This window comes from Streptomyces sp. NPDC008121 (assembly GCF_042957155.1).
Lineage (GTDB): Bacteria > Actinomycetota > Actinomycetes > Streptomycetales > Streptomycetaceae > Streptomyces.
Genome location: NZ_JBIBHT010000004.1, coordinates 335,124 through 392,794, shown reverse-complemented (window position 1 = coordinate 392,794; position 57,671 = coordinate 335,124). Strand labels below are relative to the sequence as shown.

The window sequence follows — 57,671 nt, the reverse complement described above, 5'->3', positions numbered from 1 at the left end:
TGGCCCAGAGCGCGATGGCGGCCATGGGACGGGCGCGGTTCACGGGACCGGCCCTGGTCGACGGTCTCCTCGGGCTGGCGATGGCCCGCGACGGCCGGCTGGCCCTGGTCCTCCGCTTCACGACGGCCGACGGTCTCATCACGGAGATCGACATCGTCGCCGACCCGGCGGCCCTGCCGGGACTCGACCTCGCCGTGCCCGGTCCCGACGCGCTGCCCGGTCCCGACGCGCTCGACGACTGATCCGCCGCCCCGCGCGGGGGCGCGAGAGCGGACCACCGGGGCCCCGTGCCCGATCGGATAAGAACATGGACATACCGGTCGGGCAGCCCTTCTGAAAGCGGTAGGATCCGCGCGAATCGATGCGGAGATCGGTCTCCTCCTCAGCAGGGACCGCCCGCCCTTCCGAGCGCTCGCTCCCGCCGTACCGAAACCGGACCGCCGGATCTCGCATCCTCCTCATCGACGTATTCACCGTTTCCACACAGGGGGAACCATTCGATGAACGTCCCGCGCCCGCCCCGCGTCTCTCTCGTCGTCCCCGTCTACAACGCCATGCCGTACCTGGAGCAGACGCTGGCCTCCGTCGCCCAGCAGACCATCGGCATGGACGCCCTGGAGGTCGTCGCGGTCGACGACGGGAGCACGGACGGCAGCGGCAAGGTCCTGGACGAGTGGGCGAAGCGGTACCCCGGACAGGTGAAGGTCATCCACCAGGAGGCCTCCGGAGGGCCGAGCCGGCCGCGGAACGTCGGGCTCGACCACGCCGAGGGGACGTACGTCTTCTTCCTCGACGGCGACGACTGCCTGGGGCCGGAGGCCCTGGAGCGGCTCGTGGCGATGGCCGAGAAGAACGACTCGGACATCGTCCTCGGCAAGCTCGTCGGGGTGAACCGGCGCGTGCCCAAGCAAGTCTTCGCCAAGAACGTCGACAAGGCGGACCTGTCGAAGGGCGACATCTACTACACCCTCATGCCGTTCAAGCTGTTCCGGCGCGAGGTCATCGAGAAGAACGGCCTCCGGTTCCCCGAGCACATGCGGATCAGCGAGGACCAGCACTTCGTCGCGCGCGCCTATCTGCACAGCACGGTGATCTCCGTCGTCGGCGACTACGCCTGCTACTACGTCGTCAAGCGCGGCGACGACGGCAACATCACCGCGCACGGCATCGACCTCGACGTCTCCCTGCGCCAGGCGGCCGAGATGGTCGAGCTGGTCACCGGCCTGACCGAACCCGGGCCGCTGCGGGACCACCTGGTCTGCCGTCATGTGCGGGTGGAGATGCTGCGCCGCTTCGACGCGGAGTTCGTCGCCGCCGACGCGAGCGAGCGGGCGGCGCTGGTCGAACTGGCCCGGCCGTACGCGCGGGAGTGGGTCACCCCGGCCGTCCTCGCGAAGCTGAGCGTCGCCGAGCGGCTGGTCGCCCACTGCCTGCGCGAGGGGCTCGTCGAGGAGCTGGCCGAGGTGGTCGCCTGGGACCTCGCGGGCCGGCCGGGCAAGACGCTGGTCCGGGGCGGCCGGGTGTACGCGGCTCCGCCGTTCCCGTCCGCCGACTCCCCGGAGTACGAACGGCTCTGCGACATCACCGCCGCGACGGTGGGCGCCAGCCCGCGCCGCTGGGTGGACCGCCTCGCCTGGAAGGGCACCGTCCTCGATCTCTCGGGCTACGCCTACCTCGACCAGGTGGACACCGACGACCTGGTCACCGAGGTGGTGTTCCGCGAAAAGGGCGGCGACGGCCGGGAGTTCTCCGCACGGGCCGAACAGGTGCCCTCGCCCCACCTGACGGTCAGCCGCGGCAAGGAGACGTACGACTACGGCCGCGCCCGCTTCCGGGCCTCCGTCGATCTGGCGACCCTCGCCGACGGCGCCGCGCTCCCGAACGGCGACTGGCACGTCTCGCTGCGCTGCACCGCCCACGGGGTGACCGCGCACGGCGGGCTCGGGGCGGCGCTCAGCGGCCGGATCTCGCGCCGGGCGGACGAGCACGCGCTGTCGCTGCCGGGCAAGGGGAAGCGTCTGCGCACCGCCCGTGTCGGGCCGCGCGAGGGGCAGTTGGTGCTGCGGCTGCGGGCGGCCCCGGCGGCGGTGTCCGCCTATGCGGTGAGCTTCGGCTGGAAGGCCGCGCGGGCGGTACGGGCCCGCGTCCACTGGAAGTAGCCCGTCGGTGTCAGGGGGATGCCAGGGTGGTGTGGACCAGGGTGAGGATGTCGTCGTCCGTCAGGCCGAGGCCCTTCGCCTCCGACACCACGTCGCGGACGCGTTCGACCAGCCGGGCCCGGTCGGGGACCGAGGCGCCGGGGACGATCACGGCGCCGCGGCCGCGGCGGAGTTCGATCAGGCCCTCTTCGCGCAGCCGCTGGTAGCCCCGCAGGACGGTGTGGACGTTGACGCCGAGGGAGTCGGCGAGTTCCCGTGCGGCCGGGAGGCGTTCGCCGGCGGTGGCGGTGCCGTCGGCGAGGGCGCCGCGGACGCAGGCGGCGACCTGGTCGCCCAGGGGGACGGCGGAGGCGGGGTCGACCCGGAACAGCATGGTCAGAGCCTCCCACGGCGGTCGACCAGGGTGTTCAACAGGGCGGCGGCCGTCGCCGCGTCGGGGACCGTGACCGCGAACTCGCGGCCGCCCGGCCGGCGGATGACCAGCGCCTCGCCGGAGCGCAGGACGAGGCCGGTGCGGTGGGCGCGGACGCGGTAGCCCCAGCCGCCGAACTCGGCGGGCGCGTCGACCTCCCGGGCGACCGCGCTCTCGACACCGTCGAGCGGCACGGAGAGGCGCGGCCAGGGCGCCAGCGCCGGGCGGACGGTCACGCCGCGCCGGTCGACGGTGACGCGGACCCGCGCCAGGAGCAGGGTGGCGAGGCCGGTGAGGACCAGGACCGGGGGGAGCGGCCACGGCGCCGGATAGGCCCCCAGGGTGCCGGCCAGGCCCACCGCCGCGGCCACCGCGCCCGCCGTCGTCATCGCACGGGAGTCCGTCGCCCGCGACCAGCCCGCGACCTCGCTCGCGCCGAGCGGCAGCCGGGGGCCTTTCCCGTCCTGCCCAGCCCGGGAGGCGGGGTCCTCCTGCGGTACGGACCGGGTCAGCGCCAGGCCGGCGAGGGCGGTGACCGCCGCCGCGCCCGCCGCGACGGTGAGGTTCACCAGCGGGGAGACGACTCCGCCCGCGTCGGTCACGTCGAGGTTGTCCCGGAGGAGGAGGGCGAAGAGGGCGGTCGTGAAGCCGGCCGTCGCCCACGCCCCCCAGAGCGCGTTCCGGCGTACGAGAACGGTCCAGCCCGCGCCGAGGCCGAGGAGCAGGCCGGCGCTGACCAGGCCGAAGGCGGTCAGCCCGGTCCAGCCGTCGGCGCGGCCGCCGCCCTGGGTGGAGAAGTGGGTGGCCAGCGGGTCGGGCAGCCGGTCGTGCCACAGGGCGAGGAGGGTGAGGTGCAGGGCGAGCGCGAGCAGGAACGGGAGTGCGGTGAGCACCCGGAGACGGGTCGGGCCACGGTTCATCGAAGAGCCTCCCTATTGAACGACTTGTTTGCACTCTACTAGAACAAGTAAGACAGACGCCATTATGGACGGCGCCCCCGGCCCGTCCCCGACCCGTCGGTGTGCGCGGGTGAGTGACCGCGCGGCGGTGGTGTGGGACGGTGGAGGTATGGCCGTACCCGTGATCCTCGACTGCGATCCCGGTCACGACGACGCGTTCAACATCATGCTGGCCGCGGCCCATCCGGCGATCGACCTGTTGGCCATCACCACCGTCGCGGGCAACCAGACGGTCGAGAGCACCACCCTCAACGCGCGCCGGGTCTGCGCCGTCGCCGGGATCGAGGGGGTGCCGATCGCGGCCGGCCGGGACCGGCCGATGCACGGCGCGCCGCTGGTCTCCGAGAACATCCACGGCGACTCGGGGCTCGACGGACCCGGCTTCGGCGAAGACGAGCCCGACGTGCCGCAGGACCCGCGCGACGCGCTCACGCTCGTCCGGGACACCCTGCTCGCCCATCCGGCGCCGGTGACGCTCGTGGCGACCGGACCGCTGTCGAACGTCGGAACGTTCCTGCTCGCCCACCCGGAGCTGAGCCACCGGATCGAGCGGATCGTGCTGATGGGCGGCTCGACCGGGCGCGGCAACACGACCCCGGCGGCGGAGTTCAACATCCGCTGCGACCCGGAGGCGGCGGACATCGTCTTCACCAGCGGCCGCCCGGTGACGATGTTCGGCCTCAACGCCACCCACCAGGTCCGCGCGACCCCGGAGGTCATCTCGCGGATCGCGGCGCTCGGCACCCCGCTCTCCCGGCTCTGCGTGGCGCTGCTGACCTACTTCGCCGGGACCTACCGCGAGGTGTACGGCTTCGACACCCCGCCCGTGCACGACCCGCTGACCGTGGCGCATCTGATCGACCCGTCGCTGATCAGCCTGGTGCGGGCGCCGGTCGCGGTCGAGCTGGCGGGGACGCACACCCGCGGGGCGACGGTCGTGGACCTCGACGGCGTGACGGGCCGGACGGCCAACGCGGAGGTGGGCATGGAGGTCGACGTGCCGGGCTTCTGGGACCTGATGATCGACGCCGTACGGGTCCTCGGCGACCGCCGATAGCCGACCGCCGATAGCCGAGAGGCGAGAGGCGAACGGGTCGGACGACCCCGGAACCGTAAACGAGACGCAGCGTCTTGCCATGCCGGGTTCCCCGGTCTACAGTCGAGGACACAACGAGACGATACGTCTCGTGCCGCATTGTCGTCGAGCGGAAGGCCGCGCCCTTGTTCCGTGCCCATCTCACCGAGGTCGTCAAGCGGTATGACGACCGGCTCGTCCTCGACCGCGTCCACCTCTCCGTCCGCGCCGGCGAACGCGTCGGCGTCGTCGGCGACAACGGCTCCGGGAAGTCCACCCTCCTCCGGCTCCTCGCCGGCCGGGAGGCCCCCGACGCCGGCACCGTCACCGTCGAGTCCCCCGGCGGCCTCGGCCATCTCGCCCAGACCCTGGACCTGCCCGGCTCCGCGCGCGTCGGCGACGCGGTCGACCTCGCGCTCGCCGAGGTGCGGGACCTGGAGCGCCGGATCCGCGCCGCCGAGGCCGCGCTGGCGCGCACGGGCGACCTGGAGGGGTACGCGGAGCTGCTCGCCGCCTACGACGCGCGCGGCGGACCGGACGCCGACCGGCGGGTCGAGACGACGCTCCGGCGGCTCGGCGAGCCCGCCCCGCTCGACCGCGACCGCCGGCTCGGCACGCTCTCCGGCGGGCAGCGCTCCCGCCTCGCGCTCGCGGCCACGCTCGCCGCCGACCCCGAACTGCTGCTCCTCGACGAGCCGACCAACGACCTCGACGACGAGGCGGTCGCCTGGCTGGAGGAGCGCCTGCGCGCCCACCGGGGGACGGTCGTCGCCGTCACCCACGACCGGGTCTTCCTCGACCGGGTCACCACGGCCGTCCTGGAGGTGGACCACACCCGCCACGGGCTGCGGCGCTACGGCGACGGCTACGGCGGCTATCTCGCCGGCCGCGCGGCCGAACGGGCCCGCCGGGAAAGGGAGTACGAGGAGTGGCGGACCGAACTGGCCCGCTGCTCGGCACTTGCCGACACGAACATCGACCGCTTCTCCGCCATCCCGCGCAAGGCACCGGCCTCCTTCAGCGGGGCCGGGGCGTTCCGGGCGCGGTCACGGGCGCACGGCGCGATGGGCCGCATCCGCGCCGCGCGGGAACGGCTGCGGCGGCTCACCGCCCACCCGGTGGCCGCGCCCCCGGAGCCGCTGCGGTTCACCGGGCGCGTGGCGGGGTCGGGCGGGGCGGTGGACCTGACCGGCGTACGGGTGGAAGGGCGGCTGCGCCTGGACGCGCTGCGCCTGGAGGCCGGGGAGCGGCTGCTGGTCACCGGGCCGAACGGGGCGGGCAAGACCACGCTCCTGCGGCTCCTCGCCGGTGAACTCGCCCCCGACCAAGGGACGGTGACCGCCCCGCGCCGGGTCGGTTTCCTGCGCCAGGACACGGCCGCCCGCGCGGACGACCCCCGTACGGTCGCGGAGTCCTTCGGCGCGGAGCGGGCCGAGGAGCTCCTGGCCCTGGGCCTCTTCGCGGCGCAGGACCTGGCCACCCCGGTCCGGTTCCTGTCGGCCGGTCAGCGCCGCCGTCTGGAACTCGCCGATCTGGTCGGCCGCCCCGCGGACCTGCTCCTCCTCGACGAGCCGACCAACCACCTCTCCCCCGGCCTGGTGGAGGACCTGGACGCGGCGCTGGCCGACTACCGGGGCACTCTGGTGATCGTCACCCACGACCGCCGGGTCCGGGAGCGCTTCCGGGGCCGGCGCCTGGAACTGACCCCCTGGCCGGCCGCCCGCTGCGCGGCGTGACCGCCGGCCCCCGGCACCCCCCGTGGCCGGGCCGGGGCCGTCGCCCCCGGCCCCGCCCGCCGCCGGGCGTCAGCCCTCCGTGCCGTCGTCCTCCAGGTCACCCTCGGTCTCCAGGAAGACCTCGCGCAGCGCCGCCAGGACCTGCGGGTCCGGCTTCTCCCACATGCCGCGGGACTCGGCCTCCAGGAGGCGCTCCGCGATGCCGTGCAGCGCCCACGGGTTGGCCTCCTTGAGGAAGGCCTGGTTCTCCGGGTCCAGGACGTACGTCTCCGTGAGCTTGTCGTACATCCAGTCGGCGACCACGCCGGTCGTGGCGTCGTAGCCGAAGAGGTAGTCGACGGTCGCCGCCAGCTCGAACGCGCCCTTGTAGCCGTGGCGGCGCATCGCCTCGATCCACTTCGGGTTGACCACGCGGGCCCGGAAGACCCGCGAGGTCTCCTCGACCAGGGTGCGGGTGCGGACCGTCTCCGGTCGGGTGGAGTCGCCGATGTACGCCTCGGGGGCCGTGCCCTTCAGCGCGCGGACGGTCGCCACCATGCCGCCGTGGTACTGGAAGTAGTCGTCGGAGTCGGCGATGTCGTGCTCACGGGTGTCGGTGTTCTTCGCCGCCACCGCGATCCGCTTGTACGCCGTCTCCATCTCCGCCCGGGCCGGGCGCCCTTCGAGACCGCGGCCGTAGGCGTACCCGCCCCACACGGTGTAGACCTCGGCGAGGTCCGCGTCCGTGCGCCAGTCGCGCGAGTCGATCAGCTGGAGGATGCCGGCACCGTACGTGCCCGGCCGGGAGCCGAAGATCCGGGTCGTGGCGCGCCGCTCGTCGCCGTGCTCGGCCAGGTCGGCCTGCGCGTGCGCCCGTACGAAGTTGGCGTCGGCCGGCTCGTCGAGCGAGGCGACGAGCCGTACGGCGTCGTCCAGGAGGCCGATGACGTGCGGGAACGCGTCCCGGAAGAAGCCCGAGATGCGCAGGGTGACGTCGACGCGGGGGCGGCCAAGCTCGGCGAGCGGGATCGCCTCCAGGCCGTTGACCCGCCGGGACGCCTCGTCCCACAGCGGGCGGACGCCGAGCAGGGCCAGCGCCTCGGCCACGTCGTCGCCGGCCGTGCGCATCGCGCTGGTGCCCCACAGGGAGAGGCCCACGGAGGTCGGCCAGTCGCCGTTGTCGGTGCGGTAGCGCTCCAGGAGGGAGTCGGCGAGCGCCTGACCCGTCTCCCACGCGAGGCGGGAGGGGACGGCCTTCGGGTCGACGGAGTAGAAGTTGCGGCCGGTCGGCAGGACGTTGACCAGGCCGCGCAGCGGCGAGCCCGAAGGACCGGCCGGCACGAAGCCGCCGTTCAACGCGTGGACGGCGTGACCGAGTTCGTCGGTGGTGGACGCCAGGCGGGGCACCACCTGCTCGCAGGCGAAGCGCAGGACGTCCGCCACCTCCGGGCCGTGGGCGCCCGCGATCTCCGCGACGGCGTCCACGGACCAGTCCGCGGCCTCCAGCGCCTCGACCAGCTGCCGGGCCTTCTCCTCCGCCTCGTCCGCCGTGCGCAGGGTCGCCGCCGACTCGTCGAGGCCCAGGGCCTCCCGGAGGCCGGGCAGGGCCTGCGTACCGCCCCAGATCTGCCGGGCGCGCAGGATCGACAGCACGAGGTTGACCCGCGCCTCGCCCGTCGGCGCCCCGCCGAGCACGTGCAGACCGTCCCTGATCTGCGCGTCCTTGACCTCGCAGAGCCAGCCGTCGACGTGCAGCAGGAAGTCGTCGAAGCCGTCGTCCTCGGGCCGGTCCTCCATCCCCAGGTCGTGGTCGAGCTTGGCGGCCTGGATCAGCGTCCAGATCTGCGCGCGGATCGCCGGCAGCTTCGAGGGGTCCATGGAGGAGATCTGCGCGTACTCGTCCAGGAGCTGCTCCAGGCGCGCGATGTCGCCGTAGGAGTCGGCGCGGGCCATCGGCGGCACCAGGTGGTCGACGAGCGTGGCGTGCACGCGCCGCTTGGCCTGGGTGCCCTCGCCCGGGTCGTTGACCAGGAAGGGATAGATCAGCGGCAGGTCGCCGAGCGCCGCGTCCGGGCCGCACGCGGCGGACAGGCCGGCGTTCTTGCCGGGCAGCCACTCCAGGTTGCCGTGCTTGCCGAGGTGGACCATGGCGTCCGCGCCGAAGCCGCCGTCCTCGGCGCGCGCCGCGATCCAGCGGTAGGCGGCCAGGTAGTGGTGGGACGGCGGGAGATCGGGGTCGTGGTAGATCGCGATCGGGTTCTCGCCGAAGCCGCGCGGCGGCTGGATGAGGATCAGCAGGTTCCCGCGCCGCAGGGCGGCGAGGACGATGTCGCCCTCCGGGTTCCGCGAACGGTCGAGGAACATCTCGCCGGGCGCCGGGCCCCAGTGCTCCTCGACGTGGCGGCGCAGCTCCTCGGGGAGGGTGGCGTACCAGCGCTTGTAGTCGGCCGCCGGGATGCGGACCGGGTTGCGGGCCAGCTGCTCCTCGGTCAGCCAGTCCTGGTCGTGGCCGCCGGCCTCGATCAGGGCGTAGATCAGCTCGTCGCCGTCGCCGGAGACCAGGCCCGGGATCTCCTCGACGGGGCCGAAGTCGTACCCCTCCTCGCGCAGGCGGCGCAGGAGCGCGACGGCGGAGGCGGGGGTGTCGAGGCCGACCGCGTTGCCGATCCGGGAGTGCTTCGTCGGGTACGCGGAGAGGACCAGGGCGAGCTTCTTCCCGGCGTTCGGGATGTGCCGCAGGCGGGAGTGGCGCACGGCGATCCCGGCGACGCGGGCGGCGCGCTCGGTGTCCGCGACATAGGCCGGGAGGCCGTCCTCGTCGATCTCCTTGAAGGAGAACGGGACGGTGATCAGCCGGCCGTCGAACTCGGGCACCGCGACCTGGCTGGCGGCGTCCAGCGGCGAGAGCCCCTCGTCGTTCTCCTCCCAGGCGGCACGCGAACCGGTGAGGCAGAGCGCCTGGAGGATCGGTACGTCGAGGGCGGCGAGCGCCCCCGCGTCCCACGCCTCTTCGCCCGCCCGTCGCCCACCACCACCCTTGTCCGAGTCGCTTCGCGACACCCCCATTTCTGCGGCCTGCGCCTCGGCGGGCTTGGTGCCGCCCGCCGCGAGGACGGTGGTGACGATCGCGTCGGCGCCCCTGAGCGTCTCGATCAGCTCGGGCTCGGGGGCCCGCAGCGAGGCGACGTACAGCGGCAGCGCGCGGGCGCCGGCGTCCTCGATCGCCTCGCAGAGGGAGTCGACGAAGGCGGTGTTCCCGCTCATGTGGTGGGCGCGGTAGTAGAGCACGGCGACCGTCGGGCCGTCGGTCCGCCTCGGCTCGCGCTCCAGGGGGCCCCAGGTGGGGGCGGCGGCCGGGGCCTCGAAACCGTGGCCGGTGAGCAGCACGGTGTCGGAGAGGAACCGGGCGAGCTGCTCCAGGTTGGCCGGGCCGCCGTGCGCGAGGTAGGCGTGGGCCTCGGTGGCGACGCCGACGGGGACCGTGGAGCTCTCCATCAGCTGGGCGTCCGGGGCCTGTTCGCCGGAGAGCACGACCAGCGGCTTCTCCGTCGCCCGCAGCGTCTGCAGGCCGTCCTCCCAGGCGCGCAGGCCGCCGAGGAGGCGGACGACGACGAGGTCGGCGCCGTCGAGCAGCCCGGGAAGGTCCCCGGGGGCGAGGCGGGAGGGGTTGGCGAACCGGTACCCGACCGGACCGCCGGCCGCGCGGGCGCTGAGCAGGTCGGTGTCGGAGTGCGACAGCAACAGAATTCGCATGCGAGCGCAGGCCTTCCTCGGGGTTGTCCGCGCCCCGGGTGGTCGTGTGGACGGCGGGAGTTCCTGACTCACCCGGCCCCCGTTCCCGGGGCGGGCTCACAGTGGCGGGACCGCGCCGGATTCTCACCGGGCTTCCTCCCCGGGGTCCTGGGACCCCATGCCGTCTGCATAGTAGATCCTGCCCGCGGCGGCCCGAAGGGTCGCCCGCGACCACGTGGGTATGCTCGCCGCCATGCCGCCCACCCCACCCACCACGCCCAACCAGGGCGAACCCGTCATACGGGACCGTGGCGACGCCTGCCCGGGGGCGCTGCGCCTGCACCCCGCCGACGACGGGCGCCTGGCCCGACTGCGGCTGCCCGCAGGCGCGTTGACAGTACGTCAGGTCGAGTCCCTGGCCGTGGCGGCGGAGGAGCTGGGCGACGGGCGGATCAGCGTCACCTCGCGGGGCAACGTGGAGCTGCGCGGCCTCGGCGAGGGCTGCGGGGCCGACCTCGCGGGGCTGCTCGCCCCGGCCGGACTGCTGCCCTCCGCCACCCACGAACGCGTCCGGAACATCGTGGTCTCGCCGCTGGCGGGGATCGACGGAAACGGTTGCGGGGACGCGCGGTTGTGGGCGCGCGAGCTGGACGCGCTGCTCTGCGCGCGGGCGTGGACGGCAGCGCTTTCCGGCCGTTTCCTCTTCGCCTTCGACGACGGGCGGGGAGACGTCGGCGGGCTGGGCGCGGATGTGACGTTGTTCTCAACGGGGGCGGGGGCGCCGGGGGTCGCTGCGACGGCCGGGGCCGTCCGCCCGCCCGCTCCGCCGGAGCACGGACACGGCCCGGAGCACACGGACGACCCTGAGCACGGACACGACCCGAAGCACGCGGACGACCCGGAGCACGGGTACGACCCGGAGCGCGCGGGCGGCGCGCTCCTGCGGGTCGGTCGCCAGGTGTTCCGGGTCGCCGCCGCCGACGCGCCGCGCGCCGCCCTCGCGGCCGCCGACGCCTTCCTCGCCGCCGCCCGCACGGCCGGGACCGGGGCCTGGCGCGTCCACGAGCTGCCCGGGGCCGTCCGGCCGGACCTCGCGGGCGCGCTGGCCCGCGCGGGCGTCCCGGCCGCACCGGACACCCCGGGCGCGTGCCCGGATCCGAGCGGGCAGGGCCCGCTCCCCGGCGTGCTCGCCCACCCGGCGACCGGCCGGCACGCCGTCTCCGTCGCCCTGCCGCTCGGCCGCCTCACCTCCGCCCAGTTGCGCGCCCTCGCCCCCGGCGACGGCGGCGGCGAACTGCGGCTCACCCCGTGGCGCGGCGCCGTCGTGACCGGCCTCGCCGACCGTACGGCCGCCGAGGCGCGGCGGGACGCCCTCGCCGAAGCCGGACTGATCACCCGCGACGACTCCCCCTGGCTCGGCGTCGGCGCCTGCACCGGGCGGCCCGGCTGCGCCCGGTCCCTCGCCGACGTCCGGGCGGACGCCACCCCCGGCCGCGCCGGCGGCCCCGGACCCACCGACGACGGCGGCCCCCCGCCCCGCCGGCTGCCCGTCCACTTCTCCGGCTGCGCACGGCGCTGCGGCCATCCGAAGGGGAGCTGGGTGGACGTGGTCGCCACCGGCGACGGTACGTACGAGGTCGACGGCGTCCCCACCCCCCGAACGCAACTGGCGGCCGCTGTGGCGACAGCCCGTACACCCACCACGAGATGAGCGAGAGCAACACGATGTTCGACTACGAGAAGGACGGCGCGGAGATCTACCGCCAGTCCTTTGCCACGATCCGCGCCGAAGCGGATCTCGCGGGTCTGCCCGCCGACGTCGGCCAGGTCGCGGTCCGGATGATCCACGCCTGCGGCATGGTCGACCTCGTCCGGGACCTCGCCCACTCGCCCGAGGTCGTCTCCCGCGCCCGCGCCGCCCTGCGCGCCGGCGCGCCGATCCTCTGCGACGCGCAGATGGTCGCCAGCGGGGTGACCCGCAAGCGGCTGCCCGCCGGCAACGACGTCGTCTGCACCCTCTCCGACCCCTCGGTGCCCGCCCTCGCCGCCGAACTCGGCACGACCCGCAGCGCCGCCGCCCTGGAGCTGTGGCGCGACCGCCTCGAAGGCTCGGTCGTCGCCATCGGCAACGCCCCCACCGCGCTCTTCCGCCTCCTGGAGATGATCGAGCGGGGCGCCGGCCGCCCGGCGGCCGTCCTCGGCATACCGGTCGGCTTCATCGGCGCCGCCGAGTCCAAGGACGCCCTGGCGGAGCGGGGCCGGGAGCTCGGCCTCGACTACCTCGTCGTCCGGGGGCGGCGCGGCGGCAGCGCCATGGCGGCCGCCGCCGTCAACGCGATCGCGACCGAGGCGGAGATCCAGGCATGAGCGGCACCCTGTACGGAGTCGGCCTCGGCCCCGGCGACCCTGACCTGATGACCGTCGCCGCCGTGAAGGCCATCGAGGCCGCCGACGTGATCGCCTACCACTCGGCCCGCCACGGCCGGTCCATCGCCCGCTCCATCGCCGCCGCGCACATCCGCGAGGACCACGTCGAGGAGCGGCTGATGTACCCGCTCACGGTGGAGACCACCGACCACCCCGGCGGCTACCGGGGCGCGCTGGACGACTTCTACGAGGAGGCGGCGGCCCGGCTCGCCGCCCATCTGGACGCGGGCCGCACGGTCGCCGTCCTCGCCGAGGGCGACCCGCTCTTCTACGGCTCGTACCAGCACATGCACAAGCGTCTCGCGCACCGCTACGACACGACCGTCATCCCCGGTGTGACCTCGGTGAGCGCGGCCGCCGCGCGGCTGGGGGAGCCGCTGTGCGAGGCCGAGGAGGTCCTGACGATCATCCCCGGCACGCTGCCGGAGGACGAGCTGACGGCCCGGCTCGCGGGCACCGACTCGGCGGTCGTGATGAAGCTGGGCCGGACGTTCCCGACCGTGCGGCGCGCCCTGGAGCGGGCCGGGCGGCTGGACGACGCGCGCTATGTGGAGCGGGCGTTCATGGCCGGCGAGCGGACCGAGGCACTGGCCGGGGTGGACGCGGCGACGGTGCCGTACTTCTCGGTGGCCGTGCTGCCCTCCCGTATCGACGCGGTGGCGCCCGAGGCCCGGGAGCGCGGCGAGGTCGTCGTCGTCGGCACCGGCCCGGCGGGCGCGCCGTGGCTGACGCCGGAGTCCCGCGGTGCCCTGGTCAACGCCGACGACCTGGTCGGCTACACCACCTACCTCGACCGGGTGCCGGCCCTGCGGCCCGGTCAGCGGCGCCACGGCTCCGACAACAAGGTCGAGTCCGAGCGGGCCGAGTTCGCCCTGGACCTGGCCCGGCGCGGCCGGCGGGTCGCGGTCGTCTCGGGCGGCGACCCGGGCGTCTTCGCCATGGCGACGGCGGTCCTGGAGGTGGCGTCCGAGGAGCGGTACGCCGACGTGCCCGTGCGCGTCCTGCCGGGGGTGACCGCCGCCAACGCGGCCGCCGCGGCGGCCGGCGCCCCGCTCGGCCACGACTACGCCACGATCTCCCTCTCCGACCGCCTCAAGCCGTGGGACGTGATCGCCGGCCGGCTGCGCGCCGCGGCGGAGGCGGATCTGGTGCTGGCGCTGTACAACCCGGGGTCGAAGTCCCGTACGCACCAGGTGGCGGCCGCCCGGGAGCTGCTGCTGGAACTCCGTTCGCCGGAGACGCCGGTGGTCGTGGCGCGGGACGTCGGCGGCCCCGGGCAGTCGGTGCGGGTGGTGACCCTGAAGACGCTGGAGCCCTCGGAGGTCGACATGCGCACCTTGCTGCTCGTCGGCTCCTCGCAGACCCGGGCGGTGGAGCGCGGCGACGGCCGGACGATCACCTGGACTCCGCGCCGCTACGGGTGAAGGTGCCCAGCCCCTCCGTGTCCAGGTACTCGACGGTGAAGGACGACCCGTCCGGGGTGAAGGTGACCCCGGTGAGCCCGACGGCGTTCTCGCCGGTGGTGGGGAAGCTGAACGTGTCGCCGTCGTAGTGGGTGAGGCGGTACGTCAGGGGCTTCGGCCCCAGACGGAGCGTCAGGGCGCCGTCGGCGCCGGCGACGACCTCCGCCCGGCCGTAGTAGTCGCTCGCGTACGTGCCCGCGTAGACGTCGGCGTCCCGCGCGGGGGCCGCGCCGGACGGCGGGCGGGCGTAGTCGGTGGTGGACCGGCCGGCGTCCGCCTCCTCCTCGTACAGCGCCTGGACGAGGGGCATCCAGTCGCGGGTCGGCTCGCCGTACTGCGCGATGTCGAAGAAGTCGAGGGCGACGGTGTCGGCGACGCCGACCGGGGCGGTGTTGGTCAGGACGACGATGCCGAGCCGCTCGCCCGGCAGCATCGTGACGTTGGTGTGCGCGCCCTCCGCGAAGGCGCCCGTGTGGGAGAGCCGGAGCCGGGCCTGGTCGTCGTAGTTCACGTTCCAGCCCAGGCCGTAGAAGCCGGTCCTGGCCGCCGGGGCCTGGGGCGGCTGGGAGACCGACTCGGGCCGATGGGTGCGCTCCAGGGCGGCGGCGTCGATGATCCGCCGGCCGTCGAGCGTGCCGTCGCCGAGCTGGAGCCGCAGCCAGGTCGCCATGTCCCGGGCGGTGGAACTGACACCGCCGGCGGGGGCCTGGGCGTCCGGGTCCCTGACGAACTCCGGCTTCCAGACGCCGTCGACCTGGACATGGCCGTAGGCGCGGTCGGGGGCCTTCACGAAGTCCTCGAAGCGGGAGCTGGTGGAGTCCATGCCGGCCGGCCTGTAGAGGGTGTCGGCGGCGAGCTTCTCCCAGGGCACGCCCTTCTCGTCGGCGACCGCCTGGGCGGCGGCCGTCAGACCGAAGTTGGTGTAGGCGTAGCTGGCCCGGAACGGCGCGAGGGGCTCATACCGCAGGTGGGAGAGGATGTACTCCCGGTCGTAGCCGAGGTCTTCGAGGAGGTCCCCGGCGTGGTCGGGCAGGCCGCTGCGGTGGGAGAAGAGGTCGGCGACCGTCACGTGGGAGGTGACCCACGGGTCCTTGAGGCGGAAGCCCGGCACGCGCGGCGCGACGGGCTTCGTCCAGCCCTCGGTCCCCACGGCCCCGGAGACGACGGTGGAGGCGATCGGCTTCGAGACGGACGCGAGCTGGAAGACGGTGTCGGCGTCGACGGCCGGCTTCTCGCCGGCCTTCCGCACGCCGTACCCCTTCAGGTGCAGCACCTCGCCGTCATGGACGACGGCGACGGCCACCCCCGGCACTCCGGTGCGCTTCATGGCCGCCCGTACGACACCGTCGAGCCGTCGCACGGCCCGGTCCACGTCCGCCCGGTCGAGTTCGGCGGGGGGCTGGGGCGGGGGCGGCGACGGACTGGGCGCGACGAGTCCCGCTCCCGCGAGCAAGCCGACGAGCCCCACTCCGAGCAGGCCGCGGACGGTTCCCCTGGTTCCCATGGGTCTCATGAAACGCCGGGGGGTGCCGGTTGTCGCTCCGGACGCCGCCGGAGGGTGACGGCGCGCGGGGCACGACGACGGAGACGGGGGGCCGGCCGTCAGGGGCGGGCGCGGAGCCAGGCGGCGGCCTCCGCCGGAGTGGTGGCCACCGGGACGCCGGGAGGTATGGGCGGGCGGCGGACCAGGACGACGGGGACGCCGGCCTCCCGCGCGGCACGGAGCTTCGGGGCGGTCGCCGCGCCGCCGCTGTCCTTCGTGACGAGGACGTCGACGCGGTGGCGGCGCAGCAGCTCCCGCTCCCCTTCCAGGGTGAACGGCCCCCGGTCCAGGAGGAGTTCCGCGTGGGCGGGCATCGGGGTGTCGGGCGCGTCGACGGAGCGTACGAGGAACCACTGCGGGCAGTCGGCGAACGCGGCGAGCCCCATCCGCCCGGTCGTCAGGAAGACCCGCTCCCCCAGCGCGTCCAGCGCGGCGGCCGCCTCCTCCAGCGAGGCGACCGGGTGCCAGTCGTCGCCCGCCACCGGGACCCAGCCGGGCCGGCGCAGCGCCAGCAGGGGAACATGGGCCGTGGCGGCCGCCCGGGCCGCGTTGAAGCTCATGGTCCGTGCGAAGGGATGGGTGGCGTCGATGACCGCGTCCACGGCGTGCGCGCGCAGCCAGTCGGCCAGACCCTCCGCCCCGCCGAACCCGCCGATCCGCACCTCGCCCTCCGGCAGCCTCGGCCGCGCCACCCGCCCGGCGAGGGAGCTGGTGACCCGGACCTCGGAGTGGAGCGCCCCGGCCAGGGCGCGGGCCTCGGTCGTGCCCCCGAGGATGAGTACGTGCATGGGAGTCCGTTCATGAGTTCCGTCGGCGGGCGCGAGGCCCAACTCAAGCACACGGGTCTGCGCCCGGGGTGGACGACCGGTGCGTGCGCGACGGCGGCGACGACGGCCGCGTACACCGCGCTCCTCGGCGGCGACTTCCCGGACCCGGTGACGATCATGCTCCCGAAGGGCGGCCGGCCGGCGTTCGCCCTGGCGGCCGAGGAACGGGGCGCGGACCACGCCATGGCCGGGATCGTGAAGGACGCCGGCGACGACCCGGACGTGACGCACGGCGCGCTGGTCCGCTCGACCGTGCGGCTCCTCCCGGCCGGCTCCGGCGTCGTCTTCCGCGCCGGCCCCGGCGTCGGCACGGTCACCCTGCCCGGGCTGCCGCTGGAGGTCGGGGAGCCGGCGATCAACCCCGTTCCGCGACGGATGATGCGCGAGCACATCGCCGAGGTGGCCGCCGCGTACGGCGCGGCCGGCGATGTGGAGGTGACGGTCTCGATCGACCACGGCGAGGAGATCGCCCGCTCCACCTGGAACCCCCGGATCGGCATCCTCGGCGGGTTGTCCGTGCTCGGGACGACCGGCGTCGTGGTGCCGTACTCCTGCTCGGCCTGGATCGACTCCATCCGGCGCGGGGTGGACGTCGCCCGCGCGGCGGGCCTCGCCCATGTCGCCGGCTGCACGGGCTCCACCTCCGAGAAGACCGTGACGACCCTGTACGACCTTCCGGAGATCGCCCTGCTGGACATGGGCGACTTCGCGGGCGCCGTCCTGAAGTACGTGCGCCGCCACCCCGTGGACCGGCTGACGGTCTGCGGCGGCTTCGCCAAGCTGTCCAAGCTGGCGGCCGGGCATCTCGACCTCCACTCGGCCCGCTCCCAGGTCGACAAGGCCTTCCTCGCCGACCTGGCCCGCGCGGGCGGCGCCCCGGAACCCCTCGCGGCCCGGATCGCGACCGCGAACACCGGCCTGGAGGCCCTCCGTCTCTGCGAGGCCGCCGCCGTGCCCCTCGGCGACCTGGTGGCGGCGCGGGCACGGGACGAGGCCCTCGCGGTGCTCCGGGGCGCCCCGGTCGCGGTGGACGTGGTCTGCGTCGACCGGGCGGGGACGGTCGTGGGCCGCTCGGACGTACGGGGGCCGCGGGACTGAGGGCCCGGCGGCGGGGCGGGGCTCAGCGAGGCGGCGAGTGAGCCGAAGGGGCCGTCGGGGGAACACGGCCGAGCGCGCGCACGCCGAGGGCCGTCGACCCCGCCCCGTACGCCTCGGCGAGTGAGCCGAAGGGGCCGTCGGGGGAACACGGCCGAGCGCGCGCAGCTCCCGAGGAACGAGGGAGCGAGCACGTACGGCCGTGCGAGCCCGGCTCAAAGGCCCCGGAGGCGAACCGAGCCCCGCAAAAAGGGGGCTCAGCGGGCGCGCGGGTAGCCGATCTCCGCGATGTCGTCGGCGAGGGCGGCCAGGGTGGACCGCGGGTTCAGGGCGGCGACCAGCGCGTCGGTGAGGGGACGCAGGGCGAGGACCTGCCGGACGGCCTCGGCGTCGACGGGCAGTTCGAAGTACTCCCCGGCCCAGCGCGCGTACGCCTCGGCGGAGCGGTCGACGAGCAGCTCGAAGAGGAAGTCGGTGGCGTCGGTGTCGGCCCGGCCCCCGCCGGAGGGCCCGGGGCCGTCGAGGGAGGCCGCTCCGACGTGCCAGGTGCTCTCCCCCGCCAGCCGCCAGAGGCAGACCGTGACGAGGGGTTCGCCGTCGGGGTGCGCGAACGCGGGTTCCTCCACGTACGGCCGGAAGGCCTCCGGCACCCGGGCGACCGCCCGCCGCCCGCCGCTGCCGATCGCGTGGACGAAGCCCCGGAGGTACACCCCGGCGGGCGAGAGGACGAGCGAGAACTCGTCGCCCTGCCCGTCGCGCATCGAGGCCATCTCCTCCGTCGCCGACCAGCGGGCGTCGAAGGAGTGGTAGCGGTCCTCCCACTCCGGGCTGAGCACCGCGTCCAGCATCGCCAGGGCGCGGCAGTGGTCACGCAGGACGGCCGGGTCCGGCAGGCGCCGGGCTACGTCGTGTACGGTCACCCGCCCATCCAAGCGCACCCCGCGGCCCCCGGCGCCCCGTTGCCCGGGACCCGCGGGCCGGCGGACCGACATGCGGCCCGGGACCCGCGACCCTAGACTCGCGAGGGCAAGGAGTCCCGATCGAAAGGGTTCGTACCCATGTCGAAGCGAGGCAACAAGCGGCGCGCCCGGAAGAAGAGGCGCGCGAACCACGGCAAGCGCCCCAACAGCTGAGGCTCCCCCGCGTACGCACGGGGCCGGTGTCACGTCGCCCGCGACGGACCTGCCGGCCCCGTTCCGCGTCCGGGCCCCGCCGTGGGAGCGCCTGGACGGCGTCAGCAGATGTGCCGCTCCCGCGCCGGGTCGTAGAGGTGGCTGTCGCGGAACTGCGTGGCCGCCAGCGTCCGGCCGACCAGGATGACGGCCGTCTTCGTGATCCCGGCCTCCTTCGTCCGGGCCGCGATGTCTTCCAGCGTCCCGCGGAGGATCACCTCGTCGGGGCGGCTGGCCATGGCGACGACCGCCGCCGGGCAGTCGGCGCCGTAGTGCGGGACCAGCTCGCCGACCACACGGTCGACGTACCGCGCCGCCAGGTGCAGGACCAGCAGCGCGCCGCTCCGGCCCAGGGTGGCGAGGTCCTCGCCCTCGGGCATGGGGGTGGCCTGCTGGGCGACGCGGGTGAGGATGACCGTCTGGCCGACGGTGGGCACGGTCAGCTCCCGCTTCAGGGCCGCGGCCGCCGCCGCGAACGCCGGGACGCCCGGCACGACCTCGTACGGGATGTCCAGCGCGTCCAGGCGGCGCATCTGCTCGGCGACCGCGCTGAAGACGGACGGGTCGCCCGAGTGCAGCCGGGCCACGTCGTGCCCCTCCTCGTGGGCGCGGACGATCTCGGCGACGATCCGGTCCAGGTCGAGGTCGGCGGTGTCGACGAGCCGGGCGTCCGGCGGGCACTCGGCGAGCAGCTCGCGGGGCACCAGGGAGCCGGCGTACAGGCAGACCCCGCACGCGGCGAGCGTCCGCGCGCCGCGCACGGTGATCAGGTCGGCCGCGCCCGGGCCTGCGCCGATGAAGTGGACGGTCATTCTGCTGCTTCTCCCTTGGTTCCTGGGGTGCGGCCGGTGGCTCCCGGGGTGCGGCCGGCCGGCGGCGCTCCCCCGCTCGACGACGACGGTGCTCGGTCACGGCCCCCGCCGCCGTGCCCGGTCACGGACCACCGCTCTTGGTCACGGACCACTGGGTGACGGGCATCGCCTGGCGCCAGCCGGTGAAGCCGCCCACGGGGACGGCCTGGGCGACGGCGAGCCGGACCAGTTCCCCGCCGTGGCGGCGGTACCGGTCCGCGAGCAGGGCCTCGGACTCCAGCGTGACGGTGTTGGCGACGAGCCGGCCGCCGACGGGCAGCGCGTCCCAGCAGGCGTCCAGCAGCCCCGGGACGGTCAGACCGCCGCCGATGAACACGGCGTCGGGTGTGGGGAGCCCGGCCAGCGCCTCGGGCGCGGGTCCGGTAACGACCCGCAGGGCGGGTACGCCGAGGGCGGCGGCGTTGCGGTCGATGCGGGCCGCCCGCTCGGGCGCCTTCTCCACCGCGATCGCCCGGCAGGAGCGGTGGGTCCGCATCCATTCGATGCCGATCGAGCCGGAGCCGCCGCCGACGTCCCAGAGCAGCTCGCCGGGCGCGGGCGCCAGCGCGGCGAGCGTGGCCGCGCGGACGTACCGCTTGGTGAGCTGTCCGTCGTTCTCGTACGCCTCGTCCGGCAGCCCGGGCGCGGCCCCGAGCCGGAGCGCGTCGGGGGAGCGGACGCAGTCGAGCGCGACGATGTTGAGGGGGTCGACGGCCGGCGGTCCGGCCGGGCTCGTGCCGGTGGCCGTATCGGGGGCCGGGCCCTGGGGGGTGTCGCCTTGCGCGGGTCCGGCCGGCGGTCGGAGGGCCGGCCAGGCGTCCGCCGTCGTGTCCAGGATCCGTTCGCGGGTGGAGCCGAGCCGCTCCAGGACCCGCAGCCTGCTCCGCCCGTACCCCTTGCCGCGCAGCAGCTCCGCGACCCGCGCCGGGGTGTCCGCGCCCTCGCTCAGGACCAGCAGCCGGCGCCCGTCGTGCAGGGCGGCGGTGAGGGCGTCGAGCGGCCGGGCGACCAGGGAGACCGTCTCGACGGCCTCCATCGGCCAGCCGAGGCGGGCGCAGGCGTACGAGACGGACGAGGGGTGCGGCAGGACGTGGAGCCGGTCCGCGCCCACCGTCTCGGCGAGCGTCCGGCCGATGCCGTAGAAGAGCGGGTCCCCGCTGGCGAGGACCGCGATCCGCCGGCCCGCGTGGGCGGCGAGCAGGCCGGGGACGGCGGGGCGCAGGGGCGACGGCCAGGCGATCCGTTCGCCGGGGCACTCGGCGCCGGGCAGCAGGTCCAGCTGGCGCGGGCCGCCGATCAGGACCTCGGCGGAGCGCAGGGCGCGGCGGGAGTTCTCGGGCAGTCCGTCCCAGCCGTCGGCGCCGATCCCGACGACCGTGATCGCGCGGAGGTCCGGTGTCGCGGAGGCGGCCGGGGTCGCGGACGGGGGAACGGTGCTCACGTCGCCGAACTCTACGGGAGGCCCGCGCCGCTCCCCAGCGGCCCCCGGACGGTCCTCCGGCCGCCCGCCCCGGCCTCTCCCACCCGGCGGAATACGGGGGAGGGGCGCACCGTTGGAGCGGATAGTTTAAGCTTCAACCACAACCGGCCGAACGTGCCGGTCCGCGAGAGGTGAGCACGATGCAGTTCGGGATCTTCACCGTCGGCGACGTCACGGCCGACCCCACCACCGGCCGCACCCCGACCGAGCACGAGCGGATCAAGAACACGGTCGCCATCGCGCTCAAGGCGGAAGAGGTCGGTCTGGACGTCTTCGCCACCGGCGAGCACCACAATCCGCCGTTCGTCCCGTCCTCCCCGACGACCCTCCTCGGGCACATCGCGGCCCGCACGGAGCGGCTGATCCTGTCCACGTCGACCACGCTGATCACCACCAACGACCCGGTGAAGATCGCCGAGGACTACGCGACCCTCCAGCACCTCGCCGACGGCCGCGTCGACCTGATGATGGGCCGCGGCAACACCGGACCGGTCTACCCGTGGTTCGGCCAGGACATCCGCCAGGGCATCCCGCTCGCCATCGAGAACTACGCGCTCCTCCACAGGCTGTGGAGGGAGGACGTGGTCGACTGGGAGGGGAAGTTCCGCTCCGCGCTCCAGGGCTTCACCGCCACGCCCCGCCCGCTGGACGGCGTCCCGCCGTTCGTCTGGCACGGCTCGATCCGCTCCCCCGAGATCGCCGAGCAGGCCGCGTACTACGGCGACGGATTCTTCGCCAACCACATCTTCTGGCCCAAGCAGCACACGGCGAAGATGGTCGGCCTCTACCGGCGGCGGTACGCGCACTACGGCCACGGCACCCCCGAGCAGGCGATCGTCGGCCTCGGCGGCCAGGTCTTCGTGCGCAAGAACTCGCAGGACGCGGTACGGGAGTTCAGGCCGTATTTCGACAACGCGCCGGTCTACGGCCACGGCCCGTCCCTGGAGGAGTTCAGCCGGGAGACCCCGCTGACCGTCGGCTCCCCGCAGGAGGTCATCGAGCGGACGCTGTCCTTCCGGGAATACGTCGGCGACTACCAGCGTCAGCTCTTCCTGGTGGACCACGCGGGTCTGCCGCTGAAGACGGTCCTGGAACAGCTCGACATCCTCGGCGAGGAGGTCGTCCCGGTCCTCCGCAAGGAGTTCGCCAACCTGCGGGCGGCCGACGTCCCGGCGACCGCCCCGCTCCACCCCGCCGTACGCACACAGGAGGCGTAAGAGACATGCAGACGCTCACGCTGGTCGCCGTGTCCGCCGGACTCGGCACACCCTCCTCGACCCGGCTGCTCGCCGACCGCCTCGCGAAGGCCGCCGAGGAGCGGCTGACCGAGCAGGAGTACGCCGTCGAGGTCCGGGTGGTCGAGCTCCGCGACCTCGCCGTCGACATCGCGAAGAACTTCGTCACCGGCTTCCCCTCGGCGCAGCTCCAGGACGCGATCGACGCCGTGACCGCGGCCGACGGGGTCATCGCGGTGACCCCCGTCTTCACCGCCTCGTACAGCGGGCTCTTCAAGTCCTTCTTCGACCTGATCGCCCCGGACGCGCTCACCGGCCGGCCCGTGCTCGTCGCGGCCACCGGCGGCACCGCCCGCCACTCCCTCGTCCTCGACCACGCGCTGCGGCCGCTCTTCGGCTATCTGCGGGCGCTCGTGGTCCCGACCGGGGTCTACGCCGCCTCCGAGGACTGGGGCTCGGGCGGCGACGAGTACACCGACGGCCTACCGTCCCGGATCGCCCGCGCCGGACGGGAACTGGCGGACTTCGTCGCGGCCCGCCCGGCCCGGGCGGCGGAGGACGACGAGGTCGTCCCGTTCGAGCAGCAGCTCGCGGACCTGCGCCTGGACTGACGACCGGCCGCGTACGACCGCTGCGCGCGGTGGTGCGGACGAGCGGCCTCGTGAGGGCCGCCGCTACTTGCGGTTGTACAGCCGCATCGTCACCGCGCCGAACACCACCACGAACAGCGCCGACCACCCGAGCGACCAGGCGATGTCCGCGGCCGGCCAGTTGCCCGCCATCAGCTCGCGCACCGCCGTCGCCAGATGCGTGACCGGGCTGTTGTTGACGAAGGCCTGCAGCCAGCCCGGCATCGTCTTCGGGTCCACGAAGACATTGCTCAGGAAGGTGAGCGGGAAGATCACCATCATCGAGACGCCCATGACGGACTTCTCGCTGCGCAGCATCAGCCCGAACATCGTCCAGATCCACGAGAACGCGAACGAGAACACCATCAGCAGCACCACGCCCGCCAGGACGCCGGGCAGCCCGCCGGCCGGGCGGTAGCCGATGATCAGGCCGACGGAGAGCATCACCACCGAGGCGATCAGATACCGCACCACGTCCCCGAGGAGATAGCCGACCATCGGAGCCGGCCGCCAGATCGGGAGGGTGCGGAAGCGGTCGAAGACGCCCTTCTCGATGTCGGTGTTGACCGACACCCCGGTGTACATCGTGATCATCACGACGCTCATCACCAGGATGCCCGGCAGCAGGAACTGGATGTACGCCGAGACCGAGCCGGCCAGCGCGCCCCCGAAGAGGTACGTGTACATCAGCACCATCATGATCGGGAACGCGGTCACGTCGAAGAGCTGCTCCGGCACGTGCTTGATCTTGAGCATGGCGCGCCAGCCGAACGTCAGCGACGCCGACAGCGCGCTGGGCCGGGGCGGCCGCTCCTGCCCGACCAGGAGCGCGGTCAGCTCCTCGGCGCGGGGGGCCTCGAAGTCCTGCGCATCGCTCTGCTGCGTGTCCTTGCTGGTGGCGACGGTGCTCATGCCGTCGTTCCCTTCCGGTCGGTGAGGGCGAGGAACACCTCGTCGAGAGTGGGCTGGCCGAGCCCGAAGTTGTCGACCGTGATCCCGGCCGCGGCCAGCTCGGACAGCGCACGGGCGGCCTGTTCGGCGGCGCCGAGGTCGGTCCCGTGGCCGTTGACGGTGGCGGTCAGGGCGACCGGGTCCGGGTCGAGCTGGACGGAGGCGTTCAGGGCGGTGGCCAGGACCCGCTCGGCGGCCGGGCGCTGCTCCGCGTCCCGCAGCCGCACATGGACCGAACCCGACCCCACCGACGCCTTCAGCTCGCCCTTCGTCCCCTCCGCGATCACCTTCCCGTGGTCGATCACGGCGATCCGGGAGGCCAGCTGGTCCGCCTCGTCCAGATACTGGGTGGTCAGCAGCACGGTGGTGCCCTGGGCGACGACCGCCCGGACGATGTCCCAGACCTGGTTGCGGCTGCGCGGGTCGAGACCGGTGGTCGGCTCGTCGAGGAAGAGCAGGTCGGGGGTGTTGAGGATGGACGCGGCGATGTCGATGCGGCGCCGCATGCCGCCCGAGTAGTTCTTGACCTGCTTGTCGGCGGCCTCCGCGAGGCCGAACGCGGTGAGCAGCTGCGCGGCCCGCTCCCGGGCGGCGGGGCGGGCGTGGCCGAGGAGCCGGGCCAGGAGCACCAGGTTCTCGGTGCCGGTGAGGTCCTCGTCGACGGAGGCGTACTGCCCGGTGAGGCTGACCCGGCCGCGTACGGCGTCCGCGTCCCTGACCACGTCCTTGCCGAAGACCCGGGCCCGGCCGCCGTCCGGGCGCAGCAGCGTGGCGAGCATCTTGACGGCGGTGGTCTTGCCGGCGCCGTTGGGTCCGAGGACGCCGTAGACGGTGCCGGCGGGGACCCTCAGGTCGACGCCGTCCACGGCTCGGTTCGTACCGAAGACCTTGACCAGGCCCTCCGTCTCGATGGCGAGGTCGGACATGCGCTTCCCTCCGGGGGTTCGACCGTGCAGCCGCTTCCCCCAGTCTCCGACGGTCGGGCGCCCAGGTCCACCGCTCTCGCGATTCGCCACTCGGGAGGGGGGCCGTGCCGGGGTCGACGTGTCGGGGTCGACGCATCGGGGTCAACGCGTCGGGTGACCGGTCGCGTCCTCGTGAGTGTAGAAGGTGTAGAACGCCACGCAGAAGGCGCCGAAGGCGACGAACAGCGAGAGCACCACGGCCGACAGCACGCTGGCGTTGGAGAGGCTGAAGAGGAAGCCGGTCGCGATGCCGGCCAGCGCCGCCCAGGCCGCCGCGCGCGGCTCGCGCGGCAGGGTCCGCTGCCAGCGGCGCAGAGCGTAGACGGCGCCGGCGAGCGCCACGGCGGAGACCACGCCGAGCACGGCCTGCTGCCAGGTGGCGGGGCCGCCGGCGCGGGCGACGGTCGAGGTGTAGAGGCCGTAGATCACGCCCAGGACGACGGGGAGCATCAGGCCGTGGGTGTGGAGGCGACGGTGCTGCTGCTGGGGGCGGCGCCGGGTGGGCGTCGCGGCGGGTGCGGCCATGGCAGGAGCTCCTTCACTCTCGCCCCCCTCCATCCTCAAGGGCACACCCGCGACCGGTACGGCCGCAAGTGGAACCGGGGCGCGGGCCGGGGCCCGGCCCGCCCCCTGGGGTCAGGCAGCCGGCCGGACGGCGACCGCGTCGATCTCGAAGAGCATCCCGGGCAGCGCCAGCGCGGCGACCCCGCTCAGGGTCTGCGCGGGCAGCCGCTCCCCGAAGGCCGCGTGGAGGGCCTTGCCGAGCACCTCCAGCTTCGCGAGGTCGTGGTCGACGACGTACGAGCCGAGGCGTACGACGTGCTCGAAGCCGAGCCCCACGCCTTCCAGCGCGAGCCGCAGGTTGTCGAAGGACCGCTCGACCTGGACGGCGAAGTCGCCCGGGACGGGGGAACCGGACGCGTCGGAGGCGTACTGGCCGGCGATGAAGACGTGCTCGCCGGGCGCGGAGACGGCATGGCTGTAGCCGAAGGGGGCCGGGTCGTGCAGGGTGTCGGGGTTGGTGATCGTGCGCCGGTCGGTGGTCATGGGCGGCGGTGTCCTTCCGGTGGTGGGGGCGGGTCGCCCGGGCGGCGGGAGGGCGTACGGCGGGCGGTCGTACGGCGGCCTCGCAAGGTCGTACGGCGGCCTCGTGAGCAAACCGGCCGGTGGGCCGGTGTTGCCGGTGGGCCGCTGAACCGGTGGCGGATCCGGTCGGGAGCCGTGCGTCGTCGGGGCCGGGTGTTCGCGCGGCGAGCCGCGTCGGCCGGAGTGGATCGTAGGCAGCAACGAACGGACCCGGCAAGGCATTTGTGCCCCACCCGCCGTCCGCTCAGGGCCCTTCGTCCGCCAGCGCCGCGAGCCGGGCGAGGGCCCCGTCGAGGTCGGCGTACGAAGGGGAGGCGAGCCCCACCCGTACCGCGTCCGGAGCCGATCCGGCGCCCACTGCGAAGGCGCTGCCCGGTGTCACCGCCACGCCCGCCCGGGCGGCCGCGGCCGCGACGAAGGTCTCCGCGCGCCAGGGAGCCGGGAGGTCCCACCAGCAGTAGGCGGACCGCGGGGCGGTCCGGATCGTGTGGGCGCCGAGCCGCCGCCCGACCAGCTCTCCCCGGGCGGCCATGTCCCGCCGCTTGGCCGCCACCACCTCCTCGACGGTCCCGTCCCCCGCCCAGCGGGTCGCCGCCGCCAGCGCGAGACCGCCCGCCGTCCACGCCCCGGAGCGCAACGCCTCCGCGAGCCCCTCCCGGCGCGCCTCCGGCGCCACGAGGTACCCGACCGTCAGACCGGGGGACAGCCGCTTGGAGAGGGAGTCCACCAGGACCACGTGCGCGGGGGCGTGGGCCGCGAGCGGCGCGGGGGCCCCGGTCGGCGCGGGGGCCCCGGTCGGCGAGGCCGCCGGCACCCCCGACGTTTCCGGCACCTCCGGTGACAGGAACGCCCACGTCGTGTCCTCGATCGCCGTCACCCCCGACTCCCGGAGCACCGCCGCCAGTTCGGCGCGGCGCTGGTCGCCCATGGTCAGCGACAGCGGGTTGTGGAGCGTCGGCTGGACGTACACCGCGCCGAGCGGGACCGCGCGGTGGGCCGCCGCGAGGGCGTCCGGACGCATGCCTTCCGCGTCGAGCGCGATCGGCACGAGCCGTACGCCGAGCCGTTCCGCGACGGCCTTGACCAGCGGATACGTCAGCGCTTCCACGGCCAGGCGACCCCCCGGCGGGACGAGGGCGGAGACCGCGGCGGCGATCGCCTGCCGGCCGTTGCCCGCGAAGAGGACCGCCGCAGGGTCCGGTGTCCAGCCGCCCCGGCCGAGCAGGCCGGCGGCCGCCGCCCGCGCCTCCGCCGTGCCCACCGCCGCCACCGGCCGCGCGGTCGCCGCCGCCAGCACGTCGGGGCGGGCCAGCGACGCGAGGGCCCGGGCCATCAGCTCCGTCTGGCCCTCCGCCACCGGGTAGTTGAGCTGGAGGTCGACGGGCGCGGCCCCGGTCGCCTCCGCGAGGGCGGGCCCGGGCGGCGGCGGAGCCGCCCGTACGAACGTCCCCCGCCCCACCTCGCCGACGACCAGGCCGCGCCGGGCCAGCTCGCCGTACACCCGGATCGCCGTGGAGCCCGCGATCCGGTGGCGGCGGGCGAAGACCCGCTGCGGCGGCAGCCGGTCGCCGGGCCGCAGACGTCCGTCCGCGATCCGCTCGGCCACCCGGTCGGCGATCCTCCGGTACTCCTCCACGCTCTTCCCCTCCACCCGTGATTGCACCGAGAGCAATGATTTCATTGCACCGAGCACGGATCGCTGCCTAGCCTCCGGGCATGCCTTCCGCAGAGATCAACGGACTCACGATCGGCTACGAGGACCGGGGATCGGGCCCCGTGCTCGTCCTGGTCCACGGCCATCCCTTCGACCGCACCATGTGGCGGCCACAGCTCGACCGGTTCTCCCGCACGCACCGGGTGATCGCCCCCGACCTGCGCGGTTACGGCGCCACCACCGTCGTCCCCGGCGTCACCCCGCTCTCCGTCTTCGCCGAGGACCTCGCCGCGCTCCTCGACCGGCTCGGGGTCGGGGAGTTCGTCCTCGGCGGGCTCTCCATGGGCGGGCAGATCGTCATGGAGTGCTACCGCCTCTTTCCCGAGCGGATCCTCGGCCTCGTCCTCGCCGACACCTTCCCGGCCGCCGAGACGGACGAGGGCATGGCGGGCCGCAACGCCGTCGCCGACCGGCTCCTCGCCGGGGGCGCGGAGGCCATGCGCCGTTACGCCGACGAGGTCCTCGACCGCATGGCCGCCCCGTACAACACGCATGCCGCGCCCCACGTCCACCGGATGATGTGCGCGACCGACCCGGCGGGCGCGGCCGCCGCGCTGCGCGGGCGCGCGGAGCGCCCGGACTACCGCGACCTGCTCACCACCGTGACCGTGCCGGCCCTGGTGGTCGTCGGCCGCGACGACACGTACACCCCGGTGGCCGACGCGGAGGCGATGCACGCCGCGCTGCCCCACTCCACGCTCGTGGTCGTCGAACGGGCGGCGCACCTGCCGAACCTGGAGCGGCCCGCGGAGTTCGACGCGGCCCTGGCGGAATTCCTGCGCTCACCCGTCCGGCCCCGTTGAACGATCGGTCCCGGCCGGGCGCCCGCACGATGGGCCCATGAGCCAGAACACCGCACCCCGTAAGCCCGGCACCGGTGCCGGGGCGGCCTGGGCCGCCGGCGGCACCCTCTTCGCCGGTGTCCTGATGCTGGTCATCGGCATCATGGACATCTTCCAGGGCATCGCAGGCATCGCCCAGGACGACATCTACGCAGACATCGGCGACTACGTCTTCAAGTTCAACCTGACGACGTGGGGATGGATCCATCTGATCCTCGGCATCATCCTGGCCCTCGCGGGCTTCGGAATCCTCAAGGGTTCCGAGTGGGGGCGGGTTGCCGGTCTCACGCTGACGGTCCTGAACGTCGTCGCGCAGTTCCTCTTCCTCCCCTACCACCCGTGGTGGTCGCTGTTCTCGATGGCGGTCTCGATCTTCGTGATCTGGGCGCTCGCCACGGACGACAACCTCGGCGGCAAGGGCGCGCGGGCAGCCTGACCCCCGCCCCCGGGGGATCCGACCGGGCTCTCGCGACCGTCACGGAGGCGGCCGCGGGGGCCCCTCGCTCGACCTGCGCGAGGGCGGCCGATCCGCCACGCTGGAAGACATGAACCACTTCGACCGCATGGACGACGACCAGATCCTGGAGAGCATCGGCACGCTCGTCGAGGAGGAGCGTGCCCTGCGGCAGCGGATGGGCGGGCTGCTCGACGAGGAGCGAACCCGGCTCGCCGAACTCGAGGTGCAACTGGACCAGTGCTGGGACCTGTTGCGCCAGCGCCGCGCCAAGGCGGAGTTCGGCGAGGATCCCGACACGGCGGCCGTCCGCCCGGCGGCCGAAGTGGAGAACTACCGCAGCTGAGAGCCCCGGGCGCTGCCGCCGCAGGCCCCGTGGGCCACGGGCCGCCGCTCGCGGCGCCCCCGCCGGAACGCCTCGCCGCGGGCCGATCCCGCGGGCCGCACGGACCCGCCACTAGGCCTCGCCGCGGACCGGTCCCTGACCGCCGGTCCCGAGGCCCGCACGGATCCGCCACTGCAGCCCGTCGCCGCCCGGCCCCCTGGCCGCCGGTCCCGAGGTCGGCACGGATCCGCCACGGCAGCCCGTCGCCGCCCGGCCCCCTCGCCTCCGGCCCCGGCCCCGGACCCCCGCACTCCGGCCCCGTCGCCGCCCGGGCCCACGCCCCCGACCCCCGCACTCCGGACCCGTCGCCGCCCGGGCCCACGCCCCCGACCCCCGCACTCCGGACCCGTCGCCGCCCGGGCTCCTGGCCGCCGGTCCCGAGGCCCGCACGGATCCGCCACTGCAGCCCGTCGCCGCCAGGCCCCCGGCCCCCGGGCCCCCGCACTCCGGACCCGTCGCCGCCGGTCCCGAGGCCCACGCCCCGTACGTTGGTCGCATGGCGCGCACCCCTCGGCTCACCCCGCCCCCCTGGCTCACCGCCGGACTGAAGCCGCAGGCCGCGCCCGTGCCGTGGGCCGCCGTCGGCCGCGCGTCCATCGCCCTCTCCGCTCCCCTCGCCGTCGGCATGGCCGTCGACCGGCCCGTCTACGGCGCCCTGGTCTCCATGGGCGCCCTGTCCGGCGTCATCGGCGACACCGCCGACGCGTACCGGATGCGGATCCTCAACATCGCCGTCCCCCAGCTCTTCGGCGCCCTCGGCGTCACCCTCGGCTCCCTCGTCTTCGGCCACGGCTGGGTCGCCGTCGCCGTCCTCACCCTCGTCGCGCTCGTCTCCGGGATGATCTCCTCGATCGGGGCGGTCGCCTCCGCCTCCGCTCTCGTCCTGCTCCTCGACACCGTCGTCGGCGCGGGCCTGCCCATGCCCGACCCCTGGTGGACGGCCCCGCTCCTGCTCACCCTCGGCGGGGTCCTCGTCCTCGCCCTGACCCTGCTCGGCTGGCCGCTGCGCGGCAAGGTCCCCGAACGCGCGGCCGTGGCCGGCACCTACCGGGCCGTCGCCGACGTCCTCGAAGCCGCCGGATCGGACGCGTACGAGGCCAGGCGCCAGGCCGTGACCACCTCGCTGAACCAGGCGTACGACCTCGTCCTCGCCCGCCGCGCCCGCCACCACGGCCGGACCCCCGCCCTGGTCCGCCTCCTCGCGCAGCTGAACGTGGTGATCCCGCTGGTCGAGGCCGCCCCCGCCGCGCACCAGGCGGCCCGGCGCTTCCACCGGCCGCTGCCCGACGAGATCCCGGCGGCCGTCCGCGCCCTGGCCGACGCCGTCGAGGGCGACCGTACGCGCACGGCCGTCCCGCACCTGCCCGAGCCCGCCCGGCCCTCCGAGAAGGCCGTCGACCGGGCGCTGCGGCACGCCGCGAGCGTCGTCCACGAGGCGGACCCCGCCCACCTGGACGCGGCCGACCGGCTCGGCCGCCCAGCCGCCCTGGGCGTCCGCGTCCGCCGCACCACCCGGGCCGTGCTCTTCTCCGAGGCGTCCTGGCGGTACGGGCTGCGGCTCGCGCTCTGCATCGGCCTCGCCCAGGCGCTGGTCTCCCTCGTCGCCGTGCCCCGCTCGTACTGGATCGCCCTCACCGTCACCTTCGTCATGAAGCCGGACTTCGGCTCGGTCTTCTCGCGGGCCGTGCTGCGCGCCGTCGGCACGGTCCTGGGGCTCGCCGTCGCCGCGCTCGTCCTCGCCGAGGTGCCCCGGGGCTGGTGGGACGTGCCGGTGATGATGGTGCTCGCCGCGCTGATCCCGGCCTTCTCCGCGAAGGGGTACGCCTTCCAGACCGCGGCGATCACCCCGGTCATCCTGCTGCTCTCCGACCTCCTCAACCGGCAGGGCTTCGACCTGGTGCTGCCCCGGCTCTACGACTCCCTCATCGGCTGCGCGATCGCCCTCGTCGCCGGATACCTGCTGTGGCCGGAGTCCTGGCACGCCCGGATCGGCGACCGGCTCGCGGAGGCGGTGGCGGACACCGCGACCTACGTGGCCTGCGCCTTCGGCCCGGCCGGGCCACCCGCCCCGACCGGACAGCCCGGCCCGACCGGCGCGTCAGGCGAAGGGCCGCGCGAAGAGCCCGGCGAGGGGCAGAGCCGCGGCCCGCGCGAAGAACCGGCCACCGGTCCGCGCGAAGAGCCCGGCGAGGGCCCGGGCGAACGGCCAGGCGAAGGGCCCGGCGACGCACCCGGCACCGAGGAGCGGGCGGCCGCCCGGCTGCGGGCCCGGCGGGCGCTCTACCGCGATCTGTCCGCCGTACGCTCCGAGTTCCAGCGGGCCCTGACCGAACCGCCGCCCGCCGGCGCCCTCGCCTCCGCCTGGTGGCCGCTGGTCGTGGCCGTGGAGCGGATCGTCGACGCGACCACCGCCGCCCGCGTCCGCGTCGACCACGGGGCACCGGCGCCGGACCCGGACGAGGTGGCCGACGTGGAGCGGGAGTTGCGCGAACTGGCGGACAACCTGCGCCACAGCGCCGTCCTGGTGGAGGTCAGGGCCCGGCTGAACGGTGACGAGGACGGCGTGCTCGCCCCCCTGCGCCAGGAGGTGCGGGCGGCCCGGGCGATCGCCTCGCCCCGGACGGGCCCGGGCGGGGACCCACCCGCCGCCCCGGGCGCAAGCGGAACGCCGTAGAGCCCCTCCGACGACCCCGCCGTCCGGGCCGGAGGACACGAACTCACGCCCCGATCCGCGGGTTTAAGACCCCGTGCCGCCGCCTGAAACCGCTTGCTGCGACCCCCGGACGAACTTACCGGCGGTCACCGGGCGGAAGCCTCCCCACCGCCGTTACCGGAATCCACCGGGGCGACTACGATGCGCTCGATCGACCTTGCCCGTGCTTCCACCGGGACATCCGGCCCGGTCCGGCACGGTCACCCCGTCCTGCGCCATCTCCCCGTGCCATCCAAGGACATCGCCATGCGCACCACCACCGGCAGAGGGCTCCAGCCCAACGTCCTCGGGACCTTCGACACCATCGTCATGGCCGTCGCGGGCAGCGCACCGGCCTACTCCCTGGCCGCCACCACCGCCGTCCTGTTCGGCGCGGTCGGCCTGGCGGGCCCGGCGGCGCTCCTCTACTGCGCCCTGCCGATGCTCGGGATCGTCCTCGCCTACGCCCGCCTCGGCCGCATCGACGTCAACGCGGGCGCCGGATACTCCTGGGTGGGCCGTACCCTCCACCCCTTCCTCGGCTTCCTCTCCGGCTGGGCCCTGGTCGTGTCGACGACCGTCTTCATGGTCGCCGGCTCGCTGCCCGCCGGCGCCCTGACGCTCTCCCTCTTCGACCCTGCGCTGGCCGAGAACACCCCGCTCGCCGCCGCCGTCGGCGCCGGCTGGTTCCTCGTCATGCTGCTGGTGGTCCTGGGCGGCGCCCGGCTCACCGTACGGGCCCAGTTGCTCATGTCGGGGATCGAACTGCTGGTCCTCGTCGGCTTCGTGCTGGCCGCCCTCGCCCACCGCGGCCACGCCACCGCCTTCGACTGGTCCTGGCTCGGCTTCGGCCACTTCGACGGCGCCTCCGGCTTCGCCTCGGGCGCGCTGATCGCCGCGTTCTACTTCTGGGGCTGGGACGTCACCAGCAACCTCAGCGAGGAGACGCGCGACAGCCGCCGTACGGCGGGCCTGGCCGCGCTGGTCGGCGTCGCTGTCGTCTTCCTCCTCTTCGAGGCGTGCACCATCTCGGTCAACGTGCTCCTGAGCGCCGGGCAGATCGAGGCGGCCGGTGCCAATGTCCTCGCCGTCCTCGGCCAGGAGATCTGGCCGGGCGTGGGAGGGAAACTGCTGGTCGTGGCGGTGCTGTTGTCCACGGTCGCCACCCTGGAGACCACGCTCATCCAGGTCACCCGCTCGCTGTTCGCGATGGGCCGCGACCGCACCATGCCGGCCGCGCTCGGGACCGTGCACCGCCGCTGGAACACCCCGTGGGTGGCGATCGCCGCCGTCGGGGCCGCGGCGCTGCTGATGTTCGGGGCAGCGGCCGCCGCCGGTTCGGTGAGCCGGATCCTGCGCGACGGGGTGGCCGCCATCGGCCTGCTGATCGCGTTCTACTACGGGCTCGCCGGCATCGCCGCCGTCGTCGCGTACAAGTCGGTGCTCCTCTCCTCCGTACGCCACTTCCTGCTCGGCGGGGTGTGGCCGCTGGCGGGCTCCGCGTTCATGCTGTGGACGTTCGTCGAGTCGCTGGGCGAGCTGTCGACGACCGCGCTGACCCTCGGCCTCGGCGGGCTGCTGACCGGCCTGGTCCCGATGGTCGTGTACTGGCGGAAGGGGAGCGCGTACTACCGCCCCGCCCGGCTCGACGCCGTCAGCGCGCTGGCGGCGGCGGACCCCTTCGCGGGCGACCGGACACGCACCCGCCGCGCGGACGAGTCGCTCGCCACCGACTTCTGACCCCGGCGCCGGACACCGCACCCGTCCCGGCCACCGACCGCCGACCCCCGGCCACCGCCCGCCGACCGCCGACCGCCGACCGCCGACCGCCGACCGCCGACCGCCGACCCTGGAACAGCCTCACCGCCCCGCACGTCATCCCACCTGCAGCACCGACCGCACCGACCGCACCAACCGCACTCACCGCACCGAACGCCCCACCCCCCACCGCGCAGTCGAGTCTCCGAGTCTTCGAAGCACCCGCCTTCGAGTCTTCGAGTGTCGAAGGAGGAACGCCGATGCCCGTTCGCCGCCGCTCGGCCCGTGTGGCCCGCTTCACGCCCGATTTCGACCCCGACTACGGAGACCGCGCGCTCACCGAGGCCCGGCACGACATCGTTATCGGACGCTGGCAGGGCGTACGGGACCTGCTCGCGGCCACCGGTGACAACTGGCCGCGCCGGACGCACCGGCTGCGGCTCCTCGCCCACGCCGCCGCGGGCAGTTCGGCGGTCGAGGCCTGGCGGGCCGCCGAACCGGACTGCCCGGACGCGGCGGTGCTGCGCGCGGCGACCGAGGTGGTCCGGGTCTTCGACACGGCCATCGCGGCCGGCCGGGGCACCGCCGTCGACCGGGGCCGGCTCGACGCGACGGTCGACACCTGCCTGGCCGCGGCGCAGGCCGCGCCGTCGGACCCGATGCCCTGGGTCTCCCTGCTCTCCGTGGCGCGTCTCTACGAAGGCGGCGTGCCGCGCCGGGAACTGCGCCGGTGGTTCGACGAGGTCCGGCGGCGCGACCCGTACCACACCGAAGGCCACGCGCAGTTGCTGCGCTACTGGTCGGCGCGGTGGCACGGCACGCACGGGACGATGTACGACTTCGCGCGCGACGCGGCGGGCGTGGCACCGCCGGGCTCCCCGCTGCCGGTCCTGGTGCAGGTGGCCCGGGTGGAGGAGTACCGCTACATCGCCGACGGGGCGCTGGGACGCGGGCCGGTGCGCGGCTTCGACCAGCACTGGAAGCACGAACTGGCGGTGACCGAGCTGCGCCGGACGTACGCCCGCTGGATCGGCGGCCGCGAGCCGGACCGGCCGGTGGAACCGGAGGAGGTCGTCGACCTCAACTATCTCGCCCACGCGGCCTGCTACGCCGGGCAGGTGGAGGTGGCGCGGGAACTGCTCGGCATGCTCGGCCCGCGGGCGTCCTGGGTGCCCTGGTCGTACACGGGGGAGCCGGCCGAGCAGTTCGTCCGCTTCCGGGAGGGTCTGGGCGTGGTGTGAGGGGCGGACCGCCCCGCCTCCTCCCACCACGCCGGGCCCTGGCGGCTCAGACGCCGATGTCGCGGCCGTCCTTGCGCCAGACGGCGACGACGGCCGGGCGGACGATGCGGCCCGGTCCGTCGGGCCACACCGAGGCCGGCTTCTCGACGGACGCGCCGTCGATCTCGCCCGGGTGCTGGACGGCGACGACGACCCGGCGGTCCTGGATGATCGGGCCGCAGGTCTCCGCGCCCTTGGGAACCGTCAGGAACTGCTTGAGCTCACCGCGGCGCTCGCCCTGCGTGGCGACGCCGAAGAGACCGTCGTGCGAGCCGAGCTGGTTGCCGTCCGTGGAGATCCACAGGTTGCCGTGCGGGTCGAAGGCCACGTTGTCCGGGCAGGAGATGGGGGAGACCTTCTCCTTCGGGAAGCCGGCGAAGTAGGTGGCCGGGTCGTTCGGGTCGCCGGCCACCAGGAAGAGACGCCAGGCGAAGCCGTCGGAGGCCGGGTCGTCCCAGTTCTCGGCGAGCTCCAGGATCTGCCCGTGCTTGTTGAGGTTGCGCGGGTTGGCCTCGTCGGCCGGGGCCTTGCCCGCCTTGCCGCGGTCGGTGTTGTTGGTGAGCGCCACGTAGACGCGGCCGGTGCGCGGGGACGGCTCGACGTCCTCGGGGCGGTCCATCTTGGTGGCGCCGACCTTGTCACCGGCGAGGCGGGTGAAGACGTACACCTCCTCGGCGGTCATGCCCTCGACGTGCGAGACGTCGCCGGTGGCGAGCGGGATCCAGACGCCGGAGCCGTCGAACTCGCCGTCGGCGGGGAGCTTGCCGGTGCCGTCGATCTGGGCGGACGGGCTGTCGCCGGTCAGCTTGGCGACGTACAGCGTGCCCTCGTCGAGCAGGGTGAGGTTGTGCGCGCGGGCGGCCCGCGAGTTCCCCTTCTTCATCCGCTTGGACGAGACGAACTTGTAGAAGTAGTCGAACCGCTCGTCGTCGCCCATGTAGACGACCGGACGGCCGTCCTCGGTCAGCCGCGGCTGCGCGGCCTCGTGCTTGAAGCGGCCGAGCGCGGTGCGCTTCTTGGGGGTGGAGTCGGGGTCGTACGGGTCGAGTTCGACGACCCAGCCCTGGCGGTGGACCTCGTTGGGCTCCTGCTTGAGGTCGAAGCGCTTGTCGAACCGCTCCCACTTGCGCTCGGTGGCGCCGGTGCCGATGCCGTACCGCTTGTCGGTGGCGCTGGAGCCGTTGGCGAAGTACTGGTTGAAGTTCTCCTCGCCGTGCAGCGTGGTGCCCCACGGGGTGGTGCCGCCGGCGCAGTTGTTGAGCGTGCCGAGGACCTTGCGGCCGGTCGGGTCGGCGGAGGTGCGCAGCAGCGGGGAGCCGGCGGCGGGGCCGGTCAGTTCGAAGGCGCTGGTGGTGTGGAGGCGGCGGTTGAGCGGGTGCCGGGAGACGGGCGTGAGCCTGCCCGAGCGGTGCTCCTCCTGGACCACGACGACGGAGAGGCCGTGGGCGGCCCAGGCGATCTCCACCTGCTCGCGGGTGGGGTTCGCCGCGTCGTACCCCTTGAACATCAGGATCTCGTCGGTGTACTCGTGGTTGGCGACGAGGACCTGCCGGCCGTGCTCGCCGCGCAGCGGCAGCAGGGAGAGGAAGTCGTTGTTGTAGCCGAACTGGCCGGCCTGCGCCCTGGCGGTCTGCTTGTCGGCGTCGAAGGCCGGGGCGCCGCGGAGGATCGGCTCGCCCCAGCGGATGACGACGTTCTGGGAGTAGCCGGTGGGTACGGTCACCTGGTCGGCCGTGTTGGGCGCGACGGAGGCGAACCGCAGGCCACGGGCGCCGTCGGTGCGACCGGGGGCGCCGGGGTGTCCCGGGTGGCCGGGCAGCGGCGTACGGGCGTCGGCGACCGGCGCGTTGCCGACCGCGAGGCCGGTCCCGGCGGCGGTGGCGACCGTCACCACGGCGGCTGCGCGCATCATGGAGCGTCGGGAGAGGACGCCGGCTATGACATCGCCGACGTACTCGTTGTCGCTGGTGTTCGGCACCTCGTGGAAGCAGGCGTCGCCACAGCGGAACCGGCAGGTGAGGGCGGAACGGCCGCCTCCGTGCGGGTTGGTGCTCAGCAGCGGCAGCAGTTTGCGCACTTCGTCCTCCTCCGGCGCAGCACTGCGCCGACATGGTGTCGGGAATCCGTCCGGCGGTGACGTTATGTGTGCACATCCGCGCGGGGGCGGCGGCGGAGTGAACGACGGATGAATGCGCGGCGACCGGGGTGGCGGGGCGGGGATCGGCCCGTACGAAGGGGACGTGCGGCGGGCCTCGCGACACCGCGTGTCGGGGCGCCGGAGGCGACACACCCGGGGCCGCTAACCTTACGTGTCCGCCCTGGCCAGGGATGATTCTCCCAGTACGGACATACACCGCACCCAACTCATGCGAAAGGCCTCGCCCATGGGCATTCGGAGCTTGCTGCGCAAGGTGTTCGGACGCGATCGTGCGGACCAGCACGTCGAAACTACGGCAACCTCCGTCCCGTCCCAGACGGCGTCGGAACGCGCCACCCCCGACGAGGCCGGGTCGGTGACCCTCCCGTCCCCGACCCCGCCGGACGAGGCGGCCAAGCGGGCTGCGGACGACCTGGTGGCGGCCTCCTTCGACAACCCGAAGGTCCCCCAGGCCCGCACCTCCTCGACCCGCGAGAGCGTCCGCACGGGCGGCACGGGATCGTCGTCCGACACGCCCCAGGAGCCCGAGACCCCGACGGAGAGCACCGGGGTCCCGGCGGCGCGCGACGGGGCGGAGGCGGAGGCCGAGGAGGCTGCCGTCGAGGCGGCCCCTGCGGAGGCGGAGGCCGAGGAGTCCGCCGAGGCGGAGGCCGAGACTCCGGCCGAGCCGGAAGCGGAGGCGGACGCCACGGAGGCGCCCGAAGCGGAGGCCGAGCCCGCGGAGGCAGTCGCCGACGAGGCCGAGCCGGAGACCGACGAGGCCGAGGTCACGGCGGAGCCGGAAACGGCGGACGCCGAGGCCGAGCCCGTCGAGGCTGAGGCGGACGCCACGGACGAGGCGCCCGAAGCGGAGGCCGAACCCGCCGAGGCAGTCGCCGAGGAGCCGGCCGCAGAGGCCGAGCCGGAGACCGACGAAGCCGAAGCCGAGGTCACGGCCGAGCCGGAAACGGCGGATGCCGAGCCCGAGCCCGCCCCCACCGAAGCCGAAGCCGAAGCCGAGGTCACGGACGAGCCCGAGCCCACCCCCACCGAAGCCGAAGCCGAGGCCACCTCCCCCACCCCCACCCCCGCCCTGACGCTGGCAGCGGTCAAGGCGAAGGCGCCGCAGCTCGCCGATGCCTACAAGGCCGCCGGGACCGTGCTGAAGAAGCAGGGGCTGACCGGGGCGCGGGCCGCCGTGTACCTCGTCGTGGACCGGTCGGGTTCGATGCGCGGCTACTTCAAGGACGGCTCCGTCCAGCGGATCGCCGAGCAGACCGTCGCCCTCGCCGCCCACCTCACCGAGGACGCCACCGTCACGGCCGTGTTCTTCTCCACGGACATCGACGGCACGGCGGAACTCCGTCCCGAGGGCATCGAGGGCCGCATCGACGAGATCAACGCGGACCTGGGCCGTCTCGGCCGCACCAACTACCACCGCGCCGTCGAAGAGGTCCTCGCCCACCACGAGAAGACCGACCCGACCCGGCCCGCGTTCGTCGTCTTCCAGACGGACGGCGCCCCGGACCTGAAGACGGCGGCCACCGAGGCCCTCGCCCAGGCCGCCGACCGCCCGATCCACTGGCAGTTCGTGGCATGGGGCGAGGAGGACAACAAGGCCTTCGACTACCTCCGTAAGCTCACGGCCCCCCGTACCGGCACCTTCTTCGCCGGAGCGACTCCCGCCGAGACCGGGCACCCCGCGTTCTTCCGCGGGCTGCTCGCCGACTGGCAGACGCAGGACGGGGCCTAACGGCCGACGGGGCCGGCGGCCCCACCGGAGCCTGATGCGGGGCCCCGGCCGGGACCGGCTCCCGGCCCGGGGCCCCGCCCGGCACCCGCCCCCGCGCCGGGCTGGGCGGGCCGGCCGGGCACGACGGGCAGGGTCACCGTCACGACCAGCCCGCCGCCCTCCGCCGCCCCCCGGGCGGTCGCGTCCGCGCGGCCGCCGTGGGCGGTCGCGATCGACCGGACGATCGAGAGGCCGAGGCCCGCGCCCGGGCCCATCCGGTCGCGTCCCTCGCCGCGCCGGAAGGGTTCGAAGAGACCCGGCACATCGGCGGCGGCGACCACCGGCCCGGTGTTGGCGACGGTCACCACACCGCCCGCCGCCGTCACCTCGACGGCACCCCCCGGCACGTTGTAGGCGACCGCGTTCGCGACCAGGTTCCGTACCGCCTGGGCGAGCAGCACGCGGTTGCCCCGTACGACACCGGCGCCGCCGGTACGGCAGTCGACGCCGTACGTCTCGCACTCCTCCGCGACCACCGCCCCCAGGTCCACCTCCTCGCGCTCCTCCAGTCCCCGTTCGCTCCGGGCGAGGACGAGCAGGCCCTCGATCAGCCGCTCGCTGCGCCGGTTGGTGTCGAGGAGGACCTGCGTGATCCCGGCGTCGGCGTCCAGGCCGATCTGGATCGCGGCGCGCTGGGTGGCCAGCGGCGTCCGCAGCTCGTGCGAGGCGTTCGCGATGAAACGGCGCTGGCTGTCGAAGGCGGTCTCGAGCCGTCCCAGCAGCGCGTCGATGGTGTCGCCGAGCTCCTTCAACTCGTCGTCGGGGCCGCTCGCCGCGATCCTCTCGTGCAGGTTCCGCTCCGAGATCCGGCGCGCCCGCGCGGTCATCTCGTGCACCGGCCGCAGCATCCGGCCGGCGGTCCACCAGCCGACCGCGACCGCGCCGAACGCCATGACGACGAGCGCGAGCCACGACCACATGAGCATCTGCTCGCCGGCGGCGCGGCTGACGTCGTCGCTGAGGCGGTAGGCGGTGACGGTCTCGAACGGCGCCACCACCCGCACCCGCGCCGCTATGGCCTCCGCCTCCCCCTCCGTACCGGCGCGGGACAGCAGGTTCACCACCCCCAGCAGACAGCCGCCGAGGACGACGAAGACACCGCCGTAGACGAGGGCGATACGGGTACGGATCGTGGACCCGGCGCCCATTACGGAGCCCGCCCCACGCCCCGGCCCGCGGGCCCGGCCCCCGGCCCCCGTCCTCCTCACAGGGCGTACCCCACACCCTGGACCGTGCGGATCAGCGCCGGTTCGCCCAGTTTGCCCCGCAGCTTGCTCATGCAGACGCGTACGGCGCCGGTGAACGGGTCGGTGTGCGCGTCCCAGGCGCGTTCAAGGAGCTCCTCGGCGGAGACGGTGGCGCCGTCCGCCTCCAGCAGGATCTGCAGCACGGAGAACTCCTTCGGGGAGAGGTCGAGGTCACGCCCGTCCCGGGTCGCCGTCCGGCGGACGGTGTCGACGAGCAGCCCGTGGCGCTCCAGGAGCGGCGGTACGGGGCGGGCGCTGCGCCGCCGCAGGGCGCGCACCCGGGAGACGAGCTCGGGGAACTCGAAGGGCTTGCCGAGGTAGTCGTCCGCCCCGAGGTCGAGCCCTTCGACGCGGTCGTCCAGGGAGGCGGCGGCGGTGAGCATCAGGATCCTGGTCCTGGCGGTCCCGGCGACCAGGGCGCGGGCCACGTCGTCGCCGTGGACGCGCGGCAGGTCGCGGTCGAGGACGACGACGTCGTAGTCGTGCAACCCGAGGTAGGCGAGGGCGGCGTCGCCGGTGTAGACGGTGTCGACGGCGAATCCGGCCCGCCGCAGCCCGGTGGCGATCAACTCCGCGAGGACCTGTTCGTCCTCGGCGACCAGTACGCGCATGCTCTCTTCCTCGCTGCTGTCCACGGTCCTTTCTACGCCGGGGAACGTTTCGCGAACCTCTCCGTGCACCTCTCCGCGCTCCCGGCGGTCCGCCCCGCCGCGGCCCGTGCCCGCCCCGGCGGGGGTTCCCTCGATGTGAGTGGATCTTGGAGGGGCCGTTAGGATTTCGGCCATGGCGGCCACTGGATCCGAGAAGCAGGGGGCGAGCGACGTGACGTCGTACTACGTCTCGACCCCCATCTACTACGTCAACGACGCTCCTCACCTGGGCCACGCCTACACGACCGTCGCAGGCGACGTGCTCACGCGCTGGCACCGTCAGCGTGGCGAGAAGGTGTGGTACCTCACCGGCACGGACGAGCACGGTCAGAAGATCATGCGCACGGCCGAGGCGAACGACGTCTCGCCCCAGGCCTGGTGCGACAAGCTCGTCGAGGAGGCGTGGAAGCCCCTCTGGGAGCACCTGAACATCGCGAACGACGACTTCATCCGGACGACGGAGAAGCGTCACACCGACCGCGTCCAGGAGTTCGTGCAGGACCTGTACGACAAGGGCGAGATCTACAAGGGCGGGTACGAAGGCCCGTACTGCGTGGGCTGTGAGGAGTACAAGCTCCCGGGCGACCTCATCGAGGCCGAGGACGGCACGAAGCTGTGCCCGATCCACAAGAAGCCGGTGGAGATCCTCAAGGAGGAGAACTACTTCTTCAAGCTGAGCGAGTACGGCCCGAAGCTCCTGGAGTTCTACGAGGCGAACCCGGGCTTCATCCAGCCGGAGTCCGCGCGCAACGAGGTCGTGAACTTCGTCAAGCAGGGGCTGCAGGACCTGTCGATCTCCCGGTCGACGTTCGACTGGGGCGTGCCGGTCCCGTGGGACGAGAAGCACGTCATCTACGTGTGGGTCGACGCGCTGCTGAACTACGCGACGGCCGTCGGCTACAACGAGAACCCGGAGAAGTTCGCGGAGACGTTCCCGGCGAACGTGCACCTGGTCGGCAAGGACATCCTCCGCTTCCACGCGGTGATCTGGCCCGCGATGCTGATGGCGCAGGGGCTGCCCGTGCCCGGCCGGGTCGCGGCGAACGGCTGGCTGATGGTCGGCGGCGAGAAGATGTCGAAGTCGAACCTGACCGGCATCAAGCCGCAGGACCTGACCTCGCACTTCGGCGTGGACGCGTACCGCTGGTACTTCCTGCGGGCGATCGCCTTCGGCAGCGACGGCTCGTTCTCCTGGGAGGACTTCACCGCCCGCTACACCTCCGAGCTGGCCAACGACTACGGCAACCTCGCCTCGCGGGTGGCGGCGATGGTCGGCAAGTACTTCGACGGCGCGCTGCCGGCCTCGGCGGCCGACGGCGACGCGGAGACGGCGATCCACGAGGGCCTGGCCAAGGCGGTCGCGACGGCGGACCGGAAGATCGGCGAGGAGCTGGACTTCCAGGGCGGCATCTTGGCGATCTTCGACTTCGTGAAGCAGGTCAACGGCTACATCACGGAGCAGGAGCCCTGGAAGGTCGCGAAGGACGACTCGGAGGCGGGCCGCGCCCGCCTGGCGACGATCCTCTACACGGCGGCCGAGTCCCTGCGCGGCGTCGCGGTCCTCCTGAACCCGATCATGCCGGAGACCTCGCAGGCGCTCTGGGAGTCGCTGGGCGCGGAGACCTCCCTGGGCGCCCTGCCCTCCCAGCCGGTCCAGGAAGCGGGCACGTGGGGCGCGCTCCCGGCAGGCACGACGGTCACGAAGGGCGCGGTGCTCTTCCCGCGCCTGGAGGACCCGAAGAAGGACTAAGACCCCCCGCCCCTCGCACGCCGACGCGCCCCGCCCCCGGAAAGACCGGGCGCGGGGCGCGTCGCGTGTGACCGGGGGCCGCCCTCTCCCTGACCTGCGGAAACGACCCGGTCACCGGAGTCCGGAAACGCGGACTCCGGTGGCCCGGACTCCGGGGCGCCGGTCGGCCTCCCTGTAAAGAACGAGAGGGAAAGGAACGCACCCAACCCCACCCCTCCTCCCGCTCGGCGGCCTCTCACTCCCACGGGTGAAAAAGGCCAACTCGGCTGGCTTCGAGAGGGGTTGTTTGATCTACGCTCAGCGCGACACACCACACCTCACCGCTGACATGCGTCGGCCCCCGCCGGGACCGCTAATCCCGAGGCGAGGGCCTGACCATCAAGGAAGAAGCGCTTCCCGATGGATACCCAGAACACTAGCGTGCGCCCGCGCGCCCGGTCCCGTAACGACGGGAAAAACCACCCCACGGGGCGAGCCCGCAAGGCCCCGCGCGTGGGCGGCGTCATCCACGACAACGTCCGGCACACCACCCGCTTCACCGTGGTCGGCAACCACCTCAGCCAGCACGCCGAGCTGTCGCTGGTCGCCATCGGCCTGGCCGTCCACATCCAGTCCCTCCCGACCGGCGCCCAGGTCGACATCAACACCCTCGCCCGCCGCTTCCGCGAGGGAAAGGCCCGGATCGCCGACGGCCTGCGCGAGTTGGAGAGCCACGGTTACCTGCGGCGCACGCTGGAGCGCGGCGACGACGGCACGATCGTCACCCGTACGGTCTCCTGCAACCAGCCCAACCGATCCGCCGCCGACGCCTCCCGGCCCCGGCCGCGACGGAACGCCGAGGACCCGAAGCCGCGACCACGACGGAACGCCGACGACCCGAAGCCGCGACCGCCCCGGAACGCCGAGGGCCCCAGGCCCCGGCCGCGACGGAGCGGCGAGGAGCAGGAGTCTCAACTCCCGCCCCGCCGGGCCGCCGACAAGCCGGCCCGGCGCCGCGCGCTGCCCGCCGTACCGCAGCCCGCGTACCCCGCGCCCGACCTCCTCCAGACCGCCCTGGGGGTCCTCTCCGGCCTCCGCCGCCAGGACCCCCGCCTCCTGCTCTCCGCGACGGACGCCGAGCACCTCGTCCCGGGCGTCGCCGCCTGGCTCGAACGCGACCTCACCCCCGAAGCCGTCGGGCACGCCCTGACCGCCGGCCTGCCACCGGAGCCGCTGTACCGCCCCGCGGCCCTCCTGGCCCACCGCCTCGTCGCCAAGCTCCCACCCTTACCGCCGTTCGCCACGCCGACTCCGTCCCCGAGACACCCCCTCCAGAACTGCGACCTCTGCGACCGGGCTTTCCGCGCCCCCCAACCCGGCACCTGCGCCGCCTGCACACCGCCGGAGCGGCCGCAGCCCCTGATGCCCCCTGGGGAACCCCGCCGAAACGGCTGAATGTTCGTTGCTCGCGGAAATGATCGCGTGACAGCATGCGTGGGTGGATGTGAACGGGGACGACATAGCGAGGCCGCAACGGGCTTCGCGGCTGACGGAGTTGGTCGACACGCCGGGCACGGTGGAGCGGCCCGAGCTGGGGCCGAGGGAGGCCCCCGAAGCTCCTGGCCGGACCGCACCGGATGCGGTACCGGTCGACGAAGCGGCCTCTGCGCGACGGGAGTTTGCGCGGTTGCTCGGCGAATTCCGGCGCACCGCCGTGCTGGTGCCCTTCGACGACCGAGGAAGCCTGTGGACCGCCGACTTCGGCGGCGTCCGGTGGATCTGCGCGTTCTCGGACGAGGAGGCGCTGGCGCGGTTCGCGGTGGCGCGGGGCGACGCCGGCCGTGAGTGGACGTACCGCACGATCCTCGGTGCGCGGCTGCTGGACGTGATGGTGCCGCTGCTTCCTGGGCCGGGCGGGGTCGCGCTGGACGCGGGCAGTACGGACGGGCTGCTGTTCCCGCCGGTGCGCGGGATCGTCCCCGACGAGGTGGCAGTGGATGTCGAGGGGGAGACACGGTGAGTGGGAACGAGCCCGATCTGGCGGCGCCGGCGGCGGCGCTCGCGGCGATCGTGCAGGGCATCAACCTCGCGCATAACGAGCTGAAGGACCTCGGGATGATCGGCCAGGCGTCGACGGGCCGCGGGTTCTCGGATCTGGCCCTGTCCGGACTGGAGTTGGGCCACGGCGGCCTCACCTCCGAGTTCGAGACCTTCTGCGGCCGTTGGGAGTGGGGCGTCCGGGCGCTGACCCTGCGGGGAAACGGTTTTGCACAGGGGGTGGGCCTGTCCGCGGGCTCGTTCGCGGAGCAGGAGCAGTACATCAAGGACTCGTTCAAGATCGGCGCGAACTCCCTGAACGGGAACCCGCACCTGTCCGAGGACGAGGTCAAGCAGATGCGCTGGGACACCATCCGCGACCAGCACCTGTGGGACGGCGCCGACTACAGCGCCGAGTCGTGGTCCGAGGCCCACGGCGAGGTCGAGCAGACCTGGCGGAACACCGGGTACGACGTCATGGACGCGCAGTTGGACTCCATGGAGCGGAACGGGCTGATCGATCCGGCCGTACGTGACCGCCTCGACGGGCAGCTCGAGGAGGACCTGGATCCCGACCAGGCGACCGTCGACCAGGCCGAACAGCCTCGATGGGGGGAGAACCGCTGATGGCCGGCTTGGGTGGAGTGGACTGGGGCGGCCTGGTCGACAAGGGCGTCGACAAGATCGGTGACGGAATCGACAAGGGCAAGGAACTCGTCGGCGAGGGCGTCGACTACGCGACCGACAAGGCCGGCCAGGGCCTGCGGCACTACGGGCACGACGCCGTCGCCGAGGTCGTCGAGGACTGGGGTGACGAGACCGCCTCGTCCCTCGGCGCGGAGGTCGGGGAGAAGCAGCTCGGGCAGACCGAGGAAGCGAACGAGCTGATCCACGGCAAGCCGGAGAAGATCGCCGAGACGGTGAAGAACCTCCGGGACTTCCGTCGCGCGTTCGATCTGGTCGGCGGAGGGATGAAGAGGCTGGACCCCAGCCACTGGAAGGGCGAGGCCGCCAACGCCTTCCGGGAGAAGTTCCAGACGTTGCCGACCGACTGGCTGCACGCGGCGGACGCGATGGAGAACGCGGCCAAGGCCCTGGAGACGTACGCCAAGGCGATCGTGAGCGCGCAGGGCAAGGCGCGCGAGGCCATCGCGCTGTACAAGGAGGGCGACAAGGACTCCAGGGAAGCCGAGGACGGCTACCGGAAGAAGGTCGAGGCCTACAAGGCCGCCCTCACGGGGGACAGCCCGCTGCCCGACCCCGGGAAGTACTCCGACCCCGGCGAGGCCAAGCGGCAGCGCGCGCGGGAGGTCCTGAAGGACGCCCGCCTCGCCCGGAACGAGGCAGGCGACGCGGCGAAGACGGCGGTGCACGCCGCTCTGGCACACGCGCCCAAGGAGCCGACGGGCCGCGAGAGGGCCCAGCTCGAACTGATGGACTACGGCCTGGGCCAGGGCATCGAGCTGGCCCACTTCGGCGGCGGCGTCATCAAGGGCACGGCGGGCCTGGTGAACTTCGTGCGCTCGATGAACCCGGCGGACGTGTACAACCTGACCCACCCGGCGGAGTACTACAAGGGCGTCAACATGACGCTCGCCGGCCTGGTGTCCACCGCGGCGAACCCCGACAGGGCCCTGAAGAACGCCTGGGACGCGGCGAAGGGCGACCCGGCGGAGTTCCTCGGCAGGCTGGTGCCCGAACTGATCGGCACCAAGGGCGGCGGGGTCGTCAGGGGCGGCCTGCGGGCCGGCCTGGACGCGGCCAAGCGCCCGCCCGGCGGGAAGCCCCATACGGACGGGAACAAGCCGGGCGACAGCCGCGGGGACCACGAGAAGGACCCGGACACCAACGGCAAGACGTGTGGCGAAACGGCGTGCAAGAACGACCCGATCGACATCGCGACGGGCCGGATGCTGCTGCCCCAGACGGACATCGCCCTGCCCGGCGCGCTGCCGCTCGTCTTCCGGCGCACCTTCGACTCCTCGCGCCGCTCGGGCCGCTGGTTCGGCCCGGCGTGGTCGTCGACGGTCGACCAGCGCCTGGAGATCGACTCCGAGGGCGTGATCTACAGCTGTGACGAGGGCAGCCTGCTCGCCTATCCCCACCCCGCCCCCGGCGTCCCGGTCATGCCCACGCACGGCCGGCAGTGGCCCCTGGACCGGGTCGAGGACGGCTACACGATCACCGACCCCGGCACGGGAAGGGTCTGGCACTTCGTCGACCACAGCGCCGGACTCGCCCTCCTGGCTCAGATCGACGACCGCAACGGCCGCTGGATCGCCTTCGAGCACGACGAGGCGGGCGCCCCGACATCGATCGTCCACCACGGCGGATACCACCTGAAGCTCACCACGAGCGAAGGCCGGGTGACCGCCCTCCACCTGGCCGGGGCGGCCGCGGACGGCTCCGACCAGGAGATCCTGCGCTACGGCTACACCGACGGCCACCTCACCGAGGTCACCGACTCCTCCGGCCGCCCGCTGCGCTTCGGCTGCGACGCACACGGCCGCATCACCTCGTGGACCGACACCAACGGCAGCCGCTACGACTACGTCTACGACGACCAGGACCGCTGCACCTACCAAGCCGGCGGCAACGGGCACCTCGAAGCGACGTTCACCTGGAACGACATCGACCCGGAGACCGGGCTCCGCCTGACCACCCTCACCGACGGCATGGGCCACACCGAGCGTCATCTGATCGACGACCGCGCACGGGTCGTCGCCGAGATCGACGCGCTGGGCGCGGTCACCCGCTACACGTACGACCGCCACAACCGCCTGCTGTCCCGGACGGATCCGCTGGGCCACGTCACCCGCTCGACGTACGACGAGCACGGCCGCATGACGGTCCTGGAGCGCCCGGACGGACGGCAGGCACGGGCCGAGTACGACGAGAACGGCTTCCCGGTACGTCTCGTCGGCACCGACGGGAGCATCACGCGCCAGACGTTCGACCGGCGCGGCAACCGCACCTCGGTGACCGCCCCCTCGGGCGCGCGGACGGAGTTCACGTACGACGAGTCGGGCCGCCTCACCTCGGTGACGGACCCGCTCGGCGCCACCACCCGGCTGGTCCCGGACGCCCGCGGCCTCCCGGTCAAGGTCACCGACCCGCTCGGGGCGACGACCCGCTACGAGCACGACGCCTTCGGCCGCACGGTCCGCGTCACCGACCCGCTCGGCGCGGTCACGCGACTGGAGTGGACGGTCGAGGGCCGGCCGTCCCAGCGCGTCGCCCCCGACGGCGCGGTGGAGTCCTGGACGTACGACGGTGAGGGAAACTGCCTCAGCCACACGGACGCGGTGGGCGGCACGACCCGCTTCACTTACACCGACTTCGACCTGCTGACCTCCCGTACGGGCCCGGACGGGGCGCGCTACGAGTTCTCCCACGACACCAATCTCCGGCTCACTCGGGTGACCGACCCGCAGGGCCTGACCTGGGACTACGCCTACGACCCGGCGGGCCGCCACCTGTCCGAGACGGACTTCGACGGCCGGACGCTGGCGTACGCGCACGACGCGGCGGGCCGGCTGGTCTCCCGTACGAACGGCCTGGGGCAGACGGTCCGCTTCGAGCGCGACGCCCTCGGCCGGATCGTCCGCAAGGACGCCGAAGGCGCGGTGAGCACCTACGAGTACGACGTCTTCGACGAGCTCGCGGTGGCGACGAACGCGGACGCGAGGCTGGAACGCCTCCGGGACCGCTACGGCCGCCTCACCTCCGAGACGGTCAACGGCCGGACACTGTCGTTCGCGTACGACGAGCTGGGCCGTCGGGTGGGGAGGACGACGCCGGGAGGTTCGGTCAGCACGTGGTCGTACGACGCGGTGGGCCGCAGGACGGCGCTCACCGCCTCCGGCCGTGAACTCGCCTTCTCCTTCGACGCCCTGGGGCGCGAGGTGGAACGGACGGTCGGGGACTTCGTGTCGCTGACCGCGTCGTACGACGTGGTGGGCCGGCTGACGGCCCAGGAGGTCACATCCCGGGCCGGGCATCTCCAGCACCGGGCGTACGGCTACCGCCCGGACGGCGGGCTGGTCTCCGTCACGGACGGCCTCGCGGGGACGCGCCGCTTCGACCTGGACGGGGCGGGCCGGGTCACGGCGGTCCGGGCGGACCGGTGGACGGAGCGGTACGCGTACGACGAGGCCGGCAACCAGACGGAGGCGGACTGGCCCTCCACGCACCCGGACCACGCGGCGACGGGACCGCGCGCCTACGAGGGAACCCGCATCACCCGCGCGGGCGCCGTCCGCTACGAGCACGACGGCCAGGGCCGGATCGTCCTGCGCCGGAAGACCCGCCTGTCCCGGAAGCCGGACGCCTGGCGGTACGCGTGGGACGCGGAGGACCGCCTGACGTCGGTCACGACACCCGACGGGACGGTCTGGCGGTACGCCTACGACCCGCTGGGCCGCCGCATATCCAAGGAGTCCGAGCGGGAGACGGTCCACTTCACCTGGGACGGCACCACCCTCTGCGAGCAGACCACCGCGAACGTCGTCCTGACCTGGGACCACGCGGGCCTGCGCCCCCTGGCCCAGACGGAACGCCGCACGGACACGGACGACGAGCGCTTCTTCGCCATCGTCACCGACCTGATCGGCACCCCGACGGAACTGGTCGACGAATCGGGCACCCTGGCCTGGCGCACGCGCACCACCCTCTGGGGCACGACGACCTGGACCCGCGACGCGACGGCGTACACCCCGCTCCGCTTCCCGGGCCAGTACTTCGACCCGGAATCAGGCCTCCACTACAACCACTTCCGCTACTACGACCCGGAATCGGCCCGCTACCTGAGCCAGGACCCCCTGGGCCTGAGCCCGGCCCCGAACCCGGCGACGTACGTCCACAACCCACACACGTGGAGCGACCCGCTGGGTCTGGGGCCGTGCCTCTTCCCGAATCAGCTGCCGAAGGAACTGGACCGTGAGATGGCCGACGCCGAACGCCTCGGAGTGAGACCCATGCGGGTGGGCGATGAGGGTTTCGACGCCATCATCAACGAAGGCACGGTGAAGTGGGCGGTGACCGAGAGTGGAGAGCTGCTGTTCATCCCGAAGCATGTGCAGGGCACCGAGCTGAAGCACTCCGTGCTGACGAACGGGGACCCGGTGAGAGCGGCGGGAGAAGCGGAAATCGCCGGAGGCCAAGGCAGCTACTTCGGGATGGAAGTAAACCGACAGAGTGGGCATTTTTGGCCCTCTGAGAAGAGCCTTGAAGTTGGCAAGGAGGCGTTTGAGCGTGCGGGAATCACCATCCTCTGACAGTCCCCTGGAGCACGGCTGTACTGACGGCCAAGCCGGATTCCCCGGTGCTTCGCTGGACAGCCTGGAGCAGTACCTGCTGAAGCCCGAGCCAACGGATTGCTCGGCGAATTGCTGGGAGCAGTTGCGTGACGTCGCTGTCGGCGGGATGCAGAGGCGTGATCTTGTCGATGAGATCAGACTCCGATGGGGCCGAGTCGCCCTCTCCGCGATCTCCAGGAAATCCCGGAAGGAATCACCTCAGCAGGCGATGGCCGCAGCAGCCCACGTGCGTGCCTACATGATCACGGAGTTCGGCGTCAGCGATGTGGACCTGGCACGGAATCTTTCCGCTCTCTGCACGGACATCCTTCGGGAATTGGAAATGCCTCTACAAGTGGCCACGCGGCTCGCCGGCGAATGGCGGACACTGCCGCGGGAGCAGATGCTACAGCTGCGCCGGATCAAGAACATGCTGACCCCGGTGCTTCCACTCGTGGCCCTTTTCGAAGGGAACGACCCCGCAGTACTGGACATCCGCACGTGGCTGGAACTCATCCCAAGCCTGCCTTGACACGGCGAAAAGCCCGGGATCCGAAGAGCCCGGGCCTTCACTCGTCCGTGCGACGCGGCGGGTGGTTACCGCCCCGCGTCCGGGTGGACCGCGTTCGTGATCGGGCGGTCGTCGACGAGCTTCTTCTCGACCGGCTTGCGGAGCTGGATGTTCAGCTCGCGCAGGCGGGACTCGTCCAGCTCCGTCGGGGCGCCCATCAGGAGGTCCTGGGCGTTGCCGTTCAGCGGGAAGGCGATCGTCTCGCGGATGTTCGGCTCGTCGGCCAGGAGCATCACGATGCGGTCCACGCCCGGGGCGATGCCGCCGTGCGGCGGGGCGCCGTACTCGAAGGCGCGGAGCATGCCCGCGAACTCCTGCTCGACCGTCTCGCGGGAGTAGCCCGCGATCTCGAAGGCCTTGAACATGATCTCGGGCTCGTGGTTCCGGATCGCGCCCGAGGAGAGCTCGATGCCGTTGCAGACGATGTCGTACTGCCAGCCGAGGACGTCCAGCGGGTCCTGGGTCTCCAGGGCCTCGAGGCCACCCTGCGGCATCGAGAACGGGTTGTGCGAGAAGTCGATCTTGCCGGTCTCCTCGTCCCGCTCGTACATCGGGAAGTCCACGATCCATGCGAAGCGGAAGACGTTCTCCTCGAACTGGCCGGCGCGCTTCGCGGCCTCGACCCGGACCGGGCCCATGATCTTGGAGACCTCGTCGAACTCGCCCGCGCCGAAGAAGATCGCGTGGCCCGGCTCCAGGCCGAGGCGCTCGGTGAGGACCTTGACGTTCTCCTCGGTGAGGAACTTGGCGATCGGGCCCGTCAGGGCGTTGCCCTCGCCGACGCGGACCCAGGCCAGGCCCTTCGCGCCGAGGGAGACCGCGAAGTCGCCGAGGCCGTCGAAGAACTTGCGCGGCTGGTCACCCGTGTCCGGCACCGCGAGCGCCCGCACGTGCTTGCCCGCGAAGGCCTTGAACTCCGAGCCCTCGAAGACGTCGGAGATGTCGACCAGCTCGAGGGAGGTCCGCAGGTCCGGCTTGTCGTTGCCGTACTTGAGCATCGACTCGCGGAACGGGATCCGCGGGAACGGGGAGGTGACGTGGCGGCCGCCGCCGAACTCCTCGAAGATCTCCGTCATGAGCTTCTCGATCGGCTGGAAGACGTCCTCCTGCTCGACGAAGCTCATCTCGACGTCGAGCTGGTAGAACTCGCCCGGCGAGCGGTCCGCGCGGGCGTCCTCGTCGCGGAAGCACGGCGCGATCTGGAAGTAGCGGTCGAAGCCGGAGATCATCAGCAGCTGCTTGAACTGCTGCGGCGCCTGCGGCAGGGCGTAGAACTTGCCCGGGTTCAGGCGGGACGGGACGACGAAGTCGCGGGCGCCCTCGGGGGAGGTCGCGGCCAGGATCGGGGTCGCCATCTCGTTGAAGCCGAGGGCCACCATCTTGGAGCGGATGGCGGCGATGACGGCCGAGCGCAGCATGATGTTGCGGTGCATGCGCTCGCGGCGCAGGTCGAGGAAGCGGTACTCCAGGCGCCGCTCCTCGTTCACGCCGTCGTCGGCGTTGATGGTGAAGGGGATCTGCTTGGCGGCGCCCAGGACCTCGACCGTGACGGCCTCGATCTCGATCTCGCCGGTGGCGAGCTCCGGGTTGACGTTGTCGGCGCCGCGCGAGACGACCTTGCCGTCCACACGGACGACGGTCTCCTTGGTCAGCTTGTCGAGGGTCTCGGCGGCGGCGGTGCCGGGACGGGCGACGAGCTGCGTGATGCCGTAGTGGTCGCGCAGATCGATGAAGAGGATGCCGCCCAGGTCGCGCCGATTGTGCAGCCAGCCGCTCAGCCGGACGTCGGTGCCGACGTCAGAGGCGCGGAGCTCGCCGCAGGTGTGGGACCTGTACCGATGCATCGTCGTTCATCCAGTCTTCGAAATCGGTGGGGAGCCCGGACGTGTCCAGGCCCGTCAAGGGTACCGGGCCACCCAAGATCGCTTTTCGAATACTCTCGGTGGCGACTTGCCGTCCGATATTCATAAAGTAGGGCAATGCGCACCGAGGACGTCCTGGCCGCGATCGCGACCGGCCTGTGGCGCTGGGACAACGCGTCCGGGACCGTCACGCTCGACGCCGAGGCGGCCCGGCTCCTCGGCCTGCCCGCCGAGGCCGCCCAGCTCACCGAGGCGGCCGTACGTTCCCGCTTCCACCCCGTGGACTGGAACGAGATCGACGGGGTCGTCAACCTAGCCGTGGCGGAGGGCACCCTCGCCGAGGCCCGGCTGCGGATCATGGACGAGCACGGCCGGGTGATCCGTACCGTACGGAGCCGGTCCAAGCCGCTCGTCGAGGGGGACGACTACCAGCTCGTCGGCACCCTCCAGGAGGTCGCCGAGCCGCAGCCCGGCACCGCCGCCCGCACGCCCGTCACCGGCGACTGGCGTCGCTCCCGCGAGGCGTTCCTGCTCGACGCCGGGCGGGCGCTCGCCGAGGCCCGGTCCACCTCCGAGGTGCTGCGGGTCGCCGCCTCCCTCTCGATGCCGGGCTTCTCGCCCGATGGGCTCGCCGTCTTCGGGGTGGCGGGCGACCGGCTGACGATCATCGGCCACCACGGGCACCACGCCGGCGACGAGGGTCCCTTCAGCTCCATGTCGCTGGACACCGACTACCCGGCGGCCGAGGTCGCCAGGACCGGACGGGCGATCTACCTCCCGACACCGGAGGAGTACCTGCGGCGCTTCCCGGTGACCTGGCCGCTGGCGCAACGATTCGGCAGGCAGTCCTGGGCCTACCTCCCGCTGATCGTGGCCGGCCGCACCATGGGTGCCTGGATGGCCGCCTTCAAGCACCCCGTCGCCTTCACCCCCGACGAGCGCTCCGTCCTCACCACCGTCGCCCGCATGCTCGCCCAGGCCCTCGCCCGGGCCGGCGTCGCCGAGTCCGAACGCGAGCTGTCGCTCGGCCTCCAGCGCACGATGATGCCCGTCCTCGGCCCCGGCATCCCCGGCCTCCAGGTCGCCGCCCGTTACGTCCCCACCGGCGGCGGGCTCCAGGTCGGCGGCGACTGGTACGACATGATCCCGCTCCCCGGCGGCGGCCCCGGCTCCGGGCGCATCGCCCTCGTCATCGGCGACGTCCAGGGCCACGACGTCCGCGCCGCCGGGCTGATGGGGCAGCTGCGGATCGCCCTGCGCGCGTACGCCTCCGAGGGCCACCGGCCCGACGCCGTGCTCTCCCGCGCCTCCCGCTTCCTCTACGGCATCACCAACGGGGACGGCGGCGCGGGCGTCGGGGCCAACGGCGACGACCGCCCGCGCGGAGCCGGCGGCGGCGCCCGGGTCGGGACCGGCATCGGGATCGCAGCCGGGGCCGGGGCCGGGGCCGGGGCCGGGGCGGACGCCGCCGGCCGCGCCGCCGGCGACGGGGAGGACGGGGGCGGGCTCCGCTTCGCCACCTGCCTCTACCTGGAGATCGACCCGGCCACCGGGATCGTCGACATCGCCCGGGCCGGCCATCCCGATCCGGCGGTCCTGATGGCCGACGGAACGGTCCTGCTGCGGCCCACCGCCGGCGGGCTGCCCCTGGGCATCGACCCCGACACCGACTACCCCACGACCCGGTTCACCCTGGAGCCCGGCGAGACCCTGATGATGTGCACCGACGGCCTCCTGGAGACCGGCGGCCACGACCTCGACAGCGGCTGGGAACGCGTCCGTACGCTCCTCGAACGGCACGACGGCGAGTCCCTGGAGGAGCTCGCCGACGAGCTCGTCCAGGCCGTCCACGGCCCCGGCTCCCACCACACCACCGGGCCGCTCGCCGACCGCCGCGAGGACGACATCGCGCTGCTGCTCCTCTCCCGCCAGGGCGGTGCCGTCCGCGAGGCCCCGCGCCGCACGATGATGACCGTGGCGCAGGCCGAGCCGGAACGCATCGCCGCCGCCCGCCGGCATCTGCGGCAGCTGCTGCACGACTGGTCGGACGCGGACCAGGTCGACTCGGCGGTCCTGATGGTCTCGGAGATGGTCACCAACGTCCTCATCCACACGGACGGCGACGCGCTCCTGGTCGCCGAGGTCACCTGCGACGAGAAGTCGCGCCGCCTGCGGGTGGAGGTCGCCGACTCCAGCGACGAACTCCCGCACAAGCGGCACCCGGGGGAGATGGCCTCCTCGGGGCGCGGTCTGGTGCTGATGGAGATGCTGGCGCACGCCTGGGGCGTGGACCCGCGCGGCGAAGGCAAGTCGATCTGGTTCGAGCTGAACGAGCCGCCGTCGGACGAGGGCGGCTGCCGCTAGGGACGGCGGCCTACCGGCCGTACGAGTACGGGGCAGGGCGCGGCGTACGGGGGCACGGCACGGCGTACGGAAACGGCGTACGCGGCGGGTGGCCGCGCGGGGTGGGGCCGGGCGGAGGAGACTGGGAGCGTACGGCCGCCGGGGGGACCACGGAGCACGCCATGGACACCCACAAGGTCGGGAGCGACACCACCGTCCTGGCCGACAGCCTCGAAGTGCCGGGGATCGGCCACATCCCCGTCAACGCCTTCGTCCTCACCGCCGAGGAGCCGGTCGTCGTCGACACCGGGCTCTCCCTCTCCGACCGGGACTTCGTCGGCGCGGTCGGCTCGGTCGTCGACCCCGCCGACCTCCGCTGGATCTGGCTCACCCACCCCGACCGCGACCACACGGGCGGCATCTTCGACCTGCTCGTCGCCGCGCCCGGGGCACGGGTGGTGACCACCTTCATCGGCGCGGGGATCATGACCACCGAGCGGCCGCTGCCCCCGGACCGGGTCTACTTCCTCAACCCGGGCCAGTCGCTGGACGTCGGCGACCGTTCGCTGCACGCCTTCCGGCCGCCGCTCTTCGACAACCCGGCCACCGTCGGCTTCTACGACGACAGGACCCGGATCTGCTTCAGCTCGGACTGCTTCGGCGGGCCGATGCCCACCGCCGAGCTGGCGGAGAGCGGGCACGGCGGCGATCTGAAGCCGGAGGAGCTGCGGGCCGCCCAACTGCTCTGGGCGACCGTGGACAGTCCGTGGGTGCACATCGTTGACGCGGCGAAGTACCGGGCGACGATCGATCCCCTGCGCGCGATGAACCCGGACATCGTGCTCAGTACGCATCTGCCGCCGGCCGTCCGGATGATCGACGCGCTCCTCGCCACAATCGGGATGGCACCGGACTCCGACCCCTTCGTCGGGCCCGACCAGGCAGCGCTGGAACAGATGCTGGCCGGCTTCGAGCCGGGCGGGATGCCGGCCGCCACCTGACCCGCGGGGTCCCGGGCGGGGGCCGGACAGGTCTCAGGCGGGGTCCGCTTCCGAGGGTGGCGCGGTCCGCCGGTCTCCGTACCGGCCGCGCAGTTCGCCGACCACGCCGAACGCGGCGGCCGTCAGCGGGACCGCGAGCAGCATGCCGAGGATGCCGGCGACGGACGCCCCGGCCGTGATGGCGAGCATCACCACGGCCGGGTGCATCTGGACGGTACGGCTCTGGATCACCGGCTGGAGGACGTGTCCTTCGAGGACCTGGACGGCCAGGACGACCCCGAGCGCCCACAGCGCGATGACGACGCCCCGGTCGGCGAGGGCGACGAGGACGGCGACCGCGCCGGAGATGAAGGCACCGAGGTACGGGATGTAGGCGCCGACGAAGACGAGCGCGCCGAGGCCGACGGCTCCGGGGACGCGGAGCACGAGGAGCCCGATGGTGATGACCACGGCGTCGATCAGGGCGATGAAGGTGGTGCCGCGCATGAAGCCCTCGACGGCCTCGAAGGCGCGGCGGCCGATCGCCTCGACGGTGTCGCCGGTGGCCTGCGGGGCGAGGGAGCGCAGGGCGCCGACCGCCTTGTCGGAGTCCCGCAGGAAGAAGAAGACGAGGAGGAGCGCGAGGACGGCGATGGCGATCATCTCGCCGACGACGCTCAGCCCGCTGATCACCCCGGAGGCGGCGGTGCCGCCGAACTTCCGCAGCAGCTCCTGGGCGTTCACGGCGAGGTCGTCCAGGGAAGTGCCGGCGGCGCCGAGGTGGCGGGTCAGGTCGGTGGCGGCCTGGCGCAGCGAGGCGACGATCTGGTCGCCGGTCTCGATGAGGGCGCTGACGACGATGTAGACGGCGCCGCCGACGACCGCGACGACGGCGACGCAGGTGAGCGCGGCGGCGAGGGACCTGCGCACCTTCATGCGCAGCAGCCGCCGGTAGAGCGGGCCGAGGAGCGCGGTGCCGAGGAGGGCGAGCAGGACGGGTGTGACGGCGGTCTTGAACACGACGCACAGCCACACCCCGACCGCGGCGACCCCGGTCAGCAGCAGGACGACGACGCACCAGGCGGCGACCCGCCGGGCCGCCTCGGGGAGGAGCGGCCGGTGCGCGGACGGCGGGGGCTCCGGCGGATGCGGCGACGGTTCGGACGGTTGCGGCACGCCCCCCAGCCGATCACGCCGGGACGGGCGCCGCTCCGCGGGACGGGCCGCGCGGGTGACGCCTCGTCAGACCGGGGGTTTGAGGCACGCAGGGGCTGGGGCAGGGCGGCCCCGGAGGCCCCCCGGGACCTGCCCCCCGCCCTCGTACCGCCCCCGTACCGCCCCCCTACTCGCCCATCCCGTGGACCGCCGGGATCGTGCCGAGGCGGCCGGCCTGGAAGTCCTCGAAGGCCTGGCGCAGCTCCGCCTGGCTGTTCATGACGAACGGGCCGTAGTGGGCCATGGGTTCGCGGATCGGCCGGCCGCCGAGGACGACGACCTCCAGGTCGGGCGTGTGCCCGTCCTGCTTCTCGTCCGCGCGGACGGTGAGCGAGCCGCCCTTGCCGAAGACCGCGGTCTGGCCCATGTGGACCGGCCGCCGCTCCGCACCGACCGAGCCGCGCCCGGCCAGGACGTACAGGAGGCCGTTGAAGTCCTCGCGCCAGGGCAGGGTGACCTCGGCGCCCGGCCGGACCGTGGCGTGGATCATCGAGATCGGGGTGTGGGTGATGCCGGGTCCCGCGTGGCCGTCCAGGTCGCCGGCGATGACGCGCAGCAGCGCGCCGCCGTCGGGCGAGGCGAGGAGCTGCACCTGGCCGCCGCGGATGTCCTGGTAGCGCGGGGCCATCATCTTGTCGCTGGCGGGCAGGTTCACCCAGAGCTGGAGGCCGTGGAAGAGCCCGCCGCTGACGACGAGGGACTCCGGCGGGGCCTCGATGTGGAGCAGTCCGGAGCCGGCGGTCATCCACTGGGTGTCCCCGTCGGTGATGGTGCCGCCACCGCCGTTGGAGTCCTGGTGGTCGAAGGTCCCGTCGATGATGTACGTGACGGTCTCGAAGCCGCGGTGGGGGTGCCACGGCGTCCCCTTGGGCTCGCCGGGGGCGTACTCCACCTCTCCCATCTGGTCCAT

45 protein-coding genes and 1 riboswitch (2 of these 46 cut by a window edge) are annotated in these 57,671 nt (G+C 73.5%); of the genes, 26 read left to right on the top strand and 19 right to left on the bottom strand.

Annotated elements, in window-relative coordinates:
* Both ACFZBD_RS16085 and ACFZBD_RS16080 read left to right on the top strand, forming a co-directional pair.
* Positions 1 to 242, top strand: partial view of a sigma-70 family RNA polymerase sigma factor gene (locus ACFZBD_RS16085; protein ID WP_391140119.1) — the 3' portion only. Its footprint begins 703 nt before the window's first position; 242 of the gene's 945 nt are visible here — the last part of the coding sequence; its start codon lies off the left edge, out of view; it ends in the stop codon at positions 240 to 242.
* Between the two features lie 258 nt (positions 243 to 500).
* Complete coding sequence (locus ACFZBD_RS16080; protein ID WP_391140118.1) at positions 501 to 2,159, top strand: glycosyltransferase; 1,659 nt, start codon at positions 501 to 503, stop codon at positions 2,157 to 2,159.
* A 10-nt stretch (positions 2,160 to 2,169) separates the two neighbouring features.
* On the opposite strand, the gene ACFZBD_RS16075 is transcribed toward ACFZBD_RS16080, so the two are convergent.
* Positions 2,170 to 2,532, bottom strand: coding sequence for a GntR family transcriptional regulator (locus tag ACFZBD_RS16075; protein WP_391140117.1), 363 nt, complete (start codon positions 2,530 to 2,532; stop codon positions 2,170 to 2,172).
* 2 nt (positions 2,533 to 2,534) lie between these two features.
* Positions 2,535 to 3,491 carry a hypothetical protein gene (locus ACFZBD_RS16070; protein ID WP_391140116.1) on the bottom strand — a complete coding sequence of 319 codons (957 nt, stop codon included), beginning with the start codon at positions 3,489 to 3,491 and terminating at the stop codon, positions 2,535 to 2,537.
* Between the two features lie 148 nt (positions 3,492 to 3,639).
* Between ACFZBD_RS16070 and ACFZBD_RS16065 the strand changes: the two genes are divergently transcribed.
* On the top strand, positions 3,640 to 4,587 hold the full coding sequence (locus ACFZBD_RS16065) for a nucleoside hydrolase (protein WP_391140115.1): 948 nt from the start codon (positions 3,640 to 3,642) through the stop codon (positions 4,585 to 4,587).
* Between the two features lie 164 nt (positions 4,588 to 4,751).
* Complete coding sequence (abc-f, locus tag ACFZBD_RS16060; protein ID WP_391140114.1) at positions 4,752 to 6,341, top strand: ribosomal protection-like ABC-F family protein; 1,590 nt, start codon at positions 4,752 to 4,754, stop codon at positions 6,339 to 6,341.
* 69 nt (positions 6,342 to 6,410) lie between these two features.
* Here abc-f and cobN read toward each other — a convergent pair whose 3' ends face one another.
* Positions 6,411 to 10,073: a cobaltochelatase subunit CobN gene (gene cobN / locus ACFZBD_RS16055; protein ID WP_391140113.1), complete on the bottom strand. Its 3,663-nt coding sequence runs from the start codon at positions 10,071 to 10,073 to the stop codon at positions 6,411 to 6,413.
* 38 nt (positions 10,074 to 10,111) lie between these two features.
* Positions 10,112 to 10,247, bottom strand: a riboswitch (cobalamin riboswitch).
* 46 nt (positions 10,248 to 10,293) lie between these two features.
* Between cobN and ACFZBD_RS16050 the strand changes: the two genes are divergently transcribed.
* From ACFZBD_RS16050 to cobJ, 3 genes are read left to right on the top strand one after another with little or no spacing between them, the layout of a single operon-like run.
* Positions 10,294 to 11,763 (top strand): cobalamin biosynthesis protein CobG, encoded by a 1,470-nt coding sequence (locus tag ACFZBD_RS16050; RefSeq protein ID WP_391140112.1) that lies wholly within the window; start codon positions 10,294 to 10,296, stop codon positions 11,761 to 11,763.
* Complete coding sequence (locus ACFZBD_RS16045; protein WP_391140111.1) at positions 11,760 to 12,419, top strand: precorrin-8X methylmutase; 660 nt, start codon at positions 11,760 to 11,762, stop codon at positions 12,417 to 12,419. The genes ACFZBD_RS16050 and ACFZBD_RS16045 overlap by 4 nt, the downstream gene beginning before the upstream one ends.
* Positions 12,416 to 13,903: a precorrin-3B C(17)-methyltransferase gene (gene cobJ, locus ACFZBD_RS16040; protein WP_391140110.1), complete on the top strand. Its 1,488-nt coding sequence runs from the start codon at positions 12,416 to 12,418 to the stop codon at positions 13,901 to 13,903. Before ACFZBD_RS16045 ends, cobJ begins: the two co-directional genes overlap by 4 nt.
* On the opposite strand, the gene ACFZBD_RS16035 is transcribed toward cobJ, so the two are convergent.
* A complete protein-coding gene (locus ACFZBD_RS16035; protein ID WP_391140109.1) occupies positions 13,875 to 15,446 on the bottom strand; it encodes a serine hydrolase in 1,572 nt (523 codons plus the stop codon). The two genes, cobJ and ACFZBD_RS16035, sit on opposite strands and share 29 nt — an antisense overlap.
* Positions 15,447 to 15,544: 98 nt before the next feature.
* The gene (locus ACFZBD_RS16030) at positions 15,545 to 16,273 is read right to left on the bottom strand and encodes a cobalt-precorrin-6A reductase (protein ID WP_391140108.1); all 729 of its coding nucleotides are present in this window, start codon (positions 16,271 to 16,273) and stop codon (positions 15,545 to 15,547) included.
* 12 nt (positions 16,274 to 16,285) lie between these two features.
* Between ACFZBD_RS16030 and ACFZBD_RS16025 the strand changes: the two genes are divergently transcribed.
* A complete protein-coding gene (locus ACFZBD_RS16025; RefSeq protein ID WP_391140107.1) occupies positions 16,286 to 17,410 on the top strand; it encodes a cobalt-precorrin-5B (C(1))-methyltransferase in 1,125 nt (374 codons plus the stop codon).
* Positions 17,411 to 17,664: 254 nt separating this feature from the next.
* Here ACFZBD_RS16025 and ACFZBD_RS16020 read toward each other — a convergent pair whose 3' ends face one another.
* Entirely contained in the window at positions 17,665 to 18,327 is a 663-nt protein-coding gene (locus ACFZBD_RS16020; RefSeq protein ID WP_391140106.1) for a hypothetical protein, read from the bottom strand.
* 138 nt (positions 18,328 to 18,465) lie between these two features.
* Here ACFZBD_RS16020 and ACFZBD_RS16015 point away from each other — a divergent pair, with 138 nt between their 5' ends.
* Entirely contained in the window at positions 18,466 to 18,540 is a 75-nt protein-coding gene (locus tag ACFZBD_RS16015; RefSeq protein ID WP_391140459.1) for a 50S ribosomal protein bL37, read from the top strand.
* A 101-nt stretch (positions 18,541 to 18,641) separates the two neighbouring features.
* Here the strand turns inward: ACFZBD_RS16015 and cobM are convergent, their stop codons facing one another.
* Entirely contained in the window at positions 18,642 to 19,391 is a 750-nt protein-coding gene (cobM, locus tag ACFZBD_RS16010; RefSeq protein ID WP_391140105.1) for a precorrin-4 C(11)-methyltransferase, read from the bottom strand.
* Between the two features lie 121 nt (positions 19,392 to 19,512).
* Complete coding sequence (gene cbiE, locus ACFZBD_RS16005) at positions 19,513 to 20,871, bottom strand: precorrin-6y C5,15-methyltransferase (decarboxylating) subunit CbiE (protein ID WP_391140104.1); 1,359 nt, start codon at positions 20,869 to 20,871, stop codon at positions 19,513 to 19,515.
* Between the two features lie 179 nt (positions 20,872 to 21,050).
* On the opposite strand from cbiE, the gene ACFZBD_RS16000 reads away from it, so the two are divergent.
* A complete protein-coding gene (locus ACFZBD_RS16000) occupies positions 21,051 to 22,127 on the top strand; it encodes a CE1758 family FMN-dependent luciferase-like monooxygenase (protein ID WP_391140103.1) in 1,077 nt (358 codons plus the stop codon).
* Between the two features lie 5 nt (positions 22,128 to 22,132).
* Positions 22,133 to 22,756, top strand: coding sequence for a CE1759 family FMN reductase (locus ACFZBD_RS15995; protein ID WP_391140102.1), 624 nt, complete (start codon positions 22,133 to 22,135; stop codon positions 22,754 to 22,756).
* Positions 22,757 to 22,819: 63 nt separating this feature from the next.
* Here ACFZBD_RS15995 and ACFZBD_RS15990 read toward each other — a convergent pair whose 3' ends face one another.
* From ACFZBD_RS15990 to ACFZBD_RS15970, 5 genes are all read right to left on the bottom strand, one after another.
* Positions 22,820 to 23,686, bottom strand: a complete 867-nt coding sequence (locus ACFZBD_RS15990; protein WP_391140101.1) for an ABC transporter permease — start codon at positions 23,684 to 23,686, stop codon at positions 22,820 to 22,822.
* On the bottom strand, positions 23,683 to 24,651 hold the full coding sequence (locus ACFZBD_RS15985) for an ATP-binding cassette domain-containing protein (RefSeq protein ID WP_391140100.1): 969 nt from the start codon (positions 24,649 to 24,651) through the stop codon (positions 23,683 to 23,685). The genes ACFZBD_RS15990 and ACFZBD_RS15985 overlap by 4 nt, the downstream gene beginning before the upstream one ends.
* Before the next feature lie 141 nt (positions 24,652 to 24,792).
* A complete protein-coding gene (locus tag ACFZBD_RS15980) occupies positions 24,793 to 25,215 on the bottom strand; it encodes a hypothetical protein (protein ID WP_391140099.1) in 423 nt (140 codons plus the stop codon).
* A gap of 111 nt (positions 25,216 to 25,326) precedes the next feature.
* On the bottom strand, positions 25,327 to 25,737 hold the full coding sequence (locus ACFZBD_RS15975; RefSeq protein WP_391140098.1) for a Rid family hydrolase: 411 nt from the start codon (positions 25,735 to 25,737) through the stop codon (positions 25,327 to 25,329).
* A gap of 283 nt (positions 25,738 to 26,020) precedes the next feature.
* Positions 26,021 to 27,412, bottom strand: coding sequence for an aminotransferase class I/II-fold pyridoxal phosphate-dependent enzyme (locus tag ACFZBD_RS15970; RefSeq protein ID WP_391140458.1), 1,392 nt, complete (start codon positions 27,410 to 27,412; stop codon positions 26,021 to 26,023).
* An 80-nt stretch (positions 27,413 to 27,492) separates the two neighbouring features.
* On the opposite strand from ACFZBD_RS15970, the gene ACFZBD_RS15965 reads away from it, so the two are divergent.
* The 6 genes from ACFZBD_RS15965 (at position 27,493) to ACFZBD_RS15940 (ending at position 34,862) form a co-directional block, all read left to right on the top strand.
* Complete coding sequence (locus ACFZBD_RS15965) at positions 27,493 to 28,293, top strand: alpha/beta fold hydrolase (RefSeq protein ID WP_391140097.1); 801 nt, start codon at positions 27,493 to 27,495, stop codon at positions 28,291 to 28,293.
* A gap of 37 nt (positions 28,294 to 28,330) precedes the next feature.
* On the top strand, positions 28,331 to 28,768 hold the full coding sequence (locus tag ACFZBD_RS15960; RefSeq protein ID WP_391140096.1) for a hypothetical protein: 438 nt from the start codon (positions 28,331 to 28,333) through the stop codon (positions 28,766 to 28,768).
* Between the two features lie 127 nt (positions 28,769 to 28,895).
* Positions 28,896 to 29,132, top strand: a complete 237-nt coding sequence (locus tag ACFZBD_RS15955; RefSeq protein WP_391140457.1) for a DUF2630 family protein — start codon at positions 28,896 to 28,898, stop codon at positions 29,130 to 29,132.
* 535 nt (positions 29,133 to 29,667) lie between these two features.
* Positions 29,668 to 31,845 carry an FUSC family protein gene (locus tag ACFZBD_RS15950; protein ID WP_391140095.1) on the top strand — a complete coding sequence of 726 codons (2,178 nt, stop codon included), beginning with the start codon at positions 29,668 to 29,670 and terminating at the stop codon, positions 31,843 to 31,845.
* A 285-nt stretch (positions 31,846 to 32,130) separates the two neighbouring features.
* Entirely contained in the window at positions 32,131 to 33,603 is a 1,473-nt protein-coding gene (locus ACFZBD_RS15945; RefSeq protein ID WP_391140094.1) for an amino acid permease, read from the top strand.
* Positions 33,604 to 33,881: 278 nt separating this feature from the next.
* A complete protein-coding gene (locus ACFZBD_RS15940) occupies positions 33,882 to 34,862 on the top strand; it encodes a hypothetical protein (protein ID WP_391140093.1) in 981 nt (326 codons plus the stop codon).
* A gap of 46 nt (positions 34,863 to 34,908) precedes the next feature.
* Here the strand turns inward: ACFZBD_RS15940 and ACFZBD_RS15935 are convergent, their stop codons facing one another.
* Positions 34,909 to 36,978, bottom strand: coding sequence for an alkaline phosphatase PhoX (locus ACFZBD_RS15935; RefSeq protein WP_391140092.1), 2,070 nt, complete (start codon positions 36,976 to 36,978; stop codon positions 34,909 to 34,911).
* Between the two features lie 307 nt (positions 36,979 to 37,285).
* Here ACFZBD_RS15935 and ACFZBD_RS15930 point away from each other — a divergent pair, with 307 nt between their 5' ends.
* Entirely contained in the window at positions 37,286 to 38,791 is a 1,506-nt protein-coding gene (locus ACFZBD_RS15930; RefSeq protein ID WP_391140091.1) for a VWA domain-containing protein, read from the top strand.
* On the opposite strand, the gene ACFZBD_RS15925 is transcribed toward ACFZBD_RS15930, so the two are convergent.
* The gene (locus ACFZBD_RS15925) at positions 38,788 to 39,978 is read right to left on the bottom strand and encodes an ATP-binding protein (RefSeq protein ID WP_391140090.1); all 1,191 of its coding nucleotides are present in this window, start codon (positions 39,976 to 39,978) and stop codon (positions 38,788 to 38,790) included. The genes ACFZBD_RS15930 and ACFZBD_RS15925 overlap by 4 nt on opposite strands.
* Before the next feature lie 56 nt (positions 39,979 to 40,034).
* Complete coding sequence (locus tag ACFZBD_RS15920) at positions 40,035 to 40,688, bottom strand: response regulator (RefSeq protein WP_391140089.1); 654 nt, start codon at positions 40,686 to 40,688, stop codon at positions 40,035 to 40,037.
* 172 nt (positions 40,689 to 40,860) lie between these two features.
* Between ACFZBD_RS15920 and metG the strand changes: the two genes are divergently transcribed.
* The 6 genes from metG (at position 40,861) to ACFZBD_RS15890 (ending at position 50,322) form a co-directional block, all read left to right on the top strand.
* The gene (gene metG, locus ACFZBD_RS15915) at positions 40,861 to 42,477 is read left to right on the top strand and encodes a methionine--tRNA ligase (RefSeq protein ID WP_391140088.1); all 1,617 of its coding nucleotides are present in this window, start codon (positions 40,861 to 40,863) and stop codon (positions 42,475 to 42,477) included.
* A gap of 399 nt (positions 42,478 to 42,876) precedes the next feature.
* The gene (locus ACFZBD_RS15910; protein ID WP_391140087.1) at positions 42,877 to 43,911 is read left to right on the top strand and encodes a helix-turn-helix domain-containing protein; all 1,035 of its coding nucleotides are present in this window, start codon (positions 42,877 to 42,879) and stop codon (positions 43,909 to 43,911) included.
* Between the two features lie 43 nt (positions 43,912 to 43,954).
* Entirely contained in the window at positions 43,955 to 44,476 is a 522-nt protein-coding gene (locus tag ACFZBD_RS15905) for an SseB family protein (RefSeq protein ID WP_391140086.1), read from the top strand.
* Complete coding sequence (locus tag ACFZBD_RS15900) at positions 44,473 to 45,120, top strand: hypothetical protein (RefSeq protein WP_391140085.1); 648 nt, start codon at positions 44,473 to 44,475, stop codon at positions 45,118 to 45,120. The genes ACFZBD_RS15905 and ACFZBD_RS15900 overlap by 4 nt, the downstream gene beginning before the upstream one ends.
* A complete protein-coding gene (locus tag ACFZBD_RS15895; RefSeq protein ID WP_391140084.1) occupies positions 45,120 to 49,769 on the top strand; it encodes a putative T7SS-secreted protein in 4,650 nt (1,549 codons plus the stop codon). The genes ACFZBD_RS15900 and ACFZBD_RS15895 overlap by 1 nt, the downstream gene beginning before the upstream one ends.
* Positions 49,747 to 50,322 carry a hypothetical protein gene (locus ACFZBD_RS15890; RefSeq protein ID WP_391140083.1) on the top strand — a complete coding sequence of 192 codons (576 nt, stop codon included), beginning with the start codon at positions 49,747 to 49,749 and terminating at the stop codon, positions 50,320 to 50,322. The genes ACFZBD_RS15895 and ACFZBD_RS15890 overlap by 23 nt, the downstream gene beginning before the upstream one ends.
* A 65-nt stretch (positions 50,323 to 50,387) precedes the next feature.
* On the opposite strand, the gene aspS is transcribed toward ACFZBD_RS15890, so the two are convergent.
* Positions 50,388 to 52,205, bottom strand: a complete 1,818-nt coding sequence (gene aspS, locus ACFZBD_RS15885) for an aspartate--tRNA ligase (RefSeq protein ID WP_391140082.1) — start codon at positions 52,203 to 52,205, stop codon at positions 50,388 to 50,390.
* 135 nt (positions 52,206 to 52,340) lie between these two features.
* Here aspS and ACFZBD_RS15880 point away from each other — a divergent pair, with 135 nt between their 5' ends.
* Both ACFZBD_RS15880 and ACFZBD_RS15875 read left to right on the top strand, forming a co-directional pair.
* Positions 52,341 to 54,587 (top strand): SpoIIE family protein phosphatase, encoded by a 2,247-nt coding sequence (locus ACFZBD_RS15880; protein WP_391140081.1) that lies wholly within the window; start codon positions 52,341 to 52,343, stop codon positions 54,585 to 54,587.
* Between the two features lie 161 nt (positions 54,588 to 54,748).
* A complete protein-coding gene (locus tag ACFZBD_RS15875; RefSeq protein ID WP_391140080.1) occupies positions 54,749 to 55,567 on the top strand; it encodes an MBL fold metallo-hydrolase in 819 nt (272 codons plus the stop codon).
* Between the two features lie 33 nt (positions 55,568 to 55,600).
* On the opposite strand, the gene ACFZBD_RS15870 is transcribed toward ACFZBD_RS15875, so the two are convergent.
* Positions 55,601 to 56,611, bottom strand: coding sequence for an AI-2E family transporter (locus ACFZBD_RS15870; protein ID WP_391140456.1), 1,011 nt, complete (start codon positions 56,609 to 56,611; stop codon positions 55,601 to 55,603).
* Positions 56,612 to 56,888: 277 nt separating this feature from the next.
* Positions 56,889 to 57,671, bottom strand: the 3' portion of a protein-coding gene (locus ACFZBD_RS15865; protein WP_391140079.1) for a pirin family protein. The gene runs 180 nt beyond the window's last position; 783 of the gene's 963 nt are visible here — the last part of the coding sequence; its start codon lies off the right edge, out of view; it ends in the stop codon at positions 56,889 to 56,891.

What these genes read in the sequence shown, in the direction of transcription:
- ACFZBD_RS16080 (WP_391140118.1), top strand. Translation starts at nt 501, where the DNA reads ATGAACGTCCCGCGCCCGCCCCGCGTCTCTCTCGTCGTCCCCGTCTAC.
- ACFZBD_RS16075 (WP_391140117.1), bottom strand. Translation starts at nt 2,532, where the DNA reads ATGCTGTTCCGGGTCGACCCCGCCTCCGCCGTCCCCCTGGGCGACCAG.
- ACFZBD_RS16070 (WP_391140116.1), bottom strand. Translation starts at nt 3,491, where the DNA reads ATGAACCGTGGCCCGACCCGTCTCCGGGTGCTCACCGCACTCCCGTTC.
- ACFZBD_RS16065 (WP_391140115.1), top strand. Translation starts at nt 3,640, where the DNA reads ATGGCCGTACCCGTGATCCTCGACTGCGATCCCGGTCACGACGACGCG.
- cobN (WP_391140113.1), bottom strand. Translation starts at nt 10,073, where the DNA reads ATGCGAATTCTGTTGCTGTCGCACTCCGACACCGACCTGCTCAGCGCC.
- ACFZBD_RS16050 (WP_391140112.1), top strand. Translation starts at nt 10,294, where the DNA reads ATGCTCGCCGCCATGCCGCCCACCCCACCCACCACGCCCAACCAGGGC.
- ACFZBD_RS16045 (WP_391140111.1), top strand. Translation starts at nt 11,760, where the DNA reads ATGAGCGAGAGCAACACGATGTTCGACTACGAGAAGGACGGCGCGGAG.
- cobJ (WP_391140110.1), top strand. Translation starts at nt 12,416, where the DNA reads ATGAGCGGCACCCTGTACGGAGTCGGCCTCGGCCCCGGCGACCCTGAC.
- ACFZBD_RS16035 (WP_391140109.1), bottom strand. Translation starts at nt 15,446, where the DNA reads ATGGGAACCAGGGGAACCGTCCGCGGCCTGCTCGGAGTGGGGCTCGTC.
- ACFZBD_RS16030 (WP_391140108.1), bottom strand. Translation starts at nt 16,273, where the DNA reads ATGCACGTACTCATCCTCGGGGGCACGACCGAGGCCCGCGCCCTGGCC.
- ACFZBD_RS16025 (WP_391140107.1), top strand. Translation starts at nt 16,286, where the DNA reads ATGAGTTCCGTCGGCGGGCGCGAGGCCCAACTCAAGCACACGGGTCTG.
- cobM (WP_391140105.1), bottom strand. Translation starts at nt 19,391, where the DNA reads ATGACCGTCCACTTCATCGGCGCAGGCCCGGGCGCGGCCGACCTGATC.
- ACFZBD_RS16000 (WP_391140103.1), top strand. Translation starts at nt 21,051, where the DNA reads ATGCAGTTCGGGATCTTCACCGTCGGCGACGTCACGGCCGACCCCACC.
- ACFZBD_RS15995 (WP_391140102.1), top strand. Translation starts at nt 22,133, where the DNA reads ATGCAGACGCTCACGCTGGTCGCCGTGTCCGCCGGACTCGGCACACCC.
- ACFZBD_RS15990 (WP_391140101.1), bottom strand. Translation starts at nt 23,686, where the DNA reads ATGAGCACCGTCGCCACCAGCAAGGACACGCAGCAGAGCGATGCGCAG.
- ACFZBD_RS15985 (WP_391140100.1), bottom strand. Translation starts at nt 24,651, where the DNA reads ATGTCCGACCTCGCCATCGAGACGGAGGGCCTGGTCAAGGTCTTCGGT.
- ACFZBD_RS15980 (WP_391140099.1), bottom strand. Translation starts at nt 25,215, where the DNA reads ATGGCCGCACCCGCCGCGACGCCCACCCGGCGCCGCCCCCAGCAGCAG.
- ACFZBD_RS15975 (WP_391140098.1), bottom strand. Translation starts at nt 25,737, where the DNA reads ATGACCACCGACCGGCGCACGATCACCAACCCCGACACCCTGCACGAC.
- ACFZBD_RS15965 (WP_391140097.1), top strand. Translation starts at nt 27,493, where the DNA reads ATGCCTTCCGCAGAGATCAACGGACTCACGATCGGCTACGAGGACCGG.
- ACFZBD_RS15960 (WP_391140096.1), top strand. Translation starts at nt 28,331, where the DNA reads ATGAGCCAGAACACCGCACCCCGTAAGCCCGGCACCGGTGCCGGGGCG.
- ACFZBD_RS15955 (WP_391140457.1), top strand. Translation starts at nt 28,896, where the DNA reads ATGGACGACGACCAGATCCTGGAGAGCATCGGCACGCTCGTCGAGGAG.
- ACFZBD_RS15950 (WP_391140095.1), top strand. Translation starts at nt 29,668, where the DNA reads ATGGCGCGCACCCCTCGGCTCACCCCGCCCCCCTGGCTCACCGCCGGA.
- ACFZBD_RS15945 (WP_391140094.1), top strand. Translation starts at nt 32,131, where the DNA reads ATGCGCACCACCACCGGCAGAGGGCTCCAGCCCAACGTCCTCGGGACC.
- ACFZBD_RS15940 (WP_391140093.1), top strand. Translation starts at nt 33,882, where the DNA reads ATGCCCGTTCGCCGCCGCTCGGCCCGTGTGGCCCGCTTCACGCCCGAT.
- ACFZBD_RS15930 (WP_391140091.1), top strand. Translation starts at nt 37,286, where the DNA reads ATGGGCATTCGGAGCTTGCTGCGCAAGGTGTTCGGACGCGATCGTGCG.
- ACFZBD_RS15925 (WP_391140090.1), bottom strand. Translation starts at nt 39,978, where the DNA reads ATGGGCGCCGGGTCCACGATCCGTACCCGTATCGCCCTCGTCTACGGC.
- ACFZBD_RS15920 (WP_391140089.1), bottom strand. Translation starts at nt 40,688, where the DNA reads ATGCGCGTACTGGTCGCCGAGGACGAACAGGTCCTCGCGGAGTTGATC.
- metG (WP_391140088.1), top strand. Translation starts at nt 40,861, where the DNA reads ATGGCGGCCACTGGATCCGAGAAGCAGGGGGCGAGCGACGTGACGTCG.
- ACFZBD_RS15910 (WP_391140087.1), top strand. Translation starts at nt 42,877, where the DNA reads ATGGATACCCAGAACACTAGCGTGCGCCCGCGCGCCCGGTCCCGTAAC.
- ACFZBD_RS15895 (WP_391140084.1), top strand. Translation starts at nt 45,120, where the DNA reads ATGGCCGGCTTGGGTGGAGTGGACTGGGGCGGCCTGGTCGACAAGGGC.
- aspS (WP_391140082.1), bottom strand. Translation starts at nt 52,205, where the DNA reads ATGCATCGGTACAGGTCCCACACCTGCGGCGAGCTCCGCGCCTCTGAC.
- ACFZBD_RS15880 (WP_391140081.1), top strand. Translation starts at nt 52,341, where the DNA reads ATGCGCACCGAGGACGTCCTGGCCGCGATCGCGACCGGCCTGTGGCGC.
- ACFZBD_RS15875 (WP_391140080.1), top strand. Translation starts at nt 54,749, where the DNA reads ATGGACACCCACAAGGTCGGGAGCGACACCACCGTCCTGGCCGACAGC.